General features: G+C 49.3%; 43 protein-coding genes (1 of these 43 running past the window's edge). 15 read left to right on the top strand and 28 right to left on the bottom strand.

Going from position 1 to position 57,671, the window contains the following annotated elements:
- From recG to rimM, 3 genes are all read left to right on the top strand, one after another.
- On the top strand, nt 1-2,156 hold a 2,156-nt coding region (gene recG, locus ACN4EK_RS18280), incomplete at its 5' end, for an ATP-dependent DNA helicase RecG (protein WP_431659534.1).
- An 84-nt stretch (nt 2,157-2,240) separates the two neighbouring features.
- Complete coding sequence (locus tag ACN4EK_RS18285) at nt 2,241-3,512, top strand: valine--pyruvate transaminase (protein WP_431659535.1); 1,272 nt, start codon at nt 2,241-2,243, stop codon at nt 3,510-3,512.
- A 264-nt stretch (nt 3,513-3,776) separates the two neighbouring features.
- Nucleotides 3,777-4,301: a ribosome maturation factor RimM gene (gene rimM, locus ACN4EK_RS18290; RefSeq protein ID WP_431659536.1), complete on the top strand. Its 525-nt coding sequence runs from the start codon at nt 3,777-3,779 to the stop codon at nt 4,299-4,301.
- On the opposite strand, the gene ACN4EK_RS18295 is transcribed toward rimM, so the two are convergent.
- The 4 genes from ACN4EK_RS18295 to ACN4EK_RS18310 form a co-directional block, all read right to left on the bottom strand.
- Nucleotides 4,273-5,508, bottom strand: coding sequence for a BaiN/RdsA family NAD(P)/FAD-dependent oxidoreductase (locus ACN4EK_RS18295; RefSeq protein WP_431659537.1), 1,236 nt, complete (start codon nt 5,506-5,508; stop codon nt 4,273-4,275). The genes rimM and ACN4EK_RS18295 overlap by 29 nt on opposite strands.
- A gap of 163 nt (nt 5,509-5,671) precedes the next feature.
- The gene (rd, locus tag ACN4EK_RS18300) at nt 5,672-5,827 is read right to left on the bottom strand and encodes a rubredoxin (RefSeq protein WP_431659539.1); all 156 of its coding nucleotides are present in this window, start codon (nt 5,825-5,827) and stop codon (nt 5,672-5,674) included.
- Between the two features lie 16 nt (nt 5,828-5,843).
- Entirely contained in the window at nt 5,844-6,752 is a 909-nt protein-coding gene (locus ACN4EK_RS18305) for a hypothetical protein (protein WP_431659540.1), read from the bottom strand.
- Between the two features lie 335 nt (nt 6,753-7,087).
- The gene (locus tag ACN4EK_RS18310) at nt 7,088-8,560 is read right to left on the bottom strand and encodes an MFS transporter (RefSeq protein ID WP_431659541.1); all 1,473 of its coding nucleotides are present in this window, start codon (nt 8,558-8,560) and stop codon (nt 7,088-7,090) included.
- A gap of 336 nt (nt 8,561-8,896) precedes the next feature.
- On the opposite strand from ACN4EK_RS18310, the gene ACN4EK_RS18315 reads away from it, so the two are divergent.
- Entirely contained in the window at nt 8,897-10,171 is a 1,275-nt protein-coding gene (locus ACN4EK_RS18315) for an ABC transporter substrate-binding protein (RefSeq protein ID WP_431659542.1), read from the top strand.
- Nucleotides 10,172-10,259: 88 nt separating this feature from the next.
- Here ACN4EK_RS18315 and ACN4EK_RS18320 read toward each other — a convergent pair whose 3' ends face one another.
- Complete coding sequence (locus ACN4EK_RS18320; RefSeq protein WP_431659543.1) at nt 10,260-10,448, bottom strand: hypothetical protein; 189 nt, start codon at nt 10,446-10,448, stop codon at nt 10,260-10,262.
- Between ACN4EK_RS18320 and ACN4EK_RS18325 the strand changes: the two genes are divergently transcribed.
- Nucleotides 10,442-11,560, top strand: coding sequence for a hybrid sensor histidine kinase/response regulator (locus tag ACN4EK_RS18325; protein ID WP_431659545.1), 1,119 nt, complete (start codon nt 10,442-10,444; stop codon nt 11,558-11,560). The genes ACN4EK_RS18320 and ACN4EK_RS18325 overlap by 7 nt on opposite strands.
- Here ACN4EK_RS18325 and ACN4EK_RS18330 read toward each other — a convergent pair.
- Nucleotides 11,537-12,604 carry a hybrid sensor histidine kinase/response regulator gene (locus ACN4EK_RS18330; protein ID WP_431659546.1) on the bottom strand — a complete coding sequence of 356 codons (1,068 nt, stop codon included), beginning with the start codon at nt 12,602-12,604 and terminating at the stop codon, nt 11,537-11,539. The genes ACN4EK_RS18325 and ACN4EK_RS18330 overlap by 24 nt on opposite strands.
- 459 nt (nt 12,605-13,063) lie before the next feature.
- On the opposite strand from ACN4EK_RS18330, the gene ACN4EK_RS18335 reads away from it, so the two are divergent.
- The 3 genes from ACN4EK_RS18335 (at nt 13,064) to ACN4EK_RS18345 (ending at nt 18,811) form a co-directional block, all read left to right on the top strand.
- Nucleotides 13,064-13,780 (top strand): response regulator transcription factor, encoded by a 717-nt coding sequence (locus ACN4EK_RS18335; RefSeq protein ID WP_431659547.1) that lies wholly within the window; start codon nt 13,064-13,066, stop codon nt 13,778-13,780.
- A gap of 692 nt (nt 13,781-14,472) precedes the next feature.
- Nucleotides 14,473-15,618: a hybrid sensor histidine kinase/response regulator gene (locus ACN4EK_RS18340; protein ID WP_431659548.1), complete on the top strand. Its 1,146-nt coding sequence runs from the start codon at nt 14,473-14,475 to the stop codon at nt 15,616-15,618.
- Between the two features lie 10 nt (nt 15,619-15,628).
- Nucleotides 15,629-18,811: a PAS domain S-box protein gene (locus tag ACN4EK_RS18345; RefSeq protein WP_431659549.1), complete on the top strand. Its 3,183-nt coding sequence runs from the start codon at nt 15,629-15,631 to the stop codon at nt 18,809-18,811.
- Here ACN4EK_RS18345 and hypE read toward each other — a convergent pair.
- From hypE to hoxE, 21 genes are all read right to left on the bottom strand, one after another.
- Nucleotides 18,808-19,896 carry a hydrogenase expression/formation protein HypE gene (gene hypE / locus ACN4EK_RS18350; protein ID WP_431659550.1) on the bottom strand — a complete coding sequence of 363 codons (1,089 nt, stop codon included), beginning with the start codon at nt 19,894-19,896 and terminating at the stop codon, nt 18,808-18,810. The genes ACN4EK_RS18345 and hypE overlap by 4 nt on opposite strands.
- A gap of 15 nt (nt 19,897-19,911) precedes the next feature.
- Nucleotides 19,912-21,036 carry a hydrogenase formation protein HypD gene (hypD, locus tag ACN4EK_RS18355; protein ID WP_431659551.1) on the bottom strand — a complete coding sequence of 375 codons (1,125 nt, stop codon included), beginning with the start codon at nt 21,034-21,036 and terminating at the stop codon, nt 19,912-19,914.
- Between the two features lie 135 nt (nt 21,037-21,171).
- Nucleotides 21,172-22,191, bottom strand: coding sequence for a dihydroorotate dehydrogenase-like protein (locus ACN4EK_RS18360; protein ID WP_431659552.1), 1,020 nt, complete (start codon nt 22,189-22,191; stop codon nt 21,172-21,174).
- Nucleotides 22,192-22,217: 26 nt separating this feature from the next.
- A complete protein-coding gene (gene nifJ / locus ACN4EK_RS18365) occupies nt 22,218-25,940 on the bottom strand; it encodes a pyruvate:ferredoxin (flavodoxin) oxidoreductase (protein WP_431659553.1) in 3,723 nt (1,240 codons plus the stop codon).
- Between the two features lie 340 nt (nt 25,941-26,280).
- Nucleotides 26,281-26,529, bottom strand: coding sequence for a HypC/HybG/HupF family hydrogenase formation chaperone (locus tag ACN4EK_RS18370; protein WP_431659554.1), 249 nt, complete (start codon nt 26,527-26,529; stop codon nt 26,281-26,283).
- A 13-nt stretch (nt 26,530-26,542) separates the two neighbouring features.
- Nucleotides 26,543-28,921: a carbamoyltransferase HypF gene (gene hypF / locus ACN4EK_RS18375; RefSeq protein ID WP_431659555.1), complete on the bottom strand. Its 2,379-nt coding sequence runs from the start codon at nt 28,919-28,921 to the stop codon at nt 26,543-26,545.
- A 3-nt stretch (nt 28,922-28,924) separates the two neighbouring features.
- Complete coding sequence (hypB, locus tag ACN4EK_RS18380; RefSeq protein WP_431659556.1) at nt 28,925-29,740, bottom strand: hydrogenase nickel incorporation protein HypB; 816 nt, start codon at nt 29,738-29,740, stop codon at nt 28,925-28,927.
- Between the two features lie 13 nt (nt 29,741-29,753).
- Complete coding sequence (gene hypA / locus ACN4EK_RS18385) at nt 29,754-30,095, bottom strand: hydrogenase maturation nickel metallochaperone HypA (RefSeq protein ID WP_431659557.1); 342 nt, start codon at nt 30,093-30,095, stop codon at nt 29,754-29,756.
- Between the two features lie 187 nt (nt 30,096-30,282).
- A complete protein-coding gene (locus ACN4EK_RS18390; protein WP_431659559.1) occupies nt 30,283-30,549 on the bottom strand; it encodes a CP12 domain-containing protein in 267 nt (88 codons plus the stop codon).
- A 171-nt stretch (nt 30,550-30,720) separates the two neighbouring features.
- Nucleotides 30,721-35,001 carry a PAS domain S-box protein gene (locus ACN4EK_RS18395; RefSeq protein WP_431659561.1) on the bottom strand — a complete coding sequence of 1,427 codons (4,281 nt, stop codon included), beginning with the start codon at nt 34,999-35,001 and terminating at the stop codon, nt 30,721-30,723.
- Between the two features lie 25 nt (nt 35,002-35,026).
- Complete coding sequence (locus tag ACN4EK_RS18400; RefSeq protein ID WP_431659563.1) at nt 35,027-35,662, bottom strand: response regulator; 636 nt, start codon at nt 35,660-35,662, stop codon at nt 35,027-35,029.
- Between the two features lie 88 nt (nt 35,663-35,750).
- Nucleotides 35,751-39,491, bottom strand: a complete 3,741-nt coding sequence (locus tag ACN4EK_RS18405) for a PAS domain S-box protein (protein WP_431659564.1) — start codon at nt 39,489-39,491, stop codon at nt 35,751-35,753.
- Nucleotides 39,492-39,619: 128 nt separating this feature from the next.
- The gene (locus ACN4EK_RS18410) at nt 39,620-40,099 is read right to left on the bottom strand and encodes a hydrogenase maturation protease (protein WP_431659565.1); all 480 of its coding nucleotides are present in this window, start codon (nt 40,097-40,099) and stop codon (nt 39,620-39,622) included.
- The gene (locus tag ACN4EK_RS18415; protein ID WP_431659566.1) at nt 40,093-41,271 is read right to left on the bottom strand and encodes a PP2C family protein-serine/threonine phosphatase; all 1,179 of its coding nucleotides are present in this window, start codon (nt 41,269-41,271) and stop codon (nt 40,093-40,095) included. The genes ACN4EK_RS18410 and ACN4EK_RS18415 overlap by 7 nt, the downstream gene beginning before the upstream one ends.
- 8 nt (nt 41,272-41,279) lie before the next feature.
- Nucleotides 41,280-41,786, bottom strand: a complete 507-nt coding sequence (locus ACN4EK_RS18420; RefSeq protein ID WP_431659568.1) for a PAS domain-containing protein — start codon at nt 41,784-41,786, stop codon at nt 41,280-41,282.
- 10 nt (nt 41,787-41,796) lie between these two features.
- Entirely contained in the window at nt 41,797-42,066 is a 270-nt protein-coding gene (locus ACN4EK_RS18425; RefSeq protein ID WP_431659569.1) for a (2Fe-2S) ferredoxin domain-containing protein, read from the bottom strand.
- Between the two features lie 70 nt (nt 42,067-42,136).
- Nucleotides 42,137-43,564, bottom strand: coding sequence for a Ni/Fe hydrogenase subunit alpha (locus tag ACN4EK_RS18430; RefSeq protein WP_431659570.1), 1,428 nt, complete (start codon nt 43,562-43,564; stop codon nt 42,137-42,139).
- 66 nt (nt 43,565-43,630) lie between these two features.
- Complete coding sequence (locus ACN4EK_RS18435) at nt 43,631-44,179, bottom strand: NADH-quinone oxidoreductase subunit B family protein (protein ID WP_431659571.1); 549 nt, start codon at nt 44,177-44,179, stop codon at nt 43,631-43,633.
- On the bottom strand, nt 44,167-44,883 hold the full coding sequence (gene hoxU, locus ACN4EK_RS18440) for a bidirectional hydrogenase complex protein HoxU (RefSeq protein ID WP_431659573.1): 717 nt from the start codon (nt 44,881-44,883) through the stop codon (nt 44,167-44,169). Before hoxU ends, ACN4EK_RS18435 begins: the two co-directional genes overlap by 13 nt.
- A gap of 17 nt (nt 44,884-44,900) precedes the next feature.
- Complete coding sequence (locus tag ACN4EK_RS18445) at nt 44,901-46,520, bottom strand: NADH-ubiquinone oxidoreductase-F iron-sulfur binding region domain-containing protein (RefSeq protein ID WP_431659574.1); 1,620 nt, start codon at nt 46,518-46,520, stop codon at nt 44,901-44,903.
- A gap of 92 nt (nt 46,521-46,612) precedes the next feature.
- Nucleotides 46,613-47,164 (bottom strand): bidirectional hydrogenase complex protein HoxE, encoded by a 552-nt coding sequence (gene hoxE, locus ACN4EK_RS18450; protein ID WP_431659575.1) that lies wholly within the window; start codon nt 47,162-47,164, stop codon nt 46,613-46,615.
- 587 nt (nt 47,165-47,751) lie between these two features.
- On the opposite strand from hoxE, the gene ACN4EK_RS18455 reads away from it, so the two are divergent.
- The 3 genes from ACN4EK_RS18455 to ACN4EK_RS18465 all read left to right on the top strand — a co-directional run bounded on the left by ACN4EK_RS18455 (nt 47,752) and on the right by ACN4EK_RS18465 (nt 51,835).
- Nucleotides 47,752-48,459, top strand: coding sequence for an SRPBCC family protein (locus ACN4EK_RS18455; protein ID WP_431659576.1), 708 nt, complete (start codon nt 47,752-47,754; stop codon nt 48,457-48,459).
- Between the two features lie 195 nt (nt 48,460-48,654).
- On the top strand, nt 48,655-49,167 hold the full coding sequence (locus ACN4EK_RS18460) for a DUF6653 family protein (RefSeq protein ID WP_431659578.1): 513 nt from the start codon (nt 48,655-48,657) through the stop codon (nt 49,165-49,167).
- A gap of 109 nt (nt 49,168-49,276) precedes the next feature.
- A complete protein-coding gene (locus ACN4EK_RS18465; protein ID WP_431659579.1) occupies nt 49,277-51,835 on the top strand; it encodes a CPBP family glutamic-type intramembrane protease in 2,559 nt (852 codons plus the stop codon).
- A gap of 5 nt (nt 51,836-51,840) precedes the next feature.
- Here the strand turns inward: ACN4EK_RS18465 and ACN4EK_RS18470 are convergent, their stop codons facing one another.
- Nucleotides 51,841-52,263 carry a response regulator transcription factor gene (locus ACN4EK_RS18470; protein WP_431659580.1) on the bottom strand — a complete coding sequence of 141 codons (423 nt, stop codon included), beginning with the start codon at nt 52,261-52,263 and terminating at the stop codon, nt 51,841-51,843.
- 571 nt (nt 52,264-52,834) lie between these two features.
- Between ACN4EK_RS18470 and ACN4EK_RS18475 the strand changes: the two genes are divergently transcribed.
- From ACN4EK_RS18475 to ACN4EK_RS18490, 4 genes are all read left to right on the top strand, one after another.
- Entirely contained in the window at nt 52,835-53,722 is an 888-nt protein-coding gene (locus tag ACN4EK_RS18475; RefSeq protein ID WP_431659581.1) for a hypothetical protein, read from the top strand.
- 61 nt (nt 53,723-53,783) lie between these two features.
- Entirely contained in the window at nt 53,784-54,608 is an 825-nt protein-coding gene (locus ACN4EK_RS18480; protein ID WP_431659582.1) for a hypothetical protein, read from the top strand.
- Between the two features lie 39 nt (nt 54,609-54,647).
- Nucleotides 54,648-56,006, top strand: a complete 1,359-nt coding sequence (locus ACN4EK_RS18485) for a hypothetical protein (protein ID WP_431659583.1) — start codon at nt 54,648-54,650, stop codon at nt 56,004-56,006.
- A 6-nt stretch (nt 56,007-56,012) separates the two neighbouring features.
- Nucleotides 56,013-57,671, top strand: the 5' portion of a protein-coding gene (locus ACN4EK_RS18490; protein ID WP_431659584.1) for a transthyretin-like family protein. The gene runs 51 nt beyond the window's last position; only the first 1,659 of its 1,710 coding nucleotides appear in the window; its start codon is at nt 56,013-56,015; the stop codon falls past the right edge of the window.

A 57,671-nucleotide genomic window follows, 5' to 3' on the forward strand; every position in this document is an offset into this window, starting at 1 on the left:
AGATGTGTATAAGAGACAGTTCTGCGCCTCCCCCGGTTCGTCAACCAACACCTCTTACGCTCGACAAAGCTCTCACTTATCTGCCTGGAGTCGGTCCCCGCAATGCCGAGCGGTTAGCCAAATTGGGGCTGTATACCGTCCGGGATTTGCTGTACTACTATCCGCGTGATCATATTGACTATGCGCGACAGGTAAACATTCGGGAACTGGAGGAAGGCGAAACAGTGACACTGATCGCCACTGTCAAGTCCTGTCGTTGCTTCACCAGCCCTCGCAATGAAAAGTTGACGATTCTAGAATTGGTGGTTCGAGATCAGACTGGACAGATCAAACTCAGTCGCTTTTTGATGGGGAGTCGCTACAGTAATCGCGGCTGGCAGGAGCAACAAAAACGCTTGTATCCGGTAGGAGCGACGATCGCGGCTTCTGGTTGGGTGAAACAAACCAAGTATGGGGTAACACTAGAAGATCCAGCGATCGAGGTATTGCAGCACGAAGGGGATGCGATCGAATCCTTAAACGTCGGTCGGTTGGTTCCGGTTTATCCCCTGGTGGAAGGGGTGGGAGCGGATCTGGTCAGACGTACTGTAGTGACAGCGCTCCCTGCCGTACAACAAATTCAGGAAGCGTTACCGGATGGCTTACGGGAGCAGTATGGATTAGTCACGATTCAGGAGGCGATCGGGCATATTCACTTTCCTGATGATCAGGACACCCTAGCAGCGGCTCGGCATCGCCTGATTTTCGATGAATTTTTCTACCTGCAATTAGGCTTACTGAAGCGCCGGAAAGCCATGCAGCAAACTCAAGCCAGTGTGGTGTTAGCGCCTACTGGCAAACTAATTGCTCAGTTCTATGACCTACTTCCCTTCCAATTGACCAATGCCCAGCAGCGAGTTGTGAATGAGATCCTGACCGATCTGCAAAAACCTGCTCCCATGAATCGGTTGGTGCAGGGGGATGTGGGTTCCGGGAAAACGGTGGTGGCGGTGGTGGCAATGCTAGCGGCGATTCAAGCAGGCTACCAGGCAGCGATGATGGCTCCGACTGAAGTTTTGGCAGAACAGCATTATCGCAAGTTGGTGAATTGGTTAAATCTGCTGCATTTGCCTGTAGAACTGCTGACCGGATCGACGCGAGCGGCTAAACGGCGACAGATCCATGCCCAGCTAACAACTGGTGAGTTACCTGTGTTAGTGGGAACTCATGCGCTGATTCAGGACACGGTGAATTTTCATCAACTGGGACTGGTGGTGATTGATGAACAGCATCGGTTTGGCGTGGAACAACGGGCACGATTGCAGCAGAAGGGCGAACATCCTCATGTCCTGACCATGACCGCCACTCCGATTCCTCGCACGTTAGCCTTAACCTTACATGGCGATCTGGATGTCAGCCAGATTGATGAACTACCGCCGGGACGCAAACCGATTCAAACCACCGCGTTGTCGGGACGGGAGCGGTTGCAAGCCTATGAATTGATGCGGCGAGAAATTGCCCAGGGGCGGCAGGTGTATGTGGTGTTGCCGTTGGTGGAGGAGTCAGAGAAGTTGGATTTGAAGTCCGCGATCGAGGAATATCAAACCCTTCAGGAGCGAGTCTTCCCTGAATTCAAAGTGGGATTGCTGCATGGGCGCATGACCTCGGCAGAAAAGGATGAGGCGATTACCCGCTTTCGCGATCGGGAAACCCAAATTCTGGTTTCGACTACTGTGGTGGAAGTGGGGGTGGATGTGCCCAATGCTTCGGTGATGTTAATTGAACATGCGGAACGCTTTGGTCTATCACAATTGCACCAGTTAAGAGGTCGAGTCGGTCGGGGAGCGGCGCAATCCTTCTGTTTACTGATGAGCAGTTCTAAGACGGAAACGGCTCGACAACGCCTAAAAGTGCTGGAGCAGTCCCAGGATGGCTTCTTTATTTCGGAAATGGATATGCGGTTTCGCGGGCCGGGTGAAGTGTTGGGGACTCGGCAATCCGGACTACCCGATTTTGCTCTAGCTAGTTTGGTTGAAGATCAATCGGTTTTGGAATTGGCGCGAGAAGCCGCCGAAAAGGTGATTGCTGTGGATGAAACCCTGAATCGTTGGCCGTTGATGCAACAGGAGCTAGAGTTTCGTCACCGCCGCTTAATGGGTGGGACAATTCTGACGTAATGGCTTGGGCAACTGAACCGTTACGTTGGTCTAAGGAGATGATATAACTACTGTTTATCCCGCTAGCGATCGCAGTTGTCTCCTATGAATCCTGCTCTGAGCCGTATTGGTCACGATATGTCCCGCCTGACTGGGGTGCGGGCAATTATGAAAGACATCATTGAAACGATACGAGCTGGGGGCGATCGAGAATTTATTAATCTCAGTGCGGGAAATCCGCTCATTTTGCCGGAAATTGAACAACTGTGGCGAGACTGTACGGCGGATCTGCTTGCCAGTTCCGAGTATGGCGAAGTTGTTTGTCGATACGGTTCTAGCCAGGGCTATCAGCCGTTGATTGACGCGATCGTCAAGGATTTTAACCAGCGCTACGGGTTAAGTTTGACCGATCGCAATATTTTGATTACACCGGGGAGCCAAAGTCTCTATTTCTATGCGGCGAATGCCTTTGGTGGCTATACCGAAACTGGAGAACTCAAAAAGATTGTGCTGCCCCTCAGTCCAGACTATACGGGGTATAGTGGGGTAACGCTGGAAGGGGATGCTTTGGTAGCTTATAAACCCACGCTCGATATTGACGAAGCTGCCCATCGGTTTAAGTATCGCCCGGATTTTAGTCAGTTAACCGTTGATCACACGACTGGCTGCATTTTGTTCTCCCGTCCCTGCAATCCCACCGGGAATGTGCTGACCGACGAGGAAGTTAAGAAAATTGCCGCACTAGCTGATCCCTACGATGTCCCAGTTTTAGTCGATTCTGCCTATGCGCCTCCCTTTCCGGCATTGAATTTCACGGAGATGAACCCGTTATTTGGCAACAATATTCTCCACTGTATGAGTCTCTCGAAAGTAGGCTTACCGGGAGAACGGATTGGCATTGCGATCGGGGATCAGCGCTTTATTCAAGTGTTGGAATGCTTCCAGACTAATATGTGTATCCATTCGTCTCGCTATGGGCAGGCGATCGCCGCCCGAGCGATCGCCTCTGGAGCCTTAGCGGATCTGGCGGTGAATGTGATTCGTCCGTTTTATCAGCGCAAATTCCATATTCTAGAAACGGCTCTGGATGCGGCGATGCCGAAGGCGGCTCCCTGGTTCCTGCATCGAGGGGAGGGGGCGATCTTTGCTTGGCTATGGTTGCGCGATTTGCCGATGACCGACGCGGAGTTCTACCAACTACTGAAACAGGTGGGCGTGATTGTGGTTCCTGGGAGTTCGTTCTTCCCTGGGCTACGGGAGGAATGGAGCCATAAACAACAATGTTTGCGGATTAGCCTGACGGGAACCGACCAAGAGCTAGAAATCGGCATGACCCGGTTAGCGAAAGTGGTGGAACGAGCTTATCAACCGAGTTAGGAATGAGAGTTAAATCAGTTCGAGATTTGGTAGGGACAGGTTTTGCTGTCAAACCCATTGCGGGATACAGATTGGCTGCTAAACCTGCCCGGACAGTTTACGGTTTTATGAAGCCTACGATTCTTAGGATTGCAATTTATCAAGGTGTAATTTTGCGTAGGGGCGTGGCATTCGGTAAAAAATCCTTACTATTAACCCAGAAATCTCTGCCGAATGCCGCGCCCGTACAAAAGTTATTTAGTTTCCATTCCTTAGTGATTTATTGTGAGTGAGCAGTTTGTAGAAATTGGCAAAATTGTCGCGGCTCAGGGCTTGAAGGGCGAAGTCCGGATCTACCCCAGTTCAGATTTTCCGGAGCGATTTCTCCAACCCGGAAAACGCTGGATTCAACGATCGCCCAACTCAGAACCCCAGGCGATCGAGTTAGTTAAGGGTCGCTATTTGGATGGCAAAGGGCTGTATGTGCTGCAATTCGCCCAGGTAGACGATCGCGAAGCCGCCGAAGCGCTGATCGGAAGTAAATTGCTTGTCCCGCAAAGCGATCGACCCCCTCTGGAAGAGGATGAGTTTCATATTCTGGATTTGATTGGGCTGGAAGTAATTGACCAGGCGACCCAAACCCTAGTTGGCAAGGTGGTGCGATTAATTCCCGCCGGAAATGATCTGCTGGAAGTGGAACGATCGGATCAAACCACGGTGCTGATTCCATTTGTCAAGGCGATCGTGCCTGTGGTGGATTTAGCTCAACGCCGAATTGAGATTACCCCTCCGGCGGGACTGATTGACTAATGGCTTGACCTGCCAAATAGCCTGTTGTCCAGGCACTTTGGAAATTAAATCCACCCGTTACCCCATCAATATCGAGAATTTCGCCTGCCAGATACAAACTGGGGCAGCACCGACTGCTCATGGTTTTAAAGTCCACTTGCTTGAGGCTGACTCCGCCACAGGTAACAAATTCTTCCTTAAACGCGCCCTTACCAGAAACCCGATATTGTCCTTGAGTTAATTCTTGAATCAGTTGGTTCAAGCTTTTATGCGAGACTTCTGCCCAGCGTTGGTCGGCATCAATGCCAGCACTAGCGGTCAATCGCTCCCACAGGCGACGAGGAATCGGGATTGGACAATTTGTGGCGATCGTCCGGCGAGGAAACTCCGACTTTACCGCTAATAGTTGTTGCCGCAGAGTTTCTGGATTCAGGGTCGGTATCCAGTTAATTTGTAACGTCGCCTGGTAGTGGTGATCATGCAACACTCTGGCTCCCCATGCCGACAGTTTTAGCACCGCAGGCCCACTCACGCCCCAATGGGTAATCAAAATCGCCCCGGTTTGCTCTAACGACGTGTCGCCAACTTTTAACCGGAGTTTGACCTCTGGCAGCGATACTCCCGCTAAATCAGCGAATCGCGGATCTCGGAGATTAAAGGTAAACAGGGAAGGTACTGGGGGTTCGATCGTATGTCCTAATGACCGAGCGATCGCATAGCCTTGCGGGCTACTTCCCGTTGCCAATAACAGCCGATCGCCCTGCAAATGTTCCCCCGACTTGAGTTCAACCTGAAATCGATCGTTCTGGTAGTTCACTGCTTTAACGATCGCCCCCGTCCACAAACGGACTCCCGCCTGGGTCGCCGCTCGCATTAGACATTCGACGATCGTCGCAGACTGGTCTGTCACCGGAAACATCCGACCATCGGCTTCAGTTTTCAGGCGGATTCCCTGCTGGGCAAACCACTCGACCGTATCTTTGGGTTGAAAGCGGGTAAAGGCTCCCCGTAAGGCTTTGCCCCCTCTGGGATAATTTTGAATTAATAGAGCTGGCTCAAAGCATGCATGGGTGACATTACACCGACCACCGCCGGAAATCCGAACTTTTGCTAGAGGTTCACGCGCCGCTTCTAACAAAACCACTTCTACATCAGGATTTCTCTGGGCACAGGCGATCGCGCCAAAAAATCCGGCGGCTCCCCCCCCAATCACAATCACTCTACTCACGTAACCTCTACTTCCCTCAGCACTCAGCACTCACAGCAATTTTCACTTGGTTAAACCACACCACTCCCCACTCCCCATTCCCCATCTTCACTGTGGTTTATTCATCCGACAACGGCTGTAACACTCAGCACTTCTCAAACGCTTTCTGGTTTCATTCAGGAACCTATTGTGCCTCAAATTGAGATTTATCTGCTCCACAGACGGGACAAACCCAATCATCCGACACATCCTCAAATGGAGTGCCTGCCAGGATCTCATTTTCGGGATCGCCTGCCTCCGGATCGTAAACATACCCACACACGGTACAAATATATTGCATGGCTCATGCCCTCCTGTTACACATATTCGCCTGCTAACAAAAAGCCATGGCATAAAGCAACCGGAGAATCACCTGTACCATTCATCGGGCATTCATACCGGGCACAATGGACACAATTCGACTGAGTCGGCAGTACCAAATCGATCGCGGGATACACACTAATTCCCTGCCGGATAAATGCCTGGGCTTCCAATTCGGAAATGGTCTGACAGATTAAAATCGTTCGTTGGATATCCAGGGCACGACGCTGGTAATTGATCTGCTGGAGCGTTTCGCTAAATGACTGCTGTTCTGATCGAATGGCAATTAATACCTGTTCCGATAAACTGGTAAAGCAGGTAGGTTTCGTCTGCTCAAAGAAATCTTTGTATTGAATCGTTAGTGTGCCATCAATATGGTGTCGGGTGCGAATACAGCGCAAGAACGGTAGAGTGAATGTCCCGTTCGGATCGATCGCATACCACCAGGACTTGTACCAGGCATCGGGCGACAGGCGCAGCACCTGATCAATTTGTTCAGAGGTAAACCCCGAGGTTTCCAGTAGGGCGATCGCGGTTGCCAGAGCCAAATTTTGCCCCAGGACATGCATTTCTGACTCATGTTGGGTTAATCGGGCGAGTTCCCGACTATCTTGCATTCCCCGATTGGCTGGAGATTCTAACTGGGGTTGCGAGTCCGCCAGCACACACTGAATTGCCTCCACATGCAGCACCCCATCGGCAGCCTGTTGATGATCTGTAGGGATACTGACCTCACTGGCAACTAAGCCCACCCGTTCTGGCGTGAAGATCGCTGGAATACAAGTGGCGAGCAGGGAAGTCAGCACCGAACTATCTGCGATCGCCAGGGCAATCTGAATCTGATCACGAACCTGCGTTGCCCTGACCTGTTGATGGACTGGCGAAAAGAGGGGATGATTGGGCATGGACGACCCCTTGGTGAGCAGTCAAATGTCCTGCGTGATGTCATTGTGGCAGTAGTCACCCAATTCTTCCAGCGTCTCAGGGGTTCTCTTAATAAATCTCATACCATTTCGTCCAGAGAGTTTTACAGCAGTTTTCGCCCCCCTAGCCCCCCAATTTTGGGGGGAACAGGAGCCAAAGTCCCCCAGAATATAGCCTGACGGCATCGTAGAAAGGGGGCTTAAAGCCCTACGGGCATACTAGAAAAGGGGGCTGACCGAATTGATAAGTATGGTGCATTCATTTGAAAACGGCTGTAAGTGATCAAGCGATGGTTCCCAGAAGCCACCCAGACTCGTTATCCTTTCCGCTCTTCCCGGACAAAAATTAATGGCAATAATGCGCCTAGTCGCAACATGGCAGATAGGGCAAACAATCCTAATAAACCGCCATAGCTGCCAAACTGAGCCAAGAAGCCGCCTGCCGTTGTTCCCAATGCGCCACTAATCCCTGCGAAGGCTGCCACCACCCCAAAATAGGTCGATTGGTTATGAATCGGAGCCACCCCTAGCTGCAAGTTACTGGCACACAAATCGATCGCGGCGCTGGTTCCCCCGATCGCAAAATGTAAGAGTGGCAGCCACAGCCAAAATGAGATCGGTTGGGCATCCGTAATCAGCCACAGCAGAGGAGTCAGCGCAAAGGCAATGCCGACTACCAGCAAAATGGGACGATTACCAATGCGATCAGCGAGTTTACCCCATAACACCAACGTTGCCAGATTTGCCCCCGCCATCAAACTGTTGTATAGCGTCACCTGACTGATATCCAGATTCAGGTTATCCAGCATATACAGGTTGAAAAAGGGCGTACTCAGGTTAACGGCGAATGTCCAGAAGTTGAAATACAACAGGAATTTGAGGAAGTTAGAATTTTGCCAGATTTCGCTAAAGGGAATACTTTGGAGCAGGGTTTTGCGATCGCTCGGCAGGCTTACAGGTTGAGCTTCGGGTGAGTGGGGATGCATAACTGCCAAAGGTTCCGCCTGGGGATTCACATCCACCATAAAATTTTGAAACCAGAGGCTCACCAGTCCGGCGACAATCCCTAGTAGCAAGATCACCCCGTAACCTGCGATCGAGCCACTAAACCATTTGGACAGCATCCAGCCCATCAAGGGCACCGAGATCAGATTCGTGAGGGTCGCCGCACTGTTGCGTAAACCGAAATAGCGTCCCCGTAGTTGCCGGGGCACTAAGACTGCCATCCAACTCAGCCAGGGCGCACTGCCTAACGCTCCCAAAAAATAGCTCAGTCCTGCCGTTGCTAAAGTTAGCCCGATCAACACCGACGACACCGCATCCTGTGAACTGATGAAAAAGATGCCAATGACTAAACCCAACCATAGCGATCGCGAAATCCCATAAATCCAGAGACAGTAGAGATGCCGACTGGTGGTTTTCTCCGAAAAGTAAGCTCCGATTGGTTGTACCAGATTTGCCAGCATGGGAATCGACATCAACATGCCGATTTCCGTAGGGTTTGCGCCCAGCTTCAGCAGGAAATTAGTCAGTAGAACGCCCCCAGTAACATTGGAGAACAGGGTGGCAAAGACACCATCGAATGTAGACGCTTCCAGGCTGGTGCGGATTTTATCTTTAGAGGTATTAAGTGTAGTGGTCAGTGGGCGGATTCTTGCCTTAGTTAGCTTTGGCGGTGGCTCACTGAGGGTAACGGCGCCATCGGTACAGGGTTCCATGAGCGGTAAAGCTGCCTGAAGAGGTAAAACTTGAGTAGAATCCTCGATCGCTTCAACAGATGCAAACTCCACTACTTGTCCTCGCTACCGAAAAGAGGGTAAATCAGCCTGTCCAAAGAAACATTCTTGAGAGAGATATATATAGGCTTGTTTCATAATCTACATCACTCAAGATCATGCTTGGTTAAGCAATTCTTCTGAGAATAAACAGCGGCGAGAGCGTAAGCATCATCCCCATGAAGGAAATAAACCCCGGTGAAGTGCGGACTAATCTAGAGATAGAACTAACTTTAAGCCCGATCGTTAAACGATCAAGTATGAACCTAAGCAGGGAGTTGTAATCTAAAGGTGAACGTTCCAGGGACTTTAGCCCAGCAAATTCCTTCTGATGGAACTTTTATCCGTTCTATGGCGAAATTCCGACTTCCCTATTTCCTGATCGCCTTACTTCTACCGCTGCTGATCTGGGGCTGCCATCACTGGCGACCATCTCCTCCTGTAGCCGCCGATCAGGTCATTACATTAAAACTGAGTGGTTGGGGTGCGAGTCCTACAGAACAGCGATTACTCCAACAGGTTTTGCAAGATTTTGAAGCCAGCTATCCTACGATCAAAGTCAAATTTGAGGTGATTGCTGATCAATATATGGATGTGATTAAAACCCGATTGATTGGCGATGCCGCTCCTGATGTCTTTTATCTGGATGCTTTAGAAGCACCATTTTTAATGGCACAGAATGTTTTAGAGCCATTGGATCGCTACATTACGCCGGAGTTTGACCTGAACGATATTGAGGAAAACCTGCTACAACCGTTTCAATATCAAAACCAAACTTATGGTTTGCCGAAAGATTATTCGACCCTGGCTCTGTTCTATAACCGACAAGCCTTTCAGGCAGCGGGATTAACTGCTCCCCCGACAACCTGGGCAGATTTGCTGACGGCGGCTCAACAACTGACGATCGATCGCAACCAGGACGGCAAACCGGAACAATATGGCTTGGGCATTACGCCGGAATTACCTCGATTGATGTACTCGATTCGCTCATTTGGCGGTCAGGCAGTGGATGACAATGGCTATGCAACCTTTGCTAGCGATGCGGCACTGCAAGGTCCTCAGCAAATTCTGGAACAATACCAGCGCGATCGCACCTCTGCCCGTCCCTTAGATGTTGGCACGAATAACGGCAGTGAAATGTTTGGTCAGGAGAAAGCGGCGATGGTGCTGGAAGGAAATTGGGCAATTCCCTTTCTAAAAGACACTTTTCCATCTCTCGATTTTGCGACGGCGGCAGTGCCCCAGATGAACAACCAACCGGGGACAATGGTGTATACCGTTGCCTATGTGATGAATCGTCAATCTCTTCATAAACAAGCCGCTTGGACATTAATTGCCTATTTGACTGGCAAAGTGGGCATGGAGAAATGGACGAGTACCGGATTTGCCCTGCCCTCCCGGCGATCGGTGGCGGCTAAACTGCAAGTCGATCGTGATCCCTTACGAATGCCTCTGGTAGCTGGAGTTCAATATGCGACCCCCTGGCAAGTCGGTCGTTATCCTGCGACAATCATGAATAGTTTCAACAACCAGTATCTAAGTGCCTTATTAGGGCAACAAGCTCTCAAACCCGCGATGTTGCAAGCCCAAACCAGTGCCAATCAGCAAATTCGGGCGGCTGAGTAGATCGTACTGTCAGCCGTTGTTCCGGGAGAGGAATCTGATTAAGACTTTAAAGATTTTGCAAAGTAAATTTAAGGGCGGAATCTCCTGGTTAAATCAGGGTACGGACTCCCATACTGGTTGCTCTGCTCATCTCAGCACTGATATTCGTTGGCTGGGGATGGATAGCCAGTACAACGATCGCATCTCTGGAGATCTTTGCCTGTGCCAGCGCCGCCTTCGACACCCCATATTTTAGTGATTGAAGATGAACCAATTGTTCGTGCAAATATCTTGGCACTTTTACGAGCTGAAGGCTTTCAAGCCATAGGAGCTGAAAATGGTCAGGTTGGTGTCCAGTTAGCTCAATCTCACTTGCCAGATTTAATTATTTGCGATGTGATGATGCCGGAGATGGATGGATTTGATGTTCTACAAAGGTTGCGTCAAACTGTCACCACCAAAATGATCCCGTTTATTTTTCTATCGGCGCGATCGGAACGGCAAGATTTCCGGCAAGGTATGGAATTGGGCGCAGATGATTATCTGACAAAACCATTTACGCGAGCAGAGTTATTGCAGGCAATTACTACCCGATTGAATCGGCAGGCGGACATTAATCAGCTTCAACAGAAAATTACTGAACTTCAGCAGGCTAATTTCCTGAAAGATGAATTTGTCAATACCGCCGCCCATGAGTTGCGGAGTCCCCTGGCAAATATCAAACTGGCGATCCAAATGTTGGAGTTAGCCAAGGATACTGAGAAACAACAAATTTATCTCAACCTACTCCATAAGGCCTGCGATCGCGAGGTTGAACTACTGAATGATTTACTGGATCTCCAACGAGCAGAAGCCAGCTCGAATGAACAGTCGTTAGAAAAACTTGATTTTCAGCGATGGATTCCTGCTTTTACGGAACCTTTTTATGGGCGCACCCAACAGCGACAACAACAGCTAGGTGTGATTTTAGACCCTCATCTTGCATCCGGATTAATTAGTGTTCGTAGCTTTGAGCGTATATTAACAGAACTACTCAACAATGCCTGTAAATATACTCCTCCCGGTGGTAATATTTTTCTGGAAATCATCTCAAATGAAAGTAGCGTACCTTCGAGCAAGGCTACTAATCATTCTCTAACTCCAGAACCACCTCGATCACTGAAAAATACCTTGACGATCGTCGTGCGAAATCAGGCGGAAATCCCAGCCCACTCACTACCTCTCATCTTCGATCGCTTTTATCGGATTCCCGGTGGCGATCGCTGGAATCAGGGGGGAACTGGTTTAGGTCTAGCTTTGGTGAAAACATTGGTTGAGCAGCTCGGAGGCGATATTCAAGTAACCAGTGCTTCAGGTTGGACAGCATTTATAGTAACGCTGAAACTATCAAATTTCTACGGTGAAGATTGACCCGTTTGGCTGATTCTCAGTCACCGTAATGCTGCCATCATGGGCAGTAATTGCCATTTTGCAAAATGCCAGTCCTAACCCAGTTTGGGAAACATCCTGGAGAAACCGACCCACCTCATACTTCTCAAAAATACACTGACGCAGTTCCGGGCTAATTCCACTGCCTGAATCAGCTACCTGAATTTTGGCATGTCCTTCAGCCAGATAATCAATTTGCAGCCTGACTTGACTCCCACAGGGTGAAAATTTAATCGCATTAGATAGTAGATTATCCAGCACGCGGCGCAATAAAGACGCATCAACCCAGACGCTTTCTCCCGGTTCTGGAAGTTGACTGTTCAGTTGGATACGTTTCTGGGCGGCGATCGCTTCAAAATCAAAAAGTGCGGCTGTACCAATTTCACAGAGATCAACTTCAGTCCGATGTAAGAGGAGTTTGCCTGCCTCTAGTTTGGCTATCACTAACAAACTATCAATTAGGGATTGAAGTTGCTGCCCCGCGACCATAATTTGGTCTAACTTGCGTTGTGGCTTCTCTGGTAAATGCATTAATTGCAGCACAGTGCCAGCTAATAAAATGCTACTTAAGGGATTGCGCAGATCATGCACAATCATATTTGACATATCTTCCCGTAATTGTAATGTCGCTTGTAAAGCATCATGCTGTTGCTTGATTCGTAACATCGAACGTACTCTGGCTCGCAACTCTGTACCATTGACTGGCTTACTGACAAAATCATCTGCACCAGCGTCTAAACATCGCGCTAAATCCTCTTTGGAGTTCAGAGCCGTTACCATAATGACAGGAATTGGTTGCCAGACTGGATGGGCTTTAATTTGTTGGCATAGCTCAATCCCATTGATATCGGGCATCATTACGTCTAATAAGATGACCGAGGGTAAGTAAGCATCAAGGTATTTTAATGCCTCTAACCCGCTGGTGGCATAGTCCAAATTGTAACCATCTCGCAACAACAACATTTCGATCACATCAAAGTTGTTGGGTTCGTCATCAATCACCAAAATAGATGGTTGGCTCGACATCAGGCTGACTCCAAGAGGCTGAGAAACAGTGGCATGGTACTGATTGGGCAATTAACGGCTATATCCGAAGATATAATGTGATTTGAATCAGTTTAGATACTGATTAAATTAAGTGAGTATTTCTGCTCATTCATTCATGCTTGTTTTGGTTATAAATCTTTTCTTAACGTAATTGGGTAAGAACCAGTGGTTGGTTATCTATTGGTTGCTATTCCAGAGGGTAGGGTTAGCAAAGGTTATTTTATTTTGCTTAGTTTTCCCATTGTGCATCCCTAAATTGCTAGGGTAAAGCTCTAATCGACAATAAATTAAACGGGGTATTTAACCATTTTTCTTTTGATTTGCAAATATAAATTAACGATACATTGAATTTTCTTTTGGGCAACCTAACGGTAGTTCTTCCTCATCAGCGCTTGGACAGTTATTTAGGAAGGGGTAATTAGCAGGGAAAACACGGCTATGACACAAATCCTCGTTATTGAAGATGAAGTTACGATTCAAGAAAACACCCAGGAGGTGTTGGAAGCCTACGGATTTGAGGTCATCACTGCTGATAATGGGGCGATCGGCGTTCAATTGGCGCGATCGCAAGTCCCTGACCTGATTCTGTGCGACATAATGATGCCCGAGTTAGATGGCTATGGAGTGCTGGCAGCGTTGCGTCAGGATGCTGTGACCGAAATGATTCCAATCATTTTTCTCACTGCTAAAGCGAGCCGAGCCGACCAGCGCCAGGGGATGAATTTGGGAGCAGATGATTACTTGACCAAACCTTTTACGGCAGAAGAATTGCTGGGGGCAATCTCTAGCCGCCTGGAGCGCCAAACGCGGTTGACCCAGAAATATATAGACGAGCGACAACGAACCCGACAACTGAAACAAGAGTCCCTCCAACATCAACAAAAGCTGCAAGCTAGCCAGCAACTTGAATCCCTTAAGACTGAACTACTCCAGAAACTATCCCGAGATTTGCGAGATCCACTTTCCAGCATCAACATGGCAATTCATTTGCTGAGACAAGCTAAGTCTGAAACTGAGCGTGAGCAATACCTGGAAATTCTCCAGAAAGAGTGTGCCCGTGAAATTCAGTTGCTCAACGAAATTGCGAATCTTCAAGAACTACTGACTCCAGAAAACACGCAATTACTCCAACGGTTCAAACTCTTAAACCATTGATGAGCCAAACATTCAGTCATAGAGCGATTCGCTCGGGATTGTGACCAGATATCCGTGAGAACTCTGCTTCACAAAGCCCTGTGATTGCATGTTTGGTGATGACTATCAATGACCAACACCCTATAAAGGGTAAGGGTTTAGCTTGGTCACAGTTGATTGCACTAAACACCTTACCGCCGAGTAAAGGATCCACCCTATTGCCTGAATGGACATAAGCCTGAATCACTAGCCGTTCAACAAACAACCTATTAAGCAGGCTCACTTGTTATTGTGGCTGATTGTTTGTTTACCTGCCATCAGAGCATTTGACAAATTTTAATTTAATTCTGCTGTCCGTATACTTTCTGAGCAATACGGAGATGAAATTGCGTACTGATACCTAGATTAAGTAGTGAGTGTTTCTCAACTCGATCGGCTAACTGATCCGCTAACGCGATCGCGAAGCAGGAGAGCTTAAAAAGTAGTTAACTTGGCTGAACCAAAATTCGGTGTTTGCCGAAAGTTATGGCAGTGGTTTTACTCAAACTACGGAATGACTGAGTTCCCGGTTTGTCAGGATGGGGTTTTGCTAAATGATCCGCCATGATGAAGGGTAAGAACCTCTACATAAAACAAGAACAGTTTAGGCATGGGTGTTCAATTAGTTCAAATTGGCTACTAACCAGCCATTATTTAATAGGGGCATCAAAACCATGGAAAAAATTTTGGTGATTGAAGACGAATTGACGATTCGAGAAAATCTTCAAGAAGTGCTGGAGCTTGAAGGGTTTGAGGTGTTTACAGCAGCAGATGGGCGATCGGGCGTTCAACTGGCTCAACGAGAAATGCCTAACCTGATTTTGTGCGACATTATGATGCCAGAGCTAGATGGCTATGGTGTGCTGCAATCGCTTCGCCAAGATCGTGCGACTCAGATGATTCCAGTAATTTTCCTGACTGCAAAAGCCGATCGCGTGTATATGCGACAGGGCATGGAACAAGGCGCTAATGATTATTTAACTAAACCCTTTACCGTTGATGAACTATTAAAAGCGGTATCAATGCAGTTTGCCAAGCAGTCTGTGATCGCGCAGCAAACTCAAATGAAACTGAATCGCTTGTGTAACGAAATTGTCTTTGCGCTCCCGCGTGAACTGATGGTACCCCTGAATGACATCTTGGGCATGACTCAGTTTTTGATTGAGGAACAGGATGAAATTGAGCCGATGGAAAGTTTGGAAATTGCCCGCATGATTCAGGATGCCAGTAAATCACTGCATCGAATTGCCCAAAACTTCTTGATTTATGTCAGTTTGGAGTCAGTCTGCCGAGATCCAGAGCAGGTAAAAGTCTTTCGCCAAACTCGGAGTCGGAGTCTCACCCAAGATGTGATTATTGAAGTTGCCTTACAGGTTGCCCAGGAGGCGGGTAGAAGAGCCGATTTACAGATAGAAGTGCGGGAGGGCATTGTCCGTTTATCGGAATTTGATCTACGCAAAGTCATCCAGGAAATTGTCAGTAATGCCTTCAAATTCTCTAAACATGGTACTCCAGTGCGAATTGTTGGCTGTCCGAGTGAGCATTCGTTTGATCTGGTAGTTGCCAACACTGGGCGAGGCATGACGGAGCAACAGATTGCTGAAATTGATGCGTTAAAGCAATTTGATCGACGATCGTTTGAGCAAAGGGGATGTGGATTGGGACTGGCGATCGCCAAACGGACGGTTGAACTCTATGGCGGCAAGTTTTCGATCCGTAGTGTGCCCTATCAGCAAACGATGGTTCGCATTGATTTACCCGGCGGTCTATTTTATGGTGCTGAAGATCAATCAGCATCCTTATCTGCTGAATTGCAGTGAGTAAATTGCTATGACAACATCTAGTGAAAGCGTAATTGAACCAGTATCGCAGCTAGCCTCGATGCCTGAAGAACATTTCCGGCGGATGGTGAGTAATATACCGGGGATGATTTATCAGTATGTTCGTTACCCTGATGGTTCAGATTGTTTTCCGTTTGTTGGCTATAAGTGTTTATCTATCTACGAGGTGGCACCGGAGGTCATACAAAAGGAGGCTCATGTGCTATGGGATATGACCTATGCTGAAGATCAGTCTGCTTTAGCCCTTTCTCTTCAGTGCTCTGGTGAAAGTTTACAACCCTGGAATATGCAGTGGCGAATTCTTCCACCCTCTGGGCAACTGAAGTGGGTTGAAGGGATGGCTAAACCAACGCGGCTTGCCGATGGCAGTATCGTTTGGGATGGCGTATTGCTGGATATTACCGATCGCAAAAAACTTGAAGAAGAACGCGATCGGTTCTTTCAACTACCGCTCGATATTTTAGGGATTGCGAATTTGAACTGGCAGTTCCGACAGGTGAATCCGGCGGTGACATTAATTTTGGGCTATGGGATTGAGGAATTTCTAGCTTTGTCATGGCTGGATTTGATTCATCCCGACGATCGCCAGGATGTTTTATGCCAGATGCAACGGTTAGCGAAGGGGGCAACGATCGGCTTTTTTGAAATCCGGTGTCGTTGTAAGGAAGGGGCTTATAAGTGGCTGTCATGGAAGGCTGTGCGAGTTCCCGAGGAATCATTAGTCTATACCGTAGCGCGGGATATTACCTCACGGAAGCTGGCGGAAGAAGCCCTCCAGCGATCGCATGATGAATTAGAACAACGAGTCCAAGAGCGCACGATTGCCTTGCAAAAGGCGTATCAAGAGTTGGCTTGTTTAATTAATAATTCCCCTCTAGCCGTGATTGAGTGGGATAGTAACTTTCGGATTAGAAGCTGGTCGGCACAGGCAGAACGCCTATTTGGCTGGACAGATCAGGAGGTGATTGGGCTGAATTCAGACGAGTTTCCCTTCACCTATGTCGATGATCAGGCGAGTGTTCAGCAAGAGATCGCCCACTTAAAAGATGGTAGTCAGCCCCACGGGGTTCATTGCAGTCGTAACTATACAAAACATCAATCAATTATTTATTGTGAATGGTATAACTCGGCGTTGTTTGATGAATTTGGTAATTTAATTTCGGTGTTGTCTTTAGTGTTGGATGTCACCCAACGAAAACAAGCAGAAGCCGATTTACAGGCATCGCAACAACGATTTGCAACGGCGTTCCATTGCAGCCCAGTTCCCCTCAGTATCACGACTTTCCCAGATGGACAACATCTGGATGTCAATGCCAGTTGGATGGATAGTACAGGTTACAGTCGCAGTGAAGCGATCGGGTGTACCTCGACCCAATTAGAGTTTTGGGATTCTGAGGTTGAGAAAGCCCAGTTTCTAGAGACATTACGGGAACAGGGATCGGTGCGAGGCATGCTGATGCACTCCAGAGTGAAGGATGGGCAAGTTCGCAAGATGCTATTGTCCTCTCATTTGATTGAATTGGATAATCGACCGTGTTTACTGAATGCGGCAGTCGATATTACCGCCAGTAAGCAGGCAGAAGAGTTATTAAAGCGGCAACTTACGGCGATCGAAACCTCAATTGACGGCATCGCGATTCTTGATCAATTGGGGTGCTACACCTATTTAAATCAAGCGCATGTGCAATTATTTGGTTATCAAAATGCGGCGGAATTGATTGGTAAGAATTGGCAAGAACTATACGAAACTAGCGAAGTCCATCGATTTGAGCAAGAGATCCTCCCTGCCTTAACTCACCAAGGCTATTGGCAGGGCGAGGCAGTTGGTAGGCACCAGAGTGGTAGACCGATTTTTCAAGAGATGGCGTTGACGCGCTTGGAAGATGGTGGGTTAACCTGCATCTGTCGCAATATCAGTGATCGCAAACGATTTGAAGCGGAATTATTGCGATCGCGGGATGAACTGGAAACTCGGATTCAGGAGCGTACCGAAGAACTTGAAAATGCCAATGCTTATCTGCAATCGGAGATCGTCCGCCGGAAGAAACTGACAGAGGAATTGGCGACATCAGAAGCCGCTCAACGACAAAGTGAAGCCCGTCTCCAAGCCATTTTAGATCATGCTCAAACGATGATCTATCTTAAGGATACGCAAGGTCGCCATTTATTAATGAATCGGCGCTTGCAAGAACTGTTGGGATTATCCCAGATTAATATTGTGGGTAAAACCCATCATGAATTATTTCCTCCAGAAATCGCTGATACCTTCTGGCAGAATGATCTCAAAGTTCTGGAAGCTCGGACAAGCTTAGAATTTGAGGAAACCTTGCAACAAGCTGATGGGATACACACATATCTTTCAGTCAAGTTTCCCCTCCTAGATGCGACGGGTGTTCCCTATGCTGTGGGTGGAATTTCTACAGATATTACAGTGCGAAAACAAACTGAAGCGAAGATCCTGCAAGCGTTAGAACAAGAAAAGGAATTGAATGAACTGAAATCACGCTTTATCACCAACACATCCCATGAATTCCGCACTCCACTGACAACGATTTTAGGATCGGCAGAGTTATTAGAATATTCCGGTGAGCGCTGGTCTGAAGACAAGAAACAAAAGCATTATCAGCGGATTCGATCGGCCGTACAACATTTGACCCAACTATTAGATGATGTGTTGACCCTAAGTAAAGCCGAAGTGGGCAAGATTCCGTTTACTCCGATGCCGATCGATGTTGTCAAGTTTTGCCACAATTTGGTCGATGATTTGCAGGCGAGTACCACCGAACACCCCATTCACTTCATTTGTCATGAGTTGGAAGTATTAGCCGAGGTAGATGAGAAACTATTACGGCAGATTTTAGAGAATCTCCTGTCCAATGCAATTAAGTATTCCCATTCCCATTGTTCAATTACATTAAAGCTTAGTTGTTCTAGCCATCAGGTGATGTTGACCATTCAAGATCAGGGCATTGGTATTCCTGAAGCTGACCTACCCTACTTGTTTAATCCTTTCCACCGGGGCGAGAATGTGGGGACGACAGCCGGGAATGGTTTAGGTCTGGCAATTATCAAACGCGCGGTAGATTTACATCACGGTGAGATTACGATCGAAAGTCAGGTTGGAGTGGGGACTACTTGCACAGTGTGCCTACCGCTATCCCAAAGTGACTAACAGATTCGTGGTAATTGTTCGCCACTTAACATGTCAATCAGACGAACTGCCCCTATTTGGCTCTGAAGCAGTACCTGCCCAGGGTTGCTCCCAAAAGTTTGAGGCGACGATCGCTCAGTGACATGACCAATTAGACATGCCGAATGATCACTGGCAGTACGGTGTTGATAGGTGTGCATAACGGTCAAAGCTCGATCGGCATCGGCGGCAGGAACGATCGCAATAAAGCGTCCCTCGTTGGCAATGTAGAGCGGATCAAGTCCCAGAATTTCACAGGCTCCCCGAACTTCTTCATTGACGGGAATTTGGCTTTCGGTAATGCGAATGGTAACTTGGGCGGCCGCCGCAATCTCATTTAATGTACTGGCTAAACCACCACGGGTTAAATCCCGCAGGCAGTGAATTTCGATTCCTGCTTGCAACAGTTCTAGCACTAAGTCTGCCACTGGTGCAGAATCACTGGCGATCGTAGTTTCAAACTCTAATCCTTCCCGCACTGCCATAATCGCAATGCCATGTCTGCCAATATCACCGTTAAGTAAAATCACATCACCCGGTTGTACGGATAGGGGAGCGATCGTCCAGGGATGCTCAATCACCCCTACTCCCGCCGTATTAATGAAAATACCATCGCCTTTACCGCGATCGACGACCTTCGTATCACCCGTGACAATTTGAACGTTGGCATTAATCGCCGCCTGTTGAATCGATTGCACGATCTGCCATAGGGTGGTCATCGGTAAGCCTTCTTCCAGAATCAGTCCCAGGCTGAGATAGAGAGGACGAGCGCCTGCCATTGCCAGATCATTCACCGTACCATGAACGGCTAAGGAGCCAATGTCACCCCCAGGGAAACACAACGGTCGTACCACATAGGAATCGGTGGTGAAGGCAATTTTACTACCGGATAGCTGTAAGGTGGCGGCATCATGTTGAATGCGATCGGGTGCGCCAAAGATCGGCAAAAACATCTGCTCGATCAATTGGTGCATTAAGCGTCCACCGCCCCCGTGGGCAAGTAACACTTGAGGATACTGTTGGATGGGGATGGGGCAGGACAAGGCAAAATCTTGAGTTAAATTCATGTTAAAACCAATTGCTCAAGAAACACTGACTGTCGTGGCTGCTTGACGATAACGATAGTAGGCAGCACAAGCCCCTTCCGAGGACACCATTGGCGCTCCTAAAGGATGTTCCGGTGTACAGCGAGTCCCAAAGGCAGGACAATCATAGGGTTTGTGAATGCCTTGCAGAATTAAACCACTGATACAGTCGGAGGGAGGCGCAGGCGGGACAGGGGCAAGGTGTAAGGCGAAGCGCTGGCTGGCATCAAAGTGATGGTAGGGTGGTCGTAGCCCCAAGCCACTCTGGGCAATAGTGCCAATGCCACGCCATTGTTGTGGCACAACTTCAAACACAGTTTGAATTAAATGTTGAGCCGTTTCATTCCCCTGTTTTCGCACCGATCGCACATATTGATTTTCGACCTCAGCGCGTCCAGATTCTAACTGCTGAATACACAGATAAATCCCTTGTAAAACATCGAGTGGTTCAAAGCCTGTGACGACGATCGGGACATGATATTTAGGCGCGATCGCAATATATTCGTGATACCCCATGACAGTACAGACATGTCCGGCGGCCAGGAATCCCTGAACCTGGCAATTGGGCGAGGACAAAATCGCTTCCATCGCTGGAGGGACGAGGACATGCGATACCAGCAGGGAAAAGTTCTCTAGACCTTGTTGGTGAGCTTGAAACACTGCCATTGCCGTTGCTGGAGCGGTCGTTTCAAACCCAACGGCGAAAAAAACCACCTGTTTGTCTGGGTGATGCTGGGCAATTTTTAGCGCATCTAAAGGCGAGTAAACAATCCGGACATCGCCTCCAGCCGCTTTGACACTGAGGAGGTTGGGTAATGCGGTGTTGACAGATCCCGGCACCCGCAGCATGTCACCAAACGAACAAAAAATGACTTCTGGTAGGGTAGCTAGAGCGATCGCAGTATCAATGACCTCAGCCGAAGTAACGCAGACCGGACAGCCAGGCCCATGAATCAGAGTAATGCCTTCTGGCAATAAAGTATCCAAGCCAAATTTGACAATACTATGGGTTTGTCCACCACAGATTTCCATGATTGTCCAGGGACGAGTCGTGATCGCTGCGATCGCGCTGGCAACCTGGTGAACTCGATCGGCATCCCGGTATTCGTCAACAAACTTCATAACTTATTCCGAGCGATATATGACGCGATAGGGTGCATGATGTCTAGGCTACCGTACCCCCTGGAACGGAACGCAAATTCGTTACATTTGGTAGGAGCAATTCAGATTCACTCCTACCTGAAAATTATCCTCACACTAATGGTGATAGATGGGATCGATCGCCGGTCGATAGGTTTGCATCGCTTTCATATATTGCGATCGCTCAAACTCAGTGGGATTGGGACAATTCAATTGGCACATACAGCCTTGAAGTTGGCGAACGGAACTGTAATCATGTTCCTCCAACCAATGGCGCAGTTCTCGTTCAATGTCTTGTAAGTGGTCAATCCCATGACGGAGTAACACACTGACCAGCATGGTAATTTGCGCCCCTGCCATTAATAACCGCACGACATCAGTGCCGTGGTGAACTCCTCCAGTTGCCGCCAGATCTGCAAAGATGCGTCCATACAAAATGGCAATCCATCGCATCGGTAAGCGTAACTCCTGGGGGGTACTGAGTAGGACGTTGGGATGCACTTCCAGGGATTCGATATCAATATCGGGTTGATAGAAGCGATTGAACAACACTAGCGCATGTGCCCCGGCTAAGGTCAAGCGTTGGGCCATGTTCGCCATACTTGTGAAGTAGGGGCTGATTTTGACCGCGATCGGAATATTGACCGCCGTTTTAACTGCGGCAACGATTGCCAGGTATTCTTGCTCAATATCAGCGCTAGTCAGTTCCAGGCTGGTGGGGATGTTGTAAATATTCAGTTCCAGGGCATCTGCTCCGGCTTGTTCAATCTGACGGGCATACTCTATCCAACCGCCGGGAGTAGACCCATTCAAGCTGGCAATAATGGGAATATCAACCATTTCTTTGGCTTGCTGAATGTGGTTCAGATAGCTCTCCGGCCCAACGTGGAAAATATCGGGTTCTGGAAAATAGGTGAGCGCTTCGGCAAAACTGTGAGTGCCGTATTGCAAATGGTGGTGCAGATCTAACTGATCCTGATGAATTTGCTCCTCAAACATGGAGTGCAAGACTACAGCCCCCGCGCCTGCATCTTCCATCTGCTTAATTTGATCGATGTGTTCGGTTAAGGGAGCAGCCGCACCAACCACCAGTGGCGATCGCAGCGCTAATCCCATATAGGTTGTGCTTAAATCCATGATCACGACTCCTTCACATGACTGGGTTAGCTGTGGGACTGGGGCGAATGGGATGGCTTCTGCTGGGTCTGATGACCATTGTGGGGATGGGGAGAGTAGGATGCCATCTGCTGCGCTGGATGATGGGGCTGGGATGAGGGAGATGCCATCTGCTGCGCGGCTAAGTATTGATACATCTGCCAGCGTGTATTCACATCTGCCTGTGCCTGTTGAGCCAATTGTTTCGCGGCTCCTGGTTTACTCAAGGTCAACATCTTGAAGCGATTTTCGCTATACATCGCTTGTTCAACCGACATCTTAGGCGATCGAGAATCGAGGAGTAAGGGGTTCTCACCTTGTTCTGTCCGTCTGGGATCATAGCGGTAGAGCAACCAGCGACCCGACTCAACGGCAGCTTTTTGTTGTTGCATTCCACTTGCCATATTAATCCCATGGGCAATGCAATGAGAGTAGGCAATAATCAGCGATGGGCCAGGATAGGATTCCGCTTCCAGAAATACCCTCAGGGTGTGTTCATCGCGTGCCCCCATGGCGACACTTGCCACATAGACATTGCCGTAGGTCATTGCCATCAGTCCCAGATCTTTTTTGGGAGCGGGTTTACCGCCAGCGGCAAATTTGGCAACTGCCCCTCGGGGGGTCGCTTTAGACATTTGCCCACCAGTGTTGGAATAGACCTCTGTATCAAGCACCAGAATGTTAACGTTGCGACCACTGGCAATTACATGATCCAAGCCACCGTAACCAATGTCATAGGCCCAGCCATCACCTCCAATAATCCAGACACTCTTCTTGACTAAGTAATCAGCTAAGGAGTGGAGCGTTTGCAGTTTGTTCGTGAATGTTTGTGAGCTTGCCGCATCGCTTTGACAGATGGTGAGCCACTGCTCTAAACACTGTTTCAGTTGCGCCACTCGATCGCGTTGGGCGGTAATTTCGGCTTCATCGATTTGGTCAGCTTCAAGGATAGCGGTGACCAGTTCTATGGGAATGTGAGAACCATCGTTCGTCGCGATCGCGAATTCTTGCAACAACTCCTTTGCATATTCCGTATGTTTGTCAATGGCAACCCGGAAGCCTAAGCCAAATTCGGCGTTATCTTCAAACAAGGAGTTCGACCAGGCAGGGCCGCGACCTTCCGCGTTATGAGTCCAGGGCGTAGTCGGCAAGTTACCGCCATAAATGGAAGAACATCCGGTGGCATTGGCAACTAACATGCGATCGCCAAATAACTGCGTTACCAGTTTTAGATAAGGTGTTTCACCACAACCACCACAGGCTCCCGAGAACTCAAATAATGGTTCTTGCATTTGTTGCTGGGCAATTTTATGCAAATTCAGGTGAGCGCGATCGGGATTCGGTAAATTCAGGAAGAAGTCCCAGTTCACCCGTTCCTGCTCCCGGAGGGGGAATTGGGGGGACATATTGATCGCTTTCTTGCGCGGTTCTGCCCGATTCTTAGCCGGACAAACATCGACACATAACGCGCAACCGGTGCAATCTTCCGCCGCTACTTGAATGGTGAATTTCAAGTCTGTCCAGGCGTGATCTTTGGCATCAGCACTCTTAAAAGTGGTGGGGGCAGTTTCCAAGTGAGTCGGTTCATAAACCTTAGAGCGGATCACGGCATGGGGACAAACCATGACACATTTGCCGCACTGCACACAAACATTGGGATCCCACACCGGAATGTCTTGGGCAATGTTGCGTTTTTCCCATTTAGACGTGCCACTGGGATAGGTGCCATCGATCGGGAGCGCACTCACAGGAATGGCATCGCCTTGACGAGCCAGCATTTTACCCAGAACCTCACGCACAAAAGCTGGAGCCGCATCAGACATCGGTACGTGATGACCATTGCCATTACTCGTCTCTAGTGGTTGTTGGCTGTAATCAATTGGATGCAAGTTCTCTAGCGTTTGATCGATCGCTTTGAGATTCATTTGCACTACCGCTTCACCTTTCTTACTGTAGGTTTTGCGAATCGATTGTTTAATTTGCTCGATCGCTTGCTCTCGGGGTAAAACTCCCGCGATCGCAAAGAAGCAGACTTGCATGACGGTATTGATATGTCCGCCCATCCCGGCTGCACGGGCAACCTGAGAGGCATTAATCACATAGACCTGAAGCGATTTTTCGCTGATCTGCCGCTTCAAGCTAGCGGGTAACTGAATCCAGGTTTCGGTGGGAGCAAAGGGGCTGTTGAGCAGGAAGACGGCTCCGGGTTGGGCAGCGCCTAATAAATCGAACTTTTCCACAAACTCCCATTGATGGCAGGCGACAAAATTGGCACTGCTAATTAAGTAAGTAGAACGAATGGGTTCGGCACCAAATCGTAGGTGCGATACAGTAACAGAACCCGATTTCTTAGAATCATAAACGAAGTAGCCCTGAGCATAGTTATCTGTGTCTTCGCCAATAATTTTGATCGAGTTTTTATTGGCTCCCACAGTGCCATCAGAACCGAGTCCATAAAAGATGGCACGAACAACCCGATCGGATTCCGTTGAAAAGTTGGGATCAACCTCTAATGAGGTGAACGTGACATCATCGGTAATGCCAACCGTGAAGTGATTACGCGGGTTATCCTGTTGGAGATGATCAAAAACGGCTTTCACCATTGCGGGGGTAAACTCTTTAGAAGATAAGCCGTAGCGTCCACCCACTATTTTCGGTAACGTTGGGAAATGCTCCGTTTCCACCAGGGCATTGACCACATCTAAATATAATGGTTCGCCAGCACTGCCCGGTTCTTTGCAGCGATCGAGGACGGCAATGCGTTTGACACTAGCTGGGAGTGATTTGACTAAGCGAATATTGTCGAACGGACGGTAGAGCCGCACTTTTAGAATGCCAATTTTTTCTCCCTGAGCCTGGAGATAATCCACCGTTTCGTGAGCCGTTTCACACCCTGATCCCATCAAAATGATCACGCGATCGGCTTCGGGATCACCGTGATATTCATAGAGTTTGTAATGCCGTCCGGTCAACTCAGCAAACTCATCCATTGCCTGTTGCACCATATCTGGACAGGCATTGTAGTAACGGTTGACTGTTTCCCGTCCCTGGAAATAAACATCGGGATTTTGAGCCGTTCCCCGAATCACCGGATGGTCAGGAGTGAGTGCCCGCGATCGATGTGCCAGGATTGACTGATGGGGAATGAAGCGTTCCAGATCTTCGTCCTCTAACAGGGCGAGTTTTTGAATTTCATGGGACGTGCGAAAGCCATCAAAGAAATGTAGAAATGGCAGACGCGATTCTAAGGTGGCACGCGTAGCGATCGCAGCAAAGTCCTGCGCTTCCTGCACTGAAGCAGAGCATAATAACGCGCATCCAGTCGCACGAACTGCCATAATATCGCTGTGATCCCCGAAGATGGACAGCGCTTGGGCGGCTAGCGATCGAGCAGCAATATGAATCACGGCTGACGTTAGCTCTCCAGCAATCTTATACAGATTGGGGATCATTAATAATAAGCCTTGGGATGCCGTAAATGTTGTCGTGAGTGACCCCGCTTGTAAGGCTCCGTGAACAGTACCAGCCGCACCACTTTCACTTTGCATTTCCACGATCGAGGGTACGGTACCCCACAAATTGGTTTGTTTCGCGGATGACCAGGCATCTGCCCATTCGCCCATTGGAGAGGCAGGGGTAATGGGATAAATGGCGATCACTTCACTCAAGCGATAGGCAATCCGAGCGACGGCTTCATTACCATCTACAGTTAAAAAATGAGTAGGACGCATGGGTGAATCCTCATAATGCTAGGTGGCAGGAAGAATTTAGGGATTTAGTTAATTTCATTAGTGATGTACTACACGTTGTTATGCAATGAATCACAGGGTCCGCAAAAGTAGCTAGCTGAAAACCTGTTGTTAATCCATGAAGTGGAGCAGGTGCATTGACCAAATTAGCGCCTAGATTGAAACTAAATCGCAAATGTGAGGATCTTAGGAGGATGAAGCGATCGCAACCAAATAACACATTTAGTTACGAAGGAAATAAATTTTAATCGACTCATTGTTCGCTCTAATGGAACGATTTCAGTCGTTATGGAGGCATGAGCATCCTGGGTGATTGTGAGGGCTAACCAAGCTGAATCTGAGCCAGATAATGCAGTGTTTGTTCGGCTTCCTGTTGATCAACAATGCTAAGGGCAAACCCGACATGCACAATCACATAATCTCCAATCTGCGCTTCGGGCACGTAGGCTAAACTGACTTCTTTGAGAATGCCACCAAAACTCACTTTGCCAGTCCGCCATAGGGTTGCATCAGAATCACTATCGATTTGGTCAACAATACTGACAATTTTGCCGGGGACTGCAAGGCACATAATTATGGTTCTCCTAAATATCTTTGTAATGCAGTTGACGTAAGGCTCCCAGGACTTGTCCAACGGCAATGCCACCGTCGTTAGTCGGAATATGGTGATGCCAGATGGGGGAAAATCCAGTGCGAGTTAAGCGATCGATGGCTCGTTCTAATAAATCACGATTTTGGAAGCAACCTCCAGTCAGGGCGATCTGCTTGATCTGGACTTTCTCAGCCAGCGTGACTAAGGCATCGATGCATGTGTTTTGGCAGGTTGCGGCAATCAGGTTAGTTGGTACCCGATCGCGCCAATCCTGAAGCAGCGCGAGTACCAGTGGCTGCCAGTCCAACACGAAGGCTGAGTCGGGTGGAGTCAGCCAGGTATAGGGATAACGGCGATCGCTCAGAACTGTATCTGCTGCAAACTCTAGTTGCATCGCTGCTTGCCCCTCAAAACTGGCACGATGGCATAAATCCAATAAAGAGGCGATCGCATCAAATAAGCGTCCCATACTGGAGGTCATAGGGGTATTGAATTGCTGTCCTAACATGGAGTGCAGCACCTTTAACTCTGAGGTAGTAAAGGACTGTAGAGAGGGCAGATCAAGTTGCTCAAATGCGCTGTCTCCCAAGCAGGCATACAGTAGCCCTAACGCCGATCGCCGGGGTTCTTTAATTGCCTGATCCCCACCGGGTAACGGAAATGGTCGGAGGTGGGCAAGCCGCTGGAAGCCAGGAGCCGTCTGGGGTTCGGCAGGAACATACAACCACTCGCCGCCCCAAATCGTGCCGTCCAGCCCATACCCTGTGCCATCCCAAGCTACGCCTAAGACAGGAGTATTGATGTGGTTATCTGCCATGCAGGACAGGACATGGGCGTAGTGATGTTGAATCGGGATCAGGGTAGCGTTCCTGGTTTGACTAAAGGACTCTGCAAATTGGTGCGAGTAATAGTCGGGATGAGCATCACAGGCGATCGCCGTTGGTTGCGTTTCATACAGACTCAGGAGATGGGTGATGGCTTCCTGAAATCGGGCGATCGTAGCAGGATTGTCCAGATCACCTAAATGTTGGCTGAGAAAAATCTGTTGATTGAAGCCCAGTGCCACGGTGTTCTTCAGATGTCCCCCCACTGCCAAAATCGTAGCCGCCGCTGGGGAAGAATGGGGCAGCGTTACTTGCAATGGTAAGGGAGCATAGCCTCTGGCTCGTCGTAACACCACAGGTTGATCTTGAATAACTCGCACAATGGAATCATCGACAGGACGAGCAATGGGGCGATCGTGAATGAGACATAAATCAGCAATAGCACCAAGTTGTTGTAACGCAGTTTGCTGATCAATACAAATTGGTTCATGGGCTAAGTTGCCACTGGTGGCGACGATCGGAAATCCCAGTTCAGCTAATAACAGGTGATGTAATGGTGTGTAGGGTAACATTACCCCGAGATAGGGATTATTAGGGGCAACGGATGGGGCGATCGCGGAACGGCTATCTGCATCACAGGCAATTTGTGACAGCAGGACGATCGGGGCTGCTGGTGATTGCAACAGTTGGATTGCCACTGTCGAGAGGTGACAATGGGGCTGAAGGCACTTTAGATTGGGATACATGACGGCTAATGGCTTATGGGGTCGATGTTTGCGTTGTCGTAGCGTTTGTACTGCCGATTCATTTCGGGCATCTACGACAAGATGGAACCCACCCAACCCTTTAAGCGCAATAATCTGTCCCTGACGAATTGCTTCAGCCGTAGCGAGTAAAGCGGCATCGTGAGTGGCTAATACGCCTCCATGCCGATCCCAGAGGGTCAACTGTGGACCACAATGAGGGCAGGCATTTGGTTGAGCATGGAAGCGACGATCACCAGGATTTTCGTATTCTAACTGACACTCTGGACACATCTGGAATTGATCCATTGTCGTATTCGGACGATCGTAGGGCAACGATCGCAGAATACTGAAGCGGGGCCCACAGTGGGTACAGTTGGTAAAGGGATAGCGATAGCGGCGATTTGCCGGATCAAAGACCTCCCGCAAACAGTCAGGACAGGTTGCCAGATCGGGCAGAATGCTAGTCGATTTCCCTATGGCATTGCTCGTTTCAGACGGACGAATTTCAAACTGCGGCTCCCCGATCGCCGTTAGCCAAGCGATCGTGATTGATTGCAGATCGGCATGAACTGGTTTATCTCGTTGGAGTTGTTCTAGGAATGTGGCTAGTTGTGGAGGTGTGCCTTCGACTTCCAGGGTCACTCCCTGGGGCGAATTGTTGACCCAACCCGTTAGCCCTAAGGTAGTTGCCAGGGTATACACAAACGGACGAAACCCGACTCCTTGTACCACTCCTTGCACCTGAACTCTCATGCGGTGGGGGTGGAGATCAGAGGGGAAAAGCAGAGCAGGTTGTAACATACTTTAAACCTCGATCGTCGGCTGAATTGCACTACCTAAATAGGTGTACCAGGCTTCCATGCCTTGCCCAGTCCGAGCCGATAGCTCAAAAATTTGGGCTTGGGGCGCGACTTTGCGGATGTTTGCTAATGCCAACTCCCGGTTAAAGCCAACCGCTTCAGCCAGATCAACTTTGTTAATCATGACAATATCGGCAGTGCTAAACATGGTGGGATATTTAAGCGGTTTATCCTCCCCTTCCGTAACCGATAGCAGCACCACTCGCACCGTTTCACCCAGATCGTAGGCGGCTGGACAAACCAGATTCCCCACATTCTCAATAACTAATAGATTCAGAGCGTTTAAATCTAACTGTGCCATTGCCTGAGCCACCATGTCTGCTTCCAGGTGGCAAGCCTGCCCGGTGGTAATCTGGACGGCGGGTGCGCCTGCCTGTCGCAAGCGTTGGGCATCATTGTCCGTTGCCAGATCGCCTACAATCACTCCTACCCGCAGCGATCGCGGTTGATGGCTGAATAAGCGCTCCTGTAAATCCCGAATCATTCGTTCAATCAATGCCGTCTTGCCCGAGCCAGGGGACGACAGAATATTTAGTGCCAGAATTCCTTTTGCCTGGAAATAGCCGCGATTACGTTCCGCGAACCGATCGTTTTTGGATAACAGAGACAGGTGGACTGGATGGGTGTGAGTGCCATGAGCGTGAGGCTGTTCATGATCATGCGGGTGCTGATGATGCCCGTGTTCATGCTCATGGGGATGCCTCACTTTGCCATTAATCGCGATCGCCACAACATCACTACAACCACAGTCCTGACACATAGTGGGGATCTCCTTAAGAAAGCTCAATGGAAGCGAGTTCTAATTCTCTCCCTTGCCGCAGTTCTGAACATAACTGATGGCAGGTGGGACACTGATAAATCCAGTCCGACAGGTGAAACTCTTGTTGGCAATGGGGACAATAGCTGATAGCAGGCACATAATCAATCGCTAGTTGTGCCTGTTCGGCGATCGTGCCCTGCATGACAACCTCAAACGCAAACATCAAGGCAGCAGGCTCAACCCCAGATAATTCTCCTACCCGTAAGGTCATCTGGTGAATCTGAGTTGCCCCTTGCTGACGTGCATACTCTAACGCCAGCTCTAACGTATTCTGCATGATCCCAACTTCGTGCATAACACTCTGCTTGAGGAACACCTCAACCCTACATGACTAATTTGAGGATGTTGTGAGGGCGTTCAACCAGCACCAAGATGGGAGGTTGGACAAAATTGAGCGATCAGTGATGATTGGACTGGATAACGAGAGCACCGATCGATCGCAATCAGTCCCTCATTATCCATGCCTCGTTGTTGCTATCTGCCTACACGTCGTAGATACGGGCTTCCAACGCATCCGGGAATTCTTCGCAGTATTCCGTAAACGCGGTTTTGCCTTGCTGTGTTACCTTTTGATGTGCCGCTTCTGCCTGAAGTTCTTCAACAATATCCCAGGCAACGGCACATTTGGCTGAATCAGAACCGTATTCGGAGCAGATGGCTCGTGCTTCAGCGATCGCGGTAGCAATGCGTTGGTCAAGTGTGAGAGGCAGAGAGGATTTGTTGACCAGTGGAGTGTCGATCGTCTGCATAGATCCTCCCATAGTTGGGTTAACTGTTTCTAGGTTCATTGCTGAAACCCCTTTTAAACGCTGATTCATGTAGCGTCTTACTAATCTATGATGCCCTAACCTCCGTTAAAACAACAATTTCTTCAACAAGGTTTCAGCAACTCGTTAAGTAATCATGATATGTAACGAAAGTTAATTTGGTTGACTGAGATGCATGATGATTTCAAAGTCATAATTATGCGCGAGCCGCTGTAGGCTGGTTGCCAGGGTTGGATAATCAGCCGGAATTTGGGCAATTAAACCTTCAACCTCTTCTGAGGAACAGTTGAGCGCGGCTTTATGCAATGCCACTATCCAGTCAACTGGCATAACGTGTAGTGCTTCTGGTTGTAAGGTTTGCTGTTTATTGGTGAAGTCAAGCGGTTCCGTCACTACCAAATTAGCAGGGTCAGCATACAAATATTGCAATCCCAGATGTGTTGCTAACTGTTGAAAAATATCTGCGGTTTTAAACGGTTTAGTCACGAAATCCGTAAATCCCGCCGCCAACGCCTGGTCGCGATCGTGCTGATAGGCTTGAGCGGTGAGGGCAATGATAGGGATTGGTGCTTGGGGCGGTGAGGAGGGTGAGGAGGATGAGGAAGGTGAGGAAGAACTATCTTCCCTATCTCCCTTATCTCCCCTATCTTCCCTATCTTCCCTATCTCCCTTATCTCCCCTATCTCCCCTATCTCCCCTATCTCCCCTATCTCCCCTATCTCCCCTATCTTCCCCATGCTCCATCTTGCGAATCTGCTGTACGGCTTCATAGCCCGTCATGCCAGCCATCTGAATATCCATCCAAATTAAATGAGGATGCCAAAGTTGCCATTGTTGAATGGCGGTGATTCCACTAGCCGCTTCACGAACTTCCAGCCCCACCTTTTGCAAAATCTGTGCCAGCAGTTGCCGATTGGCTAATTGATCATCCACCACTAGAATGCGGTAACGGGGTTGACCCGGGAGTAACCCAACGACCGGACGATCGTTCAGGGTTGGGAGATAATCATTCGGATTGGCAAGTTGGATGGGAATCCAAAAACTGAACTTACTTCCTTGTCCCAGGCGGCTTTCAGCACATAACTGACCTCCCATGACCTGCACAAACTTCTGACTAATGGTTAAGCCTAAACCTGTGCCTTCCGTGGAGCGTTTCCCCGCACTGGCTTGGGAAAAGGCTTCAAAAATGGTTTCTAATTCGTTGGGAGCAATGCCGACTCCGGTATCTTCGACTTCAATCACCAATTGATACAGAGGGGTGGGTAGAGGCGGGGGTTCAGTTGACTCGGCGGAATTGGCGGGGATGGCTTGCCGATCGACCTGTACCCGAAGCACGATCGTGCCAGAGGCGGTAAACTTAACGGCGTTATTCAGGAGGTTAATCATTACCTGCCGCAGTTTGTTCAGATCGGTGGTGATTAATCGTGGGACTTCTGCTAGCTCTAAGATTAATTCCAGCCCTTTGGATTCGGCGCGGAACCGGAACATTTCCCACAGCGTTTGCATCAGGTCAGGTAGATCGAAGCTGCTGGGATCGAACGTTGACCGTCCGGCTTCGATTTTGGAGAGATCCAAAACATCGTTAATCAAAGCCAGTAGATGATTGCCACTGCGATGAATCGATCGCAGATAGTCCTGATATTCCGGAGTCAGCGAGGTGTCGTAACTGAGGAGTTGGGTATAGCCCAAAATCACATTCAGAGGAGTCCGCAGTTCGTGACTCATATTGGCAAGAAACATACTTTTCGCGACGTTTGCTGCTTCCGCCGATTCCTTTGCCTGTTGTAGCTCTAAGGCGGCTTGTTTGCGATCGCGAATGTCTTCAATTACTGCCAGAGTTAGTTTCGGTTGACCATTGGGCTCTCGGATCAGGGATACAGTAATGTTGACCCAAATTAGGGAGCGGTCTTTGTGCAGAAATCGCTTCTCTATAGAGTAAGAGGAAATTTTGCCCGCGACTAATTGTTGAAAATACTGTTGGTTTGGCGATAAATCGTCTGGATGAGTAATATCTTGAAACGTGAGGGAGAGCAATTCCGCTTCTGAGTAGCCTAGCAACTCTACCAGGGTATGATTGACCATCAAAAAGCGCCCAGCCAAATCGGTGTATTCCAACCCTACAGCAGCCTGTTCAAATACTGCCCGGAAGCGTTCTTCACTTTCTCGTAAGGCTTCTTCGGCTTGTTTGCGAGCAGTGATGTCAACGGCAATGCCAATGAAGCGAAGCGGCTCCCCTTGCTCATCCCGCACTAAGTTGAGTTGGGCAAAAATCCAGCGAATTTCGTCATTCGGTCGGATGATGCGGTATTCTCGCTGGACAGAGTTACCAACAAATTGTTGTTCTAACGATTGAGTCACGAGGCTGCGATCGTCGGGATGGATGGCGGCTAACCACGATTCTGGGTTTTGATACAAGCTTTCACAACTGCGACCCCAAATTTGTTCATAGGCAGGGCTAATGTAAATAAACTCTCCTGTCGTTGCCGATCGCACCAGGAATACCTGGCTAACGGTATCAGCAATCTCCTGGAACCGAGCCTCGCTCGCTTGTAAAGCCGCTTCGGTTTGTTTGCGATCGGTAATATCTCGACAAATGCAGAAATAAAATGTTTCCCCGTTCCAGCTCACAGTATTAGTACAGATTTCGACCTCATAGATAGAACCATCCTTGCGACGATGGCGCGTTTCGAACGTCACATTCTGGCAAAATTCCTGTTCAAGTTCGGCGGTTGATGTTTGGGCTTCCCAATCAAAAACACTCAGTTCAGTCACTTCTGCTAAGCTGTACCCTAGCATTCTGGCAAAACTAGGATTCGCTTCTACCACGTTTCCAGCATGATCCAGTACCACAATGCCGTCAAACGACGAACTCAACAGCATTTTATTCCGCAGTAGCTCTCGTTCCAGGGCAAGCTCAACATTTTTGCGATCGGTGATATCCCGTCCAACGGATTGACACTCAATCAAATGACCCTGAGCATCACTGATGAGGCGATTACTCCACTGAGTCCAACGGATGCTGCCATTGATAACCACACGGTTTTCAATAACTACAGTCGGGTTTTCTAGACTCAGGGAATTTACAAGTTGAGAGACTAATTCCCGATCGGCTTCATACACCCTGGGATGGTAAGTTTTGCCAATGATAGTTTCCCGCTTTACCCCAAAATAGCGACAGTAGGCATCATTGACGAACAGAATAGTGCCATCGCGTAAGAATCGGCAAATCAGTTCGGTTTGGTCTTCGACAATAGCCCGATACCGTTCTTCACTGGCTTGGAGTGCTTGCTCCGTCGATTTAAAATCAGTGATGTCAATCACCACGCCATACCAGGCAACCTCCCCATGATCCCGTAATTTGGGGCTGGAACTTCCCTGAAGCCATTTAATCACTCCAGAAGGATTAATAATGCGCCATTCATAACGAAAGGGTTGTAAGGTTTCCAGGCTATGCTGGGCGGCGGTTTCATAACCAGCCCGATCCTCTGGATGAATGCGATCGAGGAGAATATTCGCATTAGCTAAAATTTCTGCCACCGAAGTTTCATGAATTGTTTCGATCGCCCGACTGATGTGTTCAAAGTGAATGAAGCCATCAGTTTGTTTAACCAGAATATAGATATTTGCTGGTGAGGTATCAGAAAGTTCTAAAAAGCGATTTTCACTTTGCTTTAAAGCGAGTTCAATCTGTTTGCGATCGGTAATATCGCTGCTAACTCCTGTGACAATCCAACAATTAGCCGCCGCATTGTAGCGGGAGGAGTAAGTGCCTGAAATCCAGCGCAGCGAACCGTCTTTGTGATGAAAACGAAACTCAATTGTCTGGGTCTGGCCATTAAAAATCTGGTCAAATAGGGGATAGAGAACAGTTTCTCGATCGCTGGCAAAGACTTGCGACATCCAAAGATTGCGATCGGTACAGATTTCGTCGGCTGTATAGCCAAACAGCAGTTGACAACCAGGAGATTGGTAGTCATACTCCCAGGTGCGATCGGGAAAGACGCGAAATCGCACAATCGAAGAAGAGGCACTATTCAGCACATCGTCCAATTCGGCGGCGGCTATCCGAATTAAGGTTAGTTGGGTGGCGGTTTGATGCAACGATTGCGTTAATGCCCTCAGTTCGGTAATCGGGCTAGATTCGAAGACGGGTTGTTGCCATGCACCGTTGGCTAAGGCCTGGTTGGCTTGCGTCAATCGCTCCAGGGATTGGGTGATGCGGCGAACGGTGAACCCTCCCAGGCTGATGGCAACCAATGTGATTAACCCATACAAACCGATCGCAAGGTATCCAGGTTCACTCTGGTGCCACAGATAACCAATCAATACGGCTGCTCCTACTGTTTGCAGGACAAATGGTACCGCTAGCACCACAGGCAATGATAGGTTGAGGTTGCCAGGATGAAACCAACGGGAGAGCAAACGGAAGGTCATAGACGGATTACCACAGCTAGAATCTCTAGCCCAAACTGTTCACGAACTTTAGCAGAGTTTGACTCTGTTGATGAATCACTTTTAGTCCGGCATAGTGTTCCGGGTCGAGAGTGGGATTCTGGCTCAGGCGATCGCTATAGTCTAAAATAGTGGCGATCGCAGGCATAACATTGCTCCGAATTGCCTCAACCTCCGCTGGGGATACAGAGGTCGCAGGAACGGCAAGCTGTGACAATTGTTGTCGTTGTGCTGCCACTTGTTGTCTTAAGCGCTGAATCGTGAGTTGATGCTGAACACGGGCTAACACCTCCTCGACCTGGAACGGTTTAGTAATATAATCCGCCCCTCCTACCTCAAAGGCTTTAGCTTTATCTAACGCTTCATCTAAAGCACTGAGAAAAATAATCGGAATTTCGCAGAGATGCGGATCAGCTTTTAATTGGCGGCAGACTTCGTACCCATCCATCTCTGGCATCCGAATATCTAGCAATATCACATCTGGGGGAGCCGCCTTCACTCCCATTAATGCCATCGCTCCATTTCGGACACATCGTACCCGATAACCTTGATTAGAAAGCGTATTGGACAGAACCCGGAGGTTATCTGCTAGATCATCTACGATTAAGAGATCGCCTTGAGAGTTAGGAGATGTATCCTGCATGATGCAACAATTTGGGTTAGAGAGCGATTTTATCCAACATTAGTTCACTAAAATAAAAAGAATCTAAGAGATGCTTCCGTATAAAGAGTCAAGTTGTTTGTAGCAGCTGCAAAATCTGTTCAAAGTCAAAGTTTTCTAGTTTTTCGGTTAGAACGGCGGCAAGGGTGGGATGGGTAGGAGTTAAATCCTCGATCGCCTGCGCCAGCCGTTGATGATCTAGCTGAATCGTAGCTTGCTGAAGTTGGGTTAGCAATGTGGCAGGTAAGGTTTGCAGGGCTGCGATCGCATCGAAGGAGTCGGCAAAGGAGTTGGCAACCGTAGTTGTTGGCTTAACCCCTGTGGTTGACTGGGCATTCAGGTACTGTACGCCTAAATGTTCGGCGATTTTTTCTAGTAGCTCAGCCTCCTGAAACGGTTTGCGAACAAAGTCATTACAGCCCACATTCAGCACTCTGACGCGATCCTCCTCAAACGCACTGGCAGTCAGAGCAATGATTTTGGTCGGCGATCGAGGACTTCTCCTATCTCCCCCATCTTTCCCATCTCCCCCACTGACCTTTTCCATACCCCGGATCTGCCTGGTTGCCTCGTACCCGTCGATCGCTGGCATTCGCATATCCATCCAGATCAAATGGGGTTGCCAACGTTGCCATTGGGCGATCGCCTCCTGACCATCGCGGGCTGACTGCACCTCAAAGCCAACGGATTGCAGGAGTTGCACTAACAAGAGGCGATTGGTTTCGTTATCTTCTACGACGAGAATGCGGTAGGACGGTTGATTGGGGGCTAAACCGATAATGTGACGGGGTAAGATCGGGTGGGTTTTATCGATGGCTTCTGCCAGTCGGACTGGAATCGTCACGGTAAAGATCGATCCCGTTCCTGGGGTACTATGTACTGTTAATTCACCGCCCAGAAGTTGCACGAACTGACGACTGATGGGCAGTCCTAACCCGGTTCCTTCCTGGGAGACATGCCGATGGTGGGATTGAATGAATGGCTCGAATAGATGGTCTAATTCATCGGGATCAATGCCAATTCCAGTATCTTCAACCGCAAACTCTAATCTGAGAGTGTTAGTGCTATCTCCTGCCCTGTTCGTTTCCGGGCGGCGGATGTGCAGCACGACCTGACCAGAGGGGGTAAATTTGATCGCATTTCCGACCAGATTAATCAGAATCTGACGTAATTTGTTTTCGTCTGTCTCAATGTAATGGGGGAGGGTCGGCTCCCGATCGACGATGAATTGTATGCCTTTTTCGATCGCCCGAATCTGAAACATCTCCTCTAGCGTGTTTAGCATGGCGTATAGATCGAAGCTTTGGGGAACAAAATAAAGTCGTCCGGCTTCGATTTTGGACATTTCCAGAATGTCATTAATTAAAGTGAGTAAATGTTGACCACTGCGATTAATAATGCTGAGTTGTTGTCGCTGTTCCGCCGACAGTGTGAGATCGCGGGAGAGGAGTTGGGCAAATCCAAGAATGGCATTCAAGGGGGTTCGCAGTTCGTGGCTCATGTTTGCCAGGAAGGTACTTTTGGCTCGGTTCGCTGCTTCTGCCGCTTCCATCGCTTGTCGCAGATCGGTGGTGCGTTCTTCTACCCGACTCTCCAGTTCGGTATTGATTTGCCGTAGTTCCTGCTCCAGGCGTTTGCGTTCAGTGATGTCCTGGGCGGAACCAATGTATTGAATCACCTGTCCCGTTTCGTCTCGTTTAAACACAGCGATGCGATCGAATAGCCAGCGCCAACCACCCTGCCGATGCCGCACCCGATACTCTAACTCAAACACTTGATTGTCCCGGTCATGGGCGATCGCCGTTTGAAAGGTTGCGATCACTTGCCGATCTTCGGTATGAATAATTGAGGGAAAGAAACTTGCCCCCATTGCCTGTACCTCTTCTGCCGTGTAGCCTGTCACCGTCAAGACTTCGGGGTTGGTATAAAGGGTGCGGTGCTGAAGCAAGTCATAGATATAAATGATGTTGGGGGTATTTTCCGCAATGCTTTGAGCAAATTGTTGCGCTTCACTTAAGGCAAATTCGGCATGTTTGCGATCGGTGATATCGTCATAGCAACCCAGAATCCCAATGACTTCCCCCTCAGTATTGGTTAACGGAATTTTGCTACTGCGGATCCAAACCTGCCTGCCATTGCGGTTGGTCGTGGGCTCCTCGTAATTTAACTTTGGTGTTCGTGTATGAATCACCTGGACATCATCAGCCCGATAGAGATCTGCCCAGGTTGCCCAGGGGAGTTCGGAGTCTGTTTTGCCAACAATATCCGCCAGGGTTAAGTGATAGTCGTTGGCAAATGCCGAGTTACAGCCCAAAAATCTCGACTGACGATCCTTCCAAAACACGCGTTGAGGGATGGCATCTAGCACCAATTTCAACATATTGCGAGATTCTTGTAACTCCTGTTCGGTCTGTTTGCGATCGGTAATGTCGCAGACTACGCCAATCAGTTGTTGCTCGGTGACTGAAAGTTCGGAGGGAATGATGCCCCAGACCGCGATCCATCGAAGTTCGCCATTTAATCGGTAAATGCGATATTCCAGGTTGTAGGGGGCTCCAGTGGCAAAGGTATGGGCAATCGCCTGCATCACGCGATCGCGATCCTGCGGATGGACAAGTGCCAGAAAGGCTTCGCGATCGCCAGGAAATGTGCCTGGAACAAAACCAAAGATTTCCTGGGCTCGATCGGACCAGATCAACGTCCCCGTTTGCAGCGTGCAACTCCAGGTACCCATTTGCGCCGCATCCAACGCCAATTTGAGTCGCAATCGTTCTGATTGGAGTGCTTCTTCCGCCTGTTTACGCTCCCTAATTTCCCGCACTCCGGCAATAAAAACTGAGCGATTGCCCAGGGTGACTGGACGCAGCGAGACTTCTACGTCAAAGATGGAGTGGTCATCAAGTCGTCGTTCTTTCCACTCAAACCGCATTGTCTCTCCGGCTTGTAAGCGCTGTAGGATGTCGGGCAGGCGGTCGATGGGAACATCAGGGGCAGATATATCGGCGATCGTGGCGGCTAGCAGTTGTTCACGGGTAGCCCCCCGCAGTTCCAGGGCGCGATCGTTGGCATCCAAAATTGTGCCATCCATGATGTCATGAATCAGAATCGCATCATAGACATTGTTAAAGATGGTGCGTAGATCGCGTTCAGACTGAATTAATTCTTGCGTTCGTTGTTGAACCCGGTGTTCTAGCTCTTCATTCAGTTGTTGCAGGGCACTTTCAGTCTGTTTGCGTCGGGTATCATTCCGATAAGCTTCGATCGTGCAAATGAAACAGGCATCCCGAATATGTTCAGCCAGTTGCCGGAATTTAGCTTCACTCTCCTGCGGAATGGCTTGATTCAGTTGTTGCTGTTGATAACTCTTAGCAGATTGAATGGCTAGGGCGGCGATCGTCGCTTGCTGTTGGGTCACTTGTTGCTGCAAACGATGCTGTTTGATCAGGCTGCGAACGGTGCGACGGAGTAATTCTGGACTCAGATCAGGCTTAACCAGATAGTCTGCGGCTCCCCATTGCAGCGCCTGATGAACCAGACTGCGATCGTTCTGGGCGATTAATAGCAGAATCGGAATGGAGGAGTGCTGATGCAACTGACTGATCAGGTCGGACGCAGCGCGATCGGGTAAGTCAGAGTCCAGCACAATCACGTCGGGCTGGTGGCATTGTCCTAGCTGCAACCCAGCAACTCCCGTAGCCGCCTCGATAATGGCATAGGAGTAGAGCTCGTCGGGTTCTAGACAACGGCGTAAAAAGGCTCTATCTGCTGTAGAGCTATTGATCAGCAAAATAGTGCAACAATTTTCTGCCATCACTCCAGTTCAAGCTAATTGAGGTAGATTGCTCTCCTCCTAATTCAGCCACTAATCTTAATGTTATTTTGCAATAAAAATGTGGCATTGTTGTGAAGCCAGGTTAAAGCTCTGTTAATCACAGATTTTCAGGGATGCTTCCAGGCTTCAGGGAGCCAGACCAATTGATTAATTTTGGCTAAGGCCAGGGCAATGCTGGCTTGGGTGGTAGGAGAGAAAGATTCACCAAAACTGAAATTAATGGCAGGAACTAAGAGTTGATAGGCGATCGGGGTAGTTTTGTAAAGGGCGTAGGTCAGCGATAGCAGCGATCGGGGATTGGCGTAATGACCAGTAAAGGTGTCTGTGTAAGTTGGTTCGAGCAATTCTAGTTCGATATTGGCAGTGGCAGCGAGAGGTTGTGCTACGGCATCGACAAAAATGACGAATTGGGTCTGGGCGATCGGTTCCGCTAGATCGGGCGTGAGTTGATGCAGGGCGAGAGCCTGAACATGGGCAAGCTGCCAGGTGGCAACGGTTTCGGCGATTAAATAACCTGCCCCATCGTCAGATCGCAGGGTATTCCCATAACCAATCACTAAACAAGGAGGAGTAGAAGATGTTAGCAATATTCGATCGTCACCTCCCGTTGTTTACTTTTTAAAAAGTGGACTAATTCTTCAATCAAATTGCGGCGAATCGAGATATTTTTGGGTAATAGGGGATTTTGATAGAATTCATTAATACTTTGCCCAACCATAAATACAATAGAGTCTGCTTGCAGGATTTCTCTAGCTAACAAGTAAGCACCATTATGATCAAACCGCAAGCGGCTGAAATCACCATCACAATTTTTAATGTACTCGGTTGCTTTAGAAATGGTCAGGATGCCTTCGGTGACTAAATCGACATAACTGAGGGAACCGATCGGAGGTAGGTCTTTCCGAATCGTAGACAAATCCATTTCGATCGTTTCGCCTAAGTAATTAGCAACGATATTTCCCGTTGTGCCGCCACAAATGACTTTTCGACCCTTGAAGTCCAGAAGCTTCTCAATATAAACCTCATCCTGCTCTCGATCTAAAGGAGGTCCAGTAAAAATAATTAAGGAATGGCGTTTTCTAACATAAATTCCGGTAAAGGTGGCATCATCTCCAATTTCACCTTGATATAAGGAATGGGTCTTTTTCAATACTTCTCGCACAATGCTTCTTGCTGTATGCGATCGTTGTTCTAAAACCTCTTCAACATAATCCGCGATTTGTTCCCAACCCCACCCAAAATTGAGGGTGACACCCATACCAGCATACAACACACCATCGCTCACTGCTCCCAAAAAATCGCCGCGTTCTAAATAGCCTTCTGCGATCGAAATCTTTCGTTCTAAAATTGTTTCTGTTTGAGTGGCTAACTTGATCACTTTACCGCGATGGAAGTAAAGCGGTGGGGGATTATCGAAATTAATCACTGTGAAGTGGTTAGTTTCACAATCGACCTGCATAATCGTGAATGTCGAATAGGCAATTTTCCTGACTTTACAGATGGGTAGGGTGGCAATAACGGTTTTCAGAACCTCCTCTAATGGCAGATCGGCATCCAACATCGTAATCAAAATTTCTGTGGTTAGGGTTGCCAGAATGCTGGCTTTGACCCCACTGCCTAAGCCATCGGAAAGCACGATCGTTACTTTTTTATCGGTCTTCCGATATTTAACTTGATCGCCACATAATTCTTCGCCTTTTTTATTCAGGCTGTCGTTATAAATATCTAAAAAATTATCAACTGTGATAGGGCAATACATGGAAGGGATTACAGGGTATTCTGTTCCAGTAAATGAATGATTCTTAACAAACTCACTTTTGTTTCAGCCGTTGTTTCCCCTAATAAACCGGCAATCTCCTGCACGACTTTCATCTGATTGTCAACGACTTCATTGACTTTTTTTACCGTTTCACGTTTGAGTTGTTCTAATTCCTGTTTGCGCTCTAATTCATGGCTAATATCTACCATGATCGCAGCGATTAGCCCTTCGTCCTCGATCGAGAAAATCACTTGATTCACATACAAATGATATTGGGGATATTCCCGTAGCTGGCTGCGGAGCACCTGATTTTGCTGCCATGCTTTGTTAAAGTCTTCGACATTGCCGAGGAGAGTTTCGGCAGGTTGACCAATCACATCGTCCTGCTGCACCTGAAACATGCGACAAAACGCTGGATTGACTAGCTTAATGTAGAGATCCGGATCAACGACAATTAAGCCATTGGGATCATAATCCCATAACAGTTTCCAGAGATGGTGTTGCTCATTCGTCATTGCTACTGGCTCATACACACTCAACGGTCTGGATGGCAGGCAGAATCTCTTGCACAAACTTTTCTTCGATGTTCTGGGGACTAATATTCATAAAGTGTTGATCCCGGAATTTCATTGTAATGCCGTGGCTACAAGTTTCCAGGCAAAATGAACCTTTTAAGGTAATGGTTTCTTCCAGTTGATAGTCCTGAATCAGGGCTTGTAAGCGGGGTAATACTTCATAAACTCCCAGTTGGTGGCAGGCTGACCCCATACAGAGAAATAAGTTTTCTTTTGCCATTAGGGGGGCTCCTTAGTAAAAGTATTGTGGGAGTATCACTAGAGCTTAGAGATACTCCCACACCTTAGCGTTAGTTACGGTAGACTTCATCGACTACATTGCCATCAGCAGCGACCAGTTGTAAATGTAATGGCATTTGTCCCGCCGCATGGGTTGAGCAGGATAAGCAAGGATCAAAACAGCGAATCCCTGCTTCTACCCGATTTAACAACCCCTCGGGAATCTCTTGATTGTGAATATATTGCTTGGCAATTTGTGCCACGGTTTTATTCATTGCCAGGTTATTTTGTCCTGTGGCAATGATCAAATTCACCTTTTTCAAGAGTCCATTTTCATCGACTTGATAGTGATGAAATAATGTGCCACGCGGCGCTTCACTTACACCAACACCTTCTAATTGATTCACTCCTCCATGAGCGCGAACTCGTTCCGACACAATATCGGGGTCATCCATGAGTTGTTGAATTTTTTCTAGCGATGCCAGAATCTCAATTAACCGCGCATAGTGATACAAAAACGATGAGGTCGGTACACCTTTTGCTCGATCGCGTAATTCGTGTAACTCACGATCGGCGGCGGCTGTCCCAATATGGCTACAGACATTCAATCGGGCTAATGGTCCCACTCGGTAAATCCCATTGGGATAGCCATAGGGCTTGTAATAGGGGAATTTCAGATACGACCAGGGTTCAACCGCTTCGCCTAAAAAGTTATGGTAGTCATCCTCACTCAGGTTGTCGGCTACGATATTGCCCTGGCTGTCGGTAAAGCGGAGATGACCGCCGTAATGCTCCCATTCGCCATCCTTACCGACTAAGCCCATGAATAGCGAGGGAAATTCCCCAAAGATGCCAATCTCGTCTTTTAGATCGCCATCCAGCATGGTTTTGAACAACCCGATCGCTAAATTAATCGTGTCGAAGGATTCCGGTAAGCGATCGCGAATCCATTGTCTGCCTTCTTCGGAGAGGGGCGATCGCACCCCACCGGGCACTGCCCAGGCAGCGTGAATCTTCCGGGCACCTAAGAGTTCAATCACGGTCTGACCAAATTGGCGCAGCCGGATACCGGCTCTAGCTAAATCGGGGTTAGCGGCGATTAACCCAAACACATTGCGTTTTGCCGGATCGCTATCCCAACCCAGGAGGAAGTCGGGACTACTGAGGTGGAAGAATGACAGGGCATGGGATTGGGTAATTTGCCCTAAGTTCATTAAGCGGCGGAGTTTCTCGGCGGCGGGGGGAATCTTCACTGCCAGAATTTTATCCCCAGTTTTGGCGGCGGCTAACAGGTGGCTGACGGGACAGATGCCACAGATGCGGGCGGTAATCCCTGCCATTTCGGTAAAGGGTCTGCCTTCACAAAATTTCTCAAAGCCCCGGTATTCCACCACATGGAACCGGGCATCGTCTACTTCACCTGCATCATTGAGAAAAATCGAAATTTTGGCATGTCCCTCAATACGGGTGACAGGATCAATGACAACGGTTTTGGACATAGGTTTGTTCCTTCTCTAGGCAATTAGTTCAGACGCGATTGAGCCTGCGATCGTCACTAATCGCGATTAGCCAAATTTGATCATTTCTCGCCCCACCATTTGCGGTTGCTCACCTTTCAACAGTGGCTCGATCGTGGCTTTGATGCGATCGGCAGGGGGAGGACATCCCGGCATAAAGATGTCTACCGTGACCACTTCATGCACCGGTAATACGCGATCGAGCAATTCCGGCACAATGCCCGGTTCATGGGGAAGTTGTGGCGTACAATCGCCCAGTTCAATATAGGAGCGCTTTAACACGACATCTGCACTGCCTAACATATTCCGCATCGCTGGCACATTCGCCGTGACGGCACAATCGCCAAAGGAAATTAGAATTTTGGTATTTTGTCGCACTTTTCGCGCTAATTCTAGGTTTTCTTCATTAGCGATCGCCCCTTCCACTAAACAAACATCGACATTCTCTGGGTAATCTTTCAGATCACAACCGACGGGACTGTAGACGACATCCACATGCTGCGCCAATTCAATTAGCCATTCATCTAGATCGAGGAACGACATGTGACAACCGGAACAACCCGCCAGCCAAACGGTGGCAAATCTTATCTTGTCCATTCTCTTTTCTCCCGTGCGGTCATCAAAAATTCCAATTTGTCACGATCGCGTTCTTTCTCGGAGGTGGTTGTGCCTTTACGGAAAATGGCTCCCGTGGGACAGGCATCGACACATTTGCCGCAGGAGGTACAGGCATCCACGCTACCCCAGGGTTGGTTTAAGCCCGACACGATGTAGCAGGCGGCTCCCCGTTGGGCAATATCCCAAACATGGGCTCCTTCAACTTCATCGCAGACCCGGACACAGCGAGTACAGAGAATGCAGCGATTATGATCGATGCTAAATAACGGATGGGAAGCATCGATTTTGCGATCGGGGAAGCGATACGGGAATCGCGAGTGATCCATACCCACTGCGATCGCCACATTCTGTAGTTCGCAATTACCGTTAGCAACACAAATGGAACACACATGATTGCCTTCCGCGAAAATCAGTTCCACCGTCATGCGGCGGTATTCTTGCAGCTTTGGCGTTTGGGTATGAATATTCATGCCTTCAGCGACCTGCGTTACACAGGCCGGAAACAGCCGATTGCTCCCGTCAAGTTCGACTAAACAGAGGCGACAGGCTCCCACATCCGTCACGCCATCCAGGTGACACAGGGTAGGGATGGTAACTCCCGCTTCTTTCGCCGCTTGTAGAATGGTGGCACCTTCTTCGATCGCAACATCAATGTCATCAATTTTGAGTGTTTTAACAGACATACAGGTTCACCACCTCTTCAGACGTTAACTTTGCCATTGGGGCTATCAGTGGATTGGAGCAGTTCTAAATACTCTGGTTTGAAATATTTCAGCGTACTTAAGACTGGATTGGGTGCGGTTTGTCCTAATCCACACAGGCTGGTGTCTTTCACCATGTAGCAAAGCGCTTCCATTTTTTCCAGATCTGCCGGAGTCGCTTGCCGATTAATCAACTTGGTTAACATGGCATACAGTTGTACCGTTCCAGTGCGACAGGGTACACACTTACCACAGGTTTCGCCCCGACAGAATTCCATATAGAACCGGGCGATCTCGACCATGCTGGTGTCCTCGTCCATCACGATCATGCCGCCGGAACCCATGATTGTGCCCAGTTTTTGCAAGGATTCGTAGTCTACGGAGGTATCAAACAAGGAAGCTGGCACACAGCCACCGGAAGGTCCCCCCGTTTGAACGGCTTTGACTTTGCCACCTTCCGCCACACCACCACCCATTTCTTCAACAATCTGCCGAATGGTTGTCCCCATAGGCACTTCAATCAGACCCGTATTGTTAACTTTGCCAGTCAGAGCAAAAACTTTTGTGCCTTTACTTTTCTCAGTACCAATGCTGGCGTACCAGTCACCGCCATTGCGAATAATTGGAGTGATATTGGCGTAGGTTTCGACGTTATTAATCAGGGTGGGGCAACCCCATAAACCGGATTCGGCAGGATAGGGAGGGCGGGGACGGGGATTGCCTCTGCCACCTTGAATCGATTGAATTAGTGCGGTTTCTTCTCCACAGACGAATGCGCCAGCCCCAATCCGAATGTCGATTTTGAAGTCGAAGGCAGTATCAAAAATTTGGCTACCCAATAACCCGTACTTCTTCGCTTGCTGGATGGCTTTCTGCAAATGTTTGATCGCTAACGGGTACTCTGCCCGCACATAGATGTAACCATGATTGGCTCCGATCGCATAGCCCGCGATCGCCATACCTTCCAGAATCCGGTGGGGATCACTTTCCAACACACTCCGATCCATGAAGGCTCCGGGATCACCCTCATCGGCATTACAAATGACATATTTTTGATCCCCCGGCATTTTGGCGACCGTTGCCCATTTTAACCCCGTGGGATAACCACCGCCGCCCCGTCCCCGTAGACCACTCTTGGTGACTTCTTCGACCACTTGGGCTGGCATCATTTCGGTCAGGGCATGATGTAATTGCTCGTAACCGCCGATGGCAATATATTCTTCAATCCGTTCGGGATCGATTTTGCCACTATTTTCTAACACGATCGGCATTTGCCGCGTGAAGAACGGGTGGTTTGGATCGCCTTTCATTGCCGTGGCGTTGCCACCTTTCAGTGCTCCGACGATCGACTCGGTATCTTCGGGAGTCACCTGTTCATACAATGTCCCTGTAGGCTCAACGTCTACCAACGGTCCTCGACCACAGAACCGCATACAGCCCACACTACAGACTTCAACCTCTGACTCTAATCCAGCACTCTGAACGGCAGCCTCTAAGCCATGCTTTACGCCAGCCGAGCCGGACGACAAGCAACCAGCCGCCGTACAACAGCGAATCCGGGTTGGTTTGCGACGTGCCCGTTCCTGTTCAGCTATTTCATGTAGTTCGGTAATATCCATGTTCTATCTCGTCTTACCTCTGCGATCGGGGGGAAGATTATCCTGGGAATTGCATCGATCCGAGCCATCAGGCTCCATTCCTGGTTGGTACGTTATCCCTGTAGACTCCTCACTTTATCTAGAGCCGATTCGGGACTTTGTTTACCACTGACGCTGCCATCAACCACCATCGCTGGAGCGATGCCGCAGGCTCCCAAACAGCGTGCCGCCATCAACGAGACTTTGCCATCTTCCGTCGTTTCACCCACTTTAATGCCCAACTCGGCTTCGAGGGCTTCCATCAGCTTGCCACTGCCCTTGACGTAGCAAGCGGTTCCCAGGCAGACCACACAGCTATGGGCACCACTGGGTTTGAGGGAAAACAGATGATAGAACGTGGCAACTCCATACACCCGACTTGGTGGCAGTTTTAGCCCTCTAGCGATATAGATCAGGACATCTTCTTCTAGATAGCCAAAGGATTCCTGGGCTTTGTGCAGCACTTCAATCAACGCATCGGGTTTGTATTGATGCCGCTTCATGGTCATATCGAGGGCTTTAAACCGCCGATCGCCGCTCGCGTGATTGTTGGCTGACGGTTTTTTGGCAGCGGGGGCGGGAGGAGATGCGGCATCGGGAGATTGAGCTTGGACAGGCGAAGGCATAGATTTTCCTTAAGTCACAATAAATGGTTATGGTGTGAAGAAAGAGAATTAGCAATTAATGAGTGACAACTCAAAAAATACATTGACGGAAGTTAGAATTGTGATTTTAGAAAAGCTCAATTTTCTGTTAGCTAAAATACTAAAGTTTTTAACTGAAAATTAAGCGGTTAATGACACGAAATCGGCGATCAACGAGCTGAGTTATACATCAATTGCACAGTATCAACTCCAATCAAAGAAAAATCTTACCAATTGAGCAAAGGCTTTGTGAACTGTACATTCCCGGACTAATTCTTTAATCTTGATTAAGCAACAATTATGTTGTTTTAGTTCATTGGCTATGCAAAATCTCAATCTCCACAACCATCTTAGGAGATTGCTTTTGGGCGATCGAGAAAATCGGTGGTTTTTTTACAATTTAGTAATGAAAATTGATAATAACTAACCTGATCGAACCATTTTTTGAAGCTTAAAAGATTAGAGCGATATGAAGATAGTTTGCCTACTTTTGATCCTGACTCTTTCCTTGGGCAGACGGAGAGAACTCTCAGACTGAGTAGCTTAGGGGAAGAGCGCTAAAACGGATTATGGAAAAAACTACGTCACTTCAAACTTCTGGATCGCAGGCTGAAAGTCAGGTGAGCGATGCCGAACGTTGGACTTCAATTATTGGGGGTAGTGCGATGGTGCTACTGGGCTTGCAACAACGATCGCTGCGGGGGGCTGTGATGGCGCTGGCTGGCGGTAGTCTGGCGTTTCATGGTATGAAAGGCGACAAGAGTTTAGCCGATCGCGTGACTGAAGCGGTGGATGCCAACAAAGCGATTCAGGTAGAAAAAACGGTGACAATTAATAAATCTGCCGAAGAACTTTACAACTACTGGCATAACTTTACGAATCTGCCAATTTTTATGAAGCACATTGAGTCTGTCACGATGATTGGCGATCAGCGATCGCATTGGGTGGCAAAAGCCCCGATGGATCAAACGGTAGAATGGGATGCGGATATTGTGGACGATCGTCCCAATGAATTGATCGCCTGGACATCCGTAGAAGGTTCGGATGTGGATAATTCGGGTTTTATTCGGTTTAAGCCCGCTCCCGGTGGGCGGGGGACTGAAGTTAAAGTTGTGCTGGAGTACAATTCCTTTGGTGGAGCTGTTGGTAATATCTTTGCCAAACTATTTGGTGAGTCTCCGGAACAACAAATTGGTGATGAATTAAACCGCTTTAAGCAACTGATGGAAACGGGTGAAATTGCTACCACAGAAGGACAACCTACTTCCCGTACATAAAGTATTTGGTTTAACATTGGTCTAACAATGGGTGCATCTGCGGGGAAATGACGGATGAGGGCTGTCATCACTTAATCCTCCATATCATCACCTGCGGCGATCGGCGCTTGACCCGGTTGGCTAACACGATCGGGGGAATCCTTTGACCTCAAAATCCAGTTTGATCACTATGATCAGGCTATAGGAGGTGGGCAGATGACCGTAGAACGCAAAATTGCTGCTGCATTCCAGATGAGTGAGGACACTTGGGCACGCCATGCCAATCCCTGGAGTGTATGGACTCGCTTCACGGTGTTACCCCTGTTGATTCTGGCAATCTGGAGTCGCGTGTGGTGGGGCTGGTGGGCATTGGTTCCGGTAACGATCGCCCTACTGTGGATGTGGCTGAATCCCCGGTTGTTTGCCAAACCCCAGTCCACGAATCACTGGGCATCGAAGGCGGTCTTCGGAGAACGGGTCTGGCTGAACCGCGACGTGATTCCCGTCCCCCGGCATCATCGCCACGTCCCCAATCTGCTAAGTCTTGTAGCGACGATCGGTATGGGATTTGTGATTTGGGGATTAGTTGTACTCCATCTCTGGGCGATCGCCTTTGGCTGTGCCCTGGTTTACCTGGGAAAATTGTGGTTTATCGATCGCATGGTTTGGCTTTACGAAGACATGAAAGACGCTGATCCGGCATACAAACAGTGGGTCTACGAACCGTAACCTCATGGCAGTCTTCCAAATGCTTGGTTTTTTCCTGGTTGGGGAATCCTGTCAGCATTACTGTGGTGCAGTATTAGGGAAGACGGATGTTGAGTAAGGTGGCAACTCTATGGTGCGATCGCAGGTTCAGCCAGGATTCATCTGCTGGGGTAAGTGGGGTTGGACGCGGTTTTTGGGGCTGCTAATAGTCGTGCTGGTCGCGATCGTGGGACTGCAAATTTCGCCTGGACTTGCCTGGGAATCTCACTATGCCGTCACCAGTAGAGCGCCCTTTAATCAACTCAGCTATTACCCGGTGAAGCAAACCTTACCCCCGGATCTCTACCGTCCTGTAGGGAATTGGGTAGGACGGTTAATTCTGCCTTTAGTCAAGGAACAGCAGGGGCAGGATTGGGTCTGGCTAGAGGTCTACCATGCTCCACCGGAAGCCACGGATTTGATTGGTAAACGGGTGAAGCTGACCTGGAGCCAGAATCCGGAGGTACAGCGCTATGTGGCGGCGGTAACGCGGGATGTGCAGTTTACTCCTGATGTGGAGGCACTTCAGCAAACGACAGGCAACCTGTATCCCCAACGGTTAAATGGCAGAACGCAGGTAGGCCCGTTACAGGCGATCGCGGGAGCCAGACCCCAGGATGATGTCACTGTCACGCTGGAACAGGCTACCCTAACGCAGCAAGCCGAAACCGCCGAGTTGCAGATTGCTACAGAACCCTTGTTAGAGACGGGACGCTATTACACGCTGGTTAAATTATTGGGGACAGTACAGAAGGCGAAACCGCAATTTATTCCCAAAGACTGTCCGGGTGGTCGTCCTTGTCCGAGTGAACTGTTTCGCGTCCAGCATTACAATCCCGCTACAGGAAAATTTGATGGCAAGCAGGAAACCGTCCGGATTCCCCAACAACCGATCGATGGCTTTGGCGTGTATGCCTCAACCCCACGAGAATTAGAAGCATCTCCCGCCGGGACAGCCGGTTGGTACTTATACGGTGCCCAGGACAAAACGGGATTGTTTACGGTGCAAGCCATCAAGCCGCGATCGTTGTTTCAACTGCAACCCAATCGGGTGATTTTGGGAGCAGGCAAAGGATTGGATTACATCAACTACGACAACTGGAGTCAGACCGAACACCAACAGGGAACTGCCCACACAGTATTAATCGATAAAACGGCACCTACCCCAGAAGCGGCGATTGCTAACTGGAAAGAGGGCGATCGGGCGTTGGTGATGCACCTGTTTGGCGGCAGAGGGGGGGAACGGGGTGAACCAGTGGCAATGGGAACGGTGACGGGGCACTTCTCCTATGGATTAGCCACGATCGTCCGTGATCCGTTTACTAAAGACCTTCAGTTTGATCTGCGCTATCAGCAGGTCTATGCCACCAATATTGAAGGGGTAATCTCGGGAACTAACACCTGGACAAATTACATGGGGAATCTGCAACGGGGCTGGTTAGGCACTCGTCCCGTCACCGATGTGATTGTCAAACTGGATGCGATCGCGCAGGATTATGATTTTGGCGGCACTCGCCTCTCGCCCTTAGCAGAATTCGATCGGCAGTTAAGTGTGATCAATGCCCGTTACCGCACAGGGGATGGTACAGGAGCCGCCAATGTGACTCCGGCAACCTCCTGTGTGCAGGACTCTAACCAGGCATTATTTCTGACGATTCAACGAATTCGGGAGACGGTTGCCGCTAATCCGACGATTCAAAACTGGTGGTCATCTCACCCGGATGATCCTACGGTGAAGCGGTTTGAGCGGTTAGTCGCCTTGGGGAATGATCTGGAAACCCAATTAATGCCCTTTGGCATTGTCCGAGGCGATTGGAAATCGAATGCGAATGCGCTATCGGGAACCCAAATTCAGCCAGAGAACTTTACGCGTAGCGACTCAAATCTGCCAGAAAATACTCTCGCAGCGTTCACCAGTTGGCGCACCATTCTGCCCCGACAGGCACAGGATGAACTCAGTATTCTATTTCTGCGTCACGGAGCCACATTATGGTTCTTGCAAACCAATCAAGTTGGGGGACGGAATCCGGCGATTCTACCGATCGCCCCAACGCAAGCCTTTGCCCGGTGGACAATTCCCGGTACGACAGTCCCGATCGTGTCTGTTTTGTTTACGCGCATTTTAGGCTCCTTGAAACTCCCGAGCCTGTGGGACTGGAGTGTGACCTTCGGGATGTTGTTGGGGTATGGGGTTCTGGCAACGACGATCGGATTTGCTCACGGTTGGTTGCAGGTTAAACCCTGGTCTGCCTCAAAACAACGCTATTTCCTGTTAATGGGACGGGTGTTTTTCCTCCCGGCTCTCTTAGAAGAATGGGTGTTTCGCGTGTTACTGCTGCCCTATCCACGGGCGGGTGTCACCGGACAAATGTGGATTACCTGGGCGATCGTCAGTCTGATTCTTTTCGTGGCTTACCATGCGATCGTGGCTAGAACGGTAGCCAAACAACAGCGTACTTCTACCCTGTTACATCCGATCTTCCTGATCCTGACCGGCTTACTCGGAGTTGCCTGCACCCTGACCTACTGGCTGACTGGTTCGTTGTTACTGATTACCCTGATTCATTGGGTGGTGGTTGTCGTCTGGTTAACCCTATTTGGCGGCATAGAGAAACTGCAACGATCGTCGCGATATAGTTTCTCCCGGTAGTTTGCCTATTGAGTTGGCAACACATTCTCCTGCATTAAGCGGGCAACCATGGCGGCGCGAGAGGTGACTCCCAGCTTCATAAAGATGCGGCGGAGATAGGTGGAGACGGTACAGGGACTGATGGCAAGTCTTCTACCGATCGTTTTGTTGGGTAATCCCTGGGCGATTAATTGCGCGATCGCCATCTCGCGAGGACTTAAACAGATCGATGAGTCACTGGTATGTTTACGCCGAACGACATAATATTCGGTTTCATCAATGCGTAATTCAAAAATCACTTCGTGGATGGCTCCGGCTGTCTCCCGTAACACTTTAATAGGCTTCCAGGGAACCTCTGTTTGACTGAGCGATCGCACTAATAAATCCTGTTCAATTTGAGCTACATCAGGGGTTTTTGACAACGGTTTGGATAATTCTTGGGTATTCATCATTTGACTCAAGCATGTAGATCAGGGGGGCATAACACAGGTTTGAGCTTGGGAATCTGGTGAATGAATGATGGTCACGGGGTTGTTCAGTGGCAATGCCAATGCAACCCTGAAGGGAGAGAATTTTTTCTATGACGACTAGATCTCTCATGAAAGTTCCCTGACTGGAGCAGAACACGAGGCTAGATGAGTCGTTATCAGTCAAGGATCTGATCGTCAATCAAATAAATCAACGTGAACAGAGTGTCTACGGATTGAACATGGTCAAAAAGCTGCATCTTCCTACCTCAATTCCGTCAGAATTGTGAGTGCGTGATCAATGCTGAATTTGTAGATGCTGAGTTTGTTTCTGTTGCGGCTCAGTGAATGGATTTATCGTGGCTGAGGAATTATGCCGCTGCTGATCAAGCTGTTCTTATTTAAGCGATCGTTCACCGGAGTTGCCGTCACCCTAACGGGTACTTTTGCAGTCATGTCATTTAATTAGATGTCATTCATTTTGATGACTTGATCTCTCTGTCACCTAAAAATAGGACTGCTCAAATCTTGCTCCTGTTGGTTATAGCTAGAGATGAACCGCATTTCCATTGGGAGTAATGCAATGTTGGATGGAGAAACCCTACAACACGAACTCGAAAGTGAGCTTGACAACGAGTTTGAATATGAACTGCAAAACGAATATGACATGCAGCATGAATATGAAGGTGAAGAGTTTTTGGGCGGTCTGGTGGGTGGAGCTATGAACGCTTTGGGATTAGGGGAAGGCGAAGGTGAGTATGAAGGTGAGTACGAAAGTGAAGCCTTTCTTGGAACAGTACGCAAACTCGCCAGTCGCTTAAAGCAGGTTGTTCCCAAAGTCGCGCCCTATGCTGCCCGCCTGGTTGGGACAGCGATCGGGGGGCCCCAACTGGGTGCCACCTTAGGGCAGGTGGCGCGGCAGAGTGAGTTTGAATTTGAGTTTGAAACCGTGGGACAACTCGAATTTGAAGGGGAACTAACAGGTGAATTTGAGTTTGAAACCATGCCCCAAATGGAAACCCTGGCAGAAGCGTTGGCTGGAGCCGCTACCAAAGTCCAAAACGAAGCGGAAGCCGAAGCCTATATAGGAGCGGCTGTCACCCGAGTGCTACCTGCAAAGTCGGTGGCGGTGCAAAAACAGGTTCCGGCGATCGTCAAAGCATCGGCTGAACTAGCTCGGGGTTTACGGAAACATCCGAGTACCCGTCCTCTAGTGCGGATTCTGCCGACTGTGGCGCAACGGGCTGGACAAGTTCTGGCACAAAAAGCCGCGCAAGGGCAACCCATTACGCGCCCAGTAGTTGCCCAGGTAATGGCAACACAAACGCGAAACGCCCTTAAAAGTCCGATCGCAACGGCGCGAATTGTTGCAACTTCAGCGAAAGTGGCACAAAAAATTACCCAACCTGCTCCTACATCTCGCAGGAAGGTACGGAGTTAATTACGACAGTTGAGTGTCACTACGTCCAGATACAACCTATTTACTCAGGAGAAATTCACTCATGTATCAGCATGAACTAGAAATGTTAGATCGAGAACTGGAATCGGAATTTGAAACTGGCGTGATGGGAGAAACCGATCGCGAATTTGAATACGAGTACGAGAGCGAAGAGTTTCTGCCCTTGTTGGCTCCAGTTTTGAAAGCAGCGGCTCCTATGGCAATTCGCGCGATCGGTGGACTGTTTCGGCGGCGGCGTAAGCGGGGTCAGCGAGAATTTGAACTGGAATTTGAAACCCCGTTACAGGAGTTTGAATTGGAAGGTGAATATGAAGGTGATCCCTTCATTGGTAATCTGCTGCGGACGCTGGGCAGTGCCGTGGGTGGCGAGGGTGAATTTGAGTTTGAGCAACATCCAGAAGCGATGCCAGAGTTTGAAACTACGCCTGCCAATGAATATGAAGTGACGGCAGAACACCTGGCGCACATGGCTGCGAATAGCCAGAGTGAAGCGGAAGCGGAAGCCTTCATTGGTTCACTGATTCCGATGGTGGCGCGGGGCATTAGTGCGGCGGCTCCGGCGCTAACTCGGATTGCCCCGCAGGTGATTCGACCAATGGCACAGGCAGGGCGGGCGTTATTCCGCAATCCCCGCACTCGTCCGTTAATCCGCACCTTTCCGACGATCGCCCGTTCTACTATGTCTACTCTGGCGCGGCAAGCCAAGCAAGGACAACCGCTCAACGATCGAGTGGCGGCTCGGGCAGTGGCTAGCAATGTGGCTAAGGTATTGGGGAGTCCCCGCCGGACGGCATCTGTGCTGCAACGATCGCGGCAAGTTCACGGTCGGCATTGCTCCTGCGGGGCAAATCAGCGCCCCCGGTTCTAATTCCACCGTTAATGTCGGAGTGCAACCAGGAGTTGTGGCATGAATTGGTTGATGAATACGGTGGAGAATGGGGCGGCGAGTCGAGTGACTCAACGGGCGTTGGCAGAGCTATATCAGGAAACGGCTCCTGAAAGCTGGGTCGAGCCGCCTAACTTAGATCCCTGGTTACGGGCGCAGGCAATTAATGTGGTGCGTCATGTGGAGGCACTGCGTCCCTTTCGTCCAGGGGAGTTTGGGACGGAGGCTGCCAGTCCCAGTGATGCCCACATCGATGCAGCAAACCAACTGATTGCCCGCCTGCGATCGCACCTGCAACGGGTAGCTACCACTGTAACCAGCAGTGTTCAGGTGGCGATGCATCAACCGGAAACGGTGTATTTGCAACGGATGCTTGCCCGTAAGGATCGGGCGCATGATCTGGTGCGGATGATCGAGCAAATCTGGGATTTTTACTTTGAGTTGTTTGGGCAGCGCCAGAGTCAGTTTGGCACCTGGTTACTGGGGTGCGATCGCATTGCGCTCGACTGTTATCAGGATGTGTATATGGGCTTGGGTAAAGCGAAGTCGATTCCGGCACCACCGCCGTTCTCCTATGTCAAAACGGGATTTTCGCCTGCCACCTTCCGGCGCGGCATTCCCCTGACCAAGTTGAGTCAGCAATTGAATCCCTTTCCCCTGATCCAATTGCCCTATCACCGCCTGGTCAACCCCTGGACATTGGGAGCGATCCTGCATGAGGTGGCACATAACCTGCAAACCGATTTAGGCTTACGCCAAACCATTCCCAAGGCGATCGCAGCGCGTTTATTAAAGGCGGGCATGTCTCCTGAGGTGGCAGCGATCTGGACAAAGTGGCACAGTGAAACCTTTGCCGATCTGTCGGGCTTGCTGTTGGGAGGCCCCTATATTGTGGCTTCCCTGATGGATATTGCTTCGCGATCGCCCCAGAGTACCTTTGCTTTTCATCCCGGTGCGCCCCATCCTACGCCTTATCTGCGGGTGTTTATCAGCACCGAACTTTTGCGACGGATGGGGTTTCCCAAAGCGGCAGATCATTACAACCGCATCTGGAAACGGCTGTATCCCAATCCTCGGACGGGTAATATTCCAGCCGCCATGCTCAATACCTTCGATCGGGCACACAAACTGGTAGTGGATACGATCTGCTACACGCCCTATGCCGAACTGGGTAACAAGTCATTGGCGGAGGTGACGGGATTCCGACCGCATCACCAGCAAATGATTGAGGAAGCCGGACGACGGTTAGCGCAGGGCAACGATCCGGGCATCATTCCCGAACGCTTGCTCATCTGTGCCTCCCGCCATGCGATCGAGCGCCGACTGGCAGCACCGGGAGTGATTACGGAAAACTTCTATAAAGCTTTAGCAAGGAGATAGTACAGCATGAAACGATATCGAATTCGGGGGAGGGTTCAGCCGAACGTTGGCGACTACGAAGCTGGTTTACGGGTGGAAGCCTGGGATGAGGATCGGCAATATGATGATCTGTTGGATGCCGTTCGCACTGATACCCGTGGCGTATTTGAAATTACGTTCGATGAGGATGACTTCCAGCAGGAGCCGACTGAGACAGAACCTAGACCTGACCTATATTTCAAGGTGTTTCGAGGTGAGGAATTATTAGGGCGGACTCCCACCCAGGCAGACTTTTTACTCGATGAATTTGACGATGCTTCAGAACAACCTCGATTTTCCTTCCCCATCGCTTTGCCCAATCAAAATCCGGGTTCCTGGCTACAGCTCTTGGAATTACGGCAGACCAATTTCCAGCCGGAAGACGGTCGTCCTCCGAGCCACTTCCCAGAGACAGGGTCGGTGCATGTGGTGGATGTATTGCCCAGTCTCGATCAAATTCAGCGATCGGGCAGAATGGCGACTGTTTCGACTCCCACCCATTCCGGTGGTGACTTACAGGGCATTGTGGAAGGGGCATTAGGCACCATTCTTGGCAATACAGCGAGAACCGATGATGCCAAGACTCTGGTGAATACCCTGACCCAAACCTTTGTGGCTCGTCAGGTGGATGGCAGAACGGTGTACGACTGGAATCCCCGATCGGTGGCAGTCCGAGCCTCTGACCTGGGGGGTGGCATTACCGGAGCGCAGGCCAGTCTTTACCATCGAGCCAAAACGGCAATTCAGGATGGCATTCAGTTGCTGAACAGTCTCTATCCCCTCAAATCAGCGGCGGATAAGGAGAACATGGAAGCGACGCGAGCGATCGTCCGGACTGAAATGCAGGAATTGTTAGCCGAACTAGGAGCGCGGGGGGGCCCCCGGATTTTGCGGGTCGATAATTTATTTCAACTGCTGCTGGGTGGAGAGGAGATCAATGGTAATCAGCGAGTTGGCGGGCAACTGAAGCGATTGATGGAGTTCTTTGGGTTGCTGCCCAGCCAAATTAACACCGTGGAAGAAGAACAAAATTACAGTAATTTCCTGACGCTCAAGGATTACCTGCAATCGCTCCAGAGAAGCTGGGTGGACTACAAACGTAGCCAGGATTCCAGTGCCGGAGCCTATATTGGGACTCAATTAGTCCGATTGGCACAGGCGCTTGCTGTGGTTGGTGAGTCGGTGCAGGAAGTGTACCGGATTATGGAACTATTCTTCCTGGGCCCAGAGGAGCGGCTGTCGGTCTATATCGACTTCACCCGGGCGCGGGCTGAGACGTTTTCAGATAGCCTGCCAGGAGCCGCAAGTTCCCAAACTGGAGCCTTTCCGTTACCGGATGGGACGGCGTATCCAGTGCGTGATACCGCTCAACTACGCGACTCGATGACAGTAGAAGGGTTGCTGAATTGGGTGTGGCGGTTTGCCACCGAGGAAGGACCGTTATTAGCGAAATCGGGTGGCAAGTTAGGCATTCAAGTAATTGCCGAAACCAGCGATCGCTTGATGATTCTGACCCAAGCCGCGACCTATACCCCGATTCCCAATGCCGCATTCCGGCGGGAAGGTGTGATTCGGGCACTGCGAGATCTAGCATTCCAGCTTTACCAGGTGCGCCAATTAGCCGACCAGGTGAAACTCCCGATCGGG

It is taken from the genome of Pantanalinema rosaneae CENA516, from assembly GCF_050753385.1.
In the GTDB taxonomy this organism is placed as follows: domain Bacteria; phylum Cyanobacteriota; class Cyanobacteriia; order Leptolyngbyales; family Leptolyngbyaceae; genus Pantanalinema; species Pantanalinema rosaneae.

Excerpts from the sequence above, each read along its gene's own strand:
- ACN4EK_RS18285 (WP_431659535.1), top strand. The coding sequence starts at position 2,241 with ATGAATCCTGCTCTGAGCCGTATTGGTCACGATATGTCCCGCCTGACT.
- rd (WP_431659539.1), bottom strand. The coding sequence starts at position 5,827 with ATGCAATATATTTGTACCGTGTGTGGGTATGTTTACGATCCGGAGGCA.
- ACN4EK_RS18305 (WP_431659540.1), bottom strand. The coding sequence starts at position 6,752 with ATGCCCAATCATCCCCTCTTTTCGCCAGTCCATCAACAGGTCAGGGCA.
- ACN4EK_RS18315 (WP_431659542.1), top strand. The coding sequence starts at position 8,897 with ATGGCGAAATTCCGACTTCCCTATTTCCTGATCGCCTTACTTCTACCG.
- ACN4EK_RS18330 (WP_431659546.1), bottom strand. The coding sequence starts at position 12,604 with ATGTCGAGCCAACCATCTATTTTGGTGATTGATGACGAACCCAACAAC.
- ACN4EK_RS18335 (WP_431659547.1), top strand. The coding sequence starts at position 13,064 with ATGACACAAATCCTCGTTATTGAAGATGAAGTTACGATTCAAGAAAAC.
- ACN4EK_RS18340 (WP_431659548.1), top strand. The coding sequence starts at position 14,473 with ATGGAAAAAATTTTGGTGATTGAAGACGAATTGACGATTCGAGAAAAT.
- ACN4EK_RS18345 (WP_431659549.1), top strand. The coding sequence starts at position 15,629 with ATGACAACATCTAGTGAAAGCGTAATTGAACCAGTATCGCAGCTAGCC.
- hypE (WP_431659550.1), bottom strand. The coding sequence starts at position 19,896 with ATGAATTTAACTCAAGATTTTGCCTTGTCCTGCCCCATCCCCATCCAA.
- hypD (WP_431659551.1), bottom strand. The coding sequence starts at position 21,036 with ATGAAGTTTGTTGACGAATACCGGGATGCCGATCGAGTTCACCAGGTT.
- ACN4EK_RS18360 (WP_431659552.1), bottom strand. The coding sequence starts at position 22,191 with ATGGATTTAAGCACAACCTATATGGGATTAGCGCTGCGATCGCCACTG.
- nifJ (WP_431659553.1), bottom strand. The coding sequence starts at position 25,940 with ATGCGTCCTACTCATTTTTTAACTGTAGATGGTAATGAAGCCGTCGCT.
- ACN4EK_RS18370 (WP_431659554.1), bottom strand. The coding sequence starts at position 26,529 with ATGTGCCTTGCAGTCCCCGGCAAAATTGTCAGTATTGTTGACCAAATC.
- hypF (WP_431659555.1), bottom strand. The coding sequence starts at position 28,921 with ATGTTACAACCTGCTCTGCTTTTCCCCTCTGATCTCCACCCCCACCGC.
- hypB (WP_431659556.1), bottom strand. The coding sequence starts at position 29,740 with ATGTGTCAGGACTGTGGTTGTAGTGATGTTGTGGCGATCGCGATTAAT.
- hypA (WP_431659557.1), bottom strand. The coding sequence starts at position 30,095 with ATGCACGAAGTTGGGATCATGCAGAATACGTTAGAGCTGGCGTTAGAG.
- ACN4EK_RS18390 (WP_431659559.1), bottom strand. The coding sequence starts at position 30,549 with ATGCAGACGATCGACACTCCACTGGTCAACAAATCCTCTCTGCCTCTC.
- ACN4EK_RS18395 (WP_431659561.1), bottom strand. The coding sequence starts at position 35,001 with ATGACCTTCCGTTTGCTCTCCCGTTGGTTTCATCCTGGCAACCTCAAC.
- ACN4EK_RS18400 (WP_431659563.1), bottom strand. The coding sequence starts at position 35,662 with ATGCAGGATACATCTCCTAACTCTCAAGGCGATCTCTTAATCGTAGAT.
- ACN4EK_RS18405 (WP_431659564.1), bottom strand. The coding sequence starts at position 39,491 with ATGGCAGAAAATTGTTGCACTATTTTGCTGATCAATAGCTCTACAGCA.
- ACN4EK_RS18415 (WP_431659566.1), bottom strand. The coding sequence starts at position 41,271 with ATGTATTGCCCTATCACAGTTGATAATTTTTTAGATATTTATAACGAC.
- ACN4EK_RS18420 (WP_431659568.1), bottom strand. The coding sequence starts at position 41,786 with ATGACGAATGAGCAACACCATCTCTGGAAACTGTTATGGGATTATGAT.
- ACN4EK_RS18425 (WP_431659569.1), bottom strand. The coding sequence starts at position 42,066 with ATGGCAAAAGAAAACTTATTTCTCTGTATGGGGTCAGCCTGCCACCAA.
- ACN4EK_RS18430 (WP_431659570.1), bottom strand. The coding sequence starts at position 43,564 with ATGTCCAAAACCGTTGTCATTGATCCTGTCACCCGTATTGAGGGACAT.
- ACN4EK_RS18435 (WP_431659571.1), bottom strand. The coding sequence starts at position 44,179 with ATGGACAAGATAAGATTTGCCACCGTTTGGCTGGCGGGTTGTTCCGGT.
- hoxU (WP_431659573.1), bottom strand. The coding sequence starts at position 44,883 with ATGTCTGTTAAAACACTCAAAATTGATGACATTGATGTTGCGATCGAA.
- ACN4EK_RS18445 (WP_431659574.1), bottom strand. The coding sequence starts at position 46,520 with ATGGATATTACCGAACTACATGAAATAGCTGAACAGGAACGGGCACGT.
- hoxE (WP_431659575.1), bottom strand. The coding sequence starts at position 47,164 with ATGCCTTCGCCTGTCCAAGCTCAATCTCCCGATGCCGCATCTCCTCCC.
- ACN4EK_RS18455 (WP_431659576.1), top strand. The coding sequence starts at position 47,752 with ATGGAAAAAACTACGTCACTTCAAACTTCTGGATCGCAGGCTGAAAGT.
- ACN4EK_RS18460 (WP_431659578.1), top strand. The coding sequence starts at position 48,655 with ATGACCGTAGAACGCAAAATTGCTGCTGCATTCCAGATGAGTGAGGAC.
- ACN4EK_RS18465 (WP_431659579.1), top strand. The coding sequence starts at position 49,277 with ATGGTGCGATCGCAGGTTCAGCCAGGATTCATCTGCTGGGGTAAGTGG.
- ACN4EK_RS18470 (WP_431659580.1), bottom strand. The coding sequence starts at position 52,263 with ATGAATACCCAAGAATTATCCAAACCGTTGTCAAAAACCCCTGATGTA.
- ACN4EK_RS18475 (WP_431659581.1), top strand. The coding sequence starts at position 52,835 with ATGAACCGCATTTCCATTGGGAGTAATGCAATGTTGGATGGAGAAACC.
- ACN4EK_RS18480 (WP_431659582.1), top strand. The coding sequence starts at position 53,784 with ATGTATCAGCATGAACTAGAAATGTTAGATCGAGAACTGGAATCGGAA.
- ACN4EK_RS18485 (WP_431659583.1), top strand. The coding sequence starts at position 54,648 with ATGAATTGGTTGATGAATACGGTGGAGAATGGGGCGGCGAGTCGAGTG.